Source organism: Rickettsia endosymbiont of Seladonia tumulorum (genome assembly GCF_964030815.1).
GTDB lineage: Bacteria > Pseudomonadota > Alphaproteobacteria > Rickettsiales > Rickettsiaceae > Rickettsia.
The window spans coordinates 572,672-630,342 of the sequence record NZ_OZ034963.1 but is presented as its reverse complement, the minus strand read 5'-3'; the positions used below and the strand labels follow the sequence as shown (position 1 = coordinate 630,342).

The following is a 57,671-nucleotide window of genomic DNA, read 5'->3' as shown; positions in this document are numbered from 1 at the left end:
TACGATTAAGCCGTGATATGTCTCTCCCATATTTCAACCTAATTACTTTATCACAATATGAAAAGCTGCAAAAACTTTGGCATTGCTATTTCTATAATTATTATAGCTATAGTTTCGATTCTAGGATTTCAGAATTACCAAAAACATACACAAGATAAGCATTTTGAACAACTAGTAACTGATCTTAATAATTTAGAGATTAATAATGAGCAGGTACGTAAAAGTTTTATTTCAGAGATACAAAATATTTATGCCACTGAAAATCCTGAGATAGATAAGAATATAAAATATGTATGGGTTTTGTCAGCAAGACATTCTTATAATAAAATGCCTATTATTTCTCATGCCCAAAATATAGGGGCTGTAGATAAAGAAGACGGTTATAATAGAATGAGACTTGGTATTGAAATTGCAAGAGAAGTAGCCGCTAAAAAGCTTAATAAGCACGTATCTGATTTAACTTATCAAGAATTAAAGGAGCATGGACCGATAATTTTATTTAATGGCGGAGCGGAAGGTAACAGTTTGTTACAGAAAGATTTAGATAAGAACGAGATCAAGGATTATCCAAAAGAGAATTTTTATATTTTTGCATTACCGGAAAATCAGGCTAACACTGGCGGACAGTTTAAAACTTTATATAAAGAACATGAAGACGGTAATATTGATTTAAATAATACTGAAATCGCTATTGTTACCCATGCTTATCATTTCCCTCGAGTGTATCGATATTTTGATAACAAGCCAAATTTTGATTTTTTCTATAATCACAATACTAAGCCTATAATTTTCTTAGTTGATCGTAAATTTGAAACTATAGGAGTAGATAACGAACTAAAACAAGAATTATCAAAATTACCTAGCTATATCGATAAAGGTTTTATTTCAGAAAAATATACTCTATAAACTAATAAAATATATAAATTAAAATTGTATACAAGGTGGAAACCGCTTTTCACCTTGTATACCCATCATTTAAAGCTTCTTTGGAAAGGAGTATGAAATACTACTTTTCAAAGAAAGGAAGTTTATTGATAGGGGTAAGGAAATATCACCCACTATATTAACTTCATATTTTTCATTTATTTCTTCTTCTAAATCTTTCAATTGACCCAATATATTTTCATCATCCTGTTTTTCTTTAATATTATATTTGTTAGAAACATATTTTGACATAATTGGTATTTTTAAATTTTATTATGATTGAGTATAGCGAAATAGTCATTGCAAGAATTAAAGGACATTGTTGCATGGCTCGATTTTATTGTTATCACCCCGTGATGGTATTATTACGTGGATACCAATTAGTCATTGCTAGCGAATGAAATGAGCGTGGCAATCTAGTTAAAAAATGCTATAAGTTAGTATTTTTTATACCTCCTTGCTTCGTCAATTACTTCGTAATTTTCCTCGCAATGACAAATCACATATAAGACTTCAATTATTCTGCAATTTCAGTACTGCGTACTACGTCACCCAATGCATCAACTTCATCAGAGTCTTGTAAATTACTTACTGCCTCACCAGTTTCAGATGAAATCACCATAGAAGCATCTTTAGGTAAATCAGAAGACTCTTCAGCTTCAGGCTCACCATCACCTTTCTCAACATTTGTTAATGATTCTAACTCTTTGCTGATGATTGCCATTGTTTCAGGGCTTATTGGCGTAGAAGCACGACTTGATTCACTTTCATTTGAACCAACATTAGCAGCCTCAGCTGTTTCATTTGTTTGTGTTTCTAGATTATCATTATCAATCTCTTTCTTTTTCGACATAAATTAACCTTTATTTGAATTAAAAAATTTATATAAATTAGCATTTATATAAAAATAAACTTAATTTAAATTTATTTTTATGAATAAAATAGTTACTGAGGTTTCTCCATTATTCAAGGAAATACATATTATAGTATTATAAATAATTAGTTAAGATTAGTTAATTATTTTATAAATTTTACTAAAGCACTAGGATTATTGATGAGAAAATGTATGGTCTAAATATTAATAAAAGTTAATTTAGTTGTAATATGTATTGTTAAAAATACAACATAGAAGATATCTACATATTATAATCTTCTTTTAAAGAAAATATGAAATATTAATTTTGAAAAAAGTATACTTGTTATTTGAAAAAAACTTTCAGAAATAGTAAGGATTACTATCTCTGAAAAAAAGGAGGGGAAGTAATGCCTTAAGATTTAAGGCATTACGGCTAGCTAATTAAGTTAGATTTGCATGCAAAAGCTTAAATTGTAAGCAAGTTTAAGTTAACCAACTGTATTATTTTAAGGTTTAGTGAGCGTCTGTAACAACATGACTTCCTAATAATTCAGGATTATAGTCAGCAACAGCTTTACTATAATCACCAACATTATAACCACCGCCACCTTTTGCAGGATCACTATCTATTGAAGCATCCCAACCGCTGACATTTCCAAGACCTTTATCACCAACAAAATATTTATTGATTTCTCTTTGATCTGCAACAGTATTGACTTTTCCATTTAGGTGTTTGCCAAACATAGTACATAGACCAGTCATTGCATAAAGTTCTTTTGGAGTTAAGTTTGTCCAAATTTCTGAAAGCTGTTTGATTGCACCTTTTTTGCTACCATCTGTATCGTTAGCAGCATCACCTTCAAGAGAAAGTCTAGCACACTCAAACAGATTAGCATTTGAACCTTGACCAAATTCCATAGACATACCGTTAACAAGCGATGGTGTGATACCTGCATCATGTAATTTTTTAAGGAATGTGGTACCGTTTCCATTAAAGCCCATTAAGCCAGGAGCCCCGTCTACAGGTAAGGTATAAGAAATTTTTATATCAGGTTTTGCTTTAATTACTTCGGTTATGGCTGCAATATGTCTATCTAAAGCATCTGTATGACCTAAGAAACCACCTTCAAAGTCAAAATCAATTAAAGTTAACCCATAATTTGTAATAGCTTTTAAATAAATATCAACAATTTTCTTAACGTCTGATATTGGAGCTTCTATTGGTTCATTTGATGCACCACCAAAAGATAAAATTACATCACCGCCATTTTTTCTAATACCATTAATATATGTTTTGTAATAGTTAGAGATTGTTACGTCACCATCATATTCTTGATTATCAATCCCATCATACATCTTTAAATTACCGCCCCAGCAAGCTTTATGGCTTCCACTAGCAGTATCATAATGAGCTGTAATAAATCCTAAGAAATAACCTTTTAAATTATATTCTGCAGCCCATTTATCAATAGGAGGAGTTGGCCAAGCAGTTGAATCAACAAAAGGAGAACCTTTAATCCAATTACCAGTATTCCATTTTGCAGGACCTTTTAAAGCTTCATCTGTAGAAGCATAATATGCACTAGAAGCAGAAGCATTACCCGCAAAGTCAACTGCTGAAATATTAACTTGATATTTTGTATTAGCAGCTAAATTCTTTAAAGATATACTGTTAGTTGTGGTACTTGCTTCATGATCCGTTGTTTCATTAGTTGCTCTATATTTTACTATATATTTATCAACACCTGTTTCTTCATCTATACTTGGAGTCCAGTTTAAAGAGAAACTTGTAGGACCAGAAGCAGCTGTTACTATATCTTCTACTTTAGTTGGAGGAGTATGATCATCAGGTATTACAATAGGCTCACCATTAAAGGTAAAATCAGTAGGTAATGTAGGATAAATAGAAGTACTAGAAAAATTAACACCAAAAGTTAAAGTTGTAGAACTTTTAGCTTTTAATAGTGCCATATGCTCTGACAAACTTCCTTTAATTACAGGTCCGGTAAATGTTTGTTGAGCAAAACCCGTATACGCTCTAACTTCACCACTTATATTTGCTATTTTACTAACATCAAAACTTATTGTAGGAGAATTTACATCCTTATCTGTATTATTTCTAATTGTAATATCTAAAGGAATAAACCACTCAGCTTGGTCTTTTCCCTATTTTGCCGTAATCATATAATGTAATGGCATAATAACCTCCATATAATTTATTAATTTGAAATTAAAGATAGATTGAATAACAAAACTATCTTTATAATTATATGATTACTAGAGTTTTTGATGCTAAACAAGAAATTATAAACTAAATAATTGAAAAAATTATAAGAAATTATATTATAGAAAATTAAGATTTATTAATTAGGTTTATATTTTATTGAAATTAGCAGTAAATATTGAATGCATATATACTATTTATTACGTTAATAAAAATTAATTAAATTGTTATTTTGCAATGTAAAAAAATCACACCTACCGGTAAAAATATCTTTAGTAGAAAATCTAGAAAAGAAATAGCAGTATAAGATTTAATGATAAGTTATTATTTAAATAAAATTATGCCTAAATGTAAATTATATCGCTATCTTTACCCAAAAATAAAATTTTTTGATACAAAAGATAATATCTTTTTAAAATACTATTAATTTTCCTAAAAAAATATAGTAATTTAAGTAGGTATACATTAAAGATTAAAATTATAATAAGTTATTAGAGTTATGGAAGATATTGACATTTGGCAGAATAAATTTGAAGCTTGCGATTATGGCAAGAAACTAATTGATAAAATTCAAGAATTAAACATCACAACAAAAAATCCTATAGATATTAAAGAAATCGAAAAAGGACTTTACTATGCTCATAAGTATCATGAGGGACAAATGCGTCAATCAGGCGAGCCTTATTATACCCATCCAATAGAAGTAGCAATAATGTTAGCTGAATTTGCAGCTCATGAAGCACCAAAGCTTTATAAATCTTATATGATAATCGTTGCTCTGCTTCATGACACAATAGAAGATACTCATTTAACACATGAGGATATTAGCAAAATTTTTGATAAAGATATTGCAGATAATGTAGAACACTTAACAAGAATTAAACCGCATGGAAAAATAAGCTCCGGTGAAATGTTAAATTTATTAATTCAAGAAAAAAAATATGATATAGCACTTATCAAAGTATTTGATCGTCTACATAATTTACAAACCATAAATGCTAAGTCTCCTGACAAAGCTTTAAAAACAGTCAAAGAAACTATAGAAAGCTTTTTACTTATAGCTGCATATCTTGAGATAAGAACAATAGAGCAGCAATTATTAAATGTGTGTTAATTTTATAGAACAAAATTTCCCTTCAAAAGGTGAACAAAATGACTTACTTAATACAACAAATTTTAAAAACTCTATTTTAGATTCTCAAAATGAATTTAAATAACGAGTTAAAATTTTAATGCGTTAATTAAATCGCTTTTATACCTCCAATGTGCTGCTCCACCGCTTTCGGCATGATAATGCATATTTTCATCGCGTATCTGTATTTCTATTCTATATTGATCTTCAGTTATAATAACAGTATGTAAAGATTGGTAACCATTTGGTTTAGGATTATCAATATAATTTTTTAGCTTATCTTTTTCATACTCATATAAATTATGTACTATTTTTAAAGTTTTATAGCATTTTTCTTCATCTAATACCACTATCCTAATTGCGAAGATATCAGTTAATTGTTCTATTTTTATCCCCTTACTATACAATTTATATAAAATTGATACGGGATGTTTAATTCTACCTGTTATTTTAGCGGTAATATCATGTTTAGATAAATTATGACTTAAATGTTTAATAACTTTTTGAAACAACAATACCTCCTTAATTTATTAGCAGTAGCAAATCAATTTTTATAATTGCTATTATAAAGAAAAGTTGTAGAAATCAAGGTTTGAGGTCATTTCCTCGCCCGATTTCAAAATAAAATTATTATTTATCTTATTATAAAGATTATAAGCTTTTGCTTAATTCAACCAATTAAAGACTAAAGGTTGAGAAGTGTATTATAATTAATTAAAAATTACTTGCAATATTAAATCTCAAGTAATTAAGCAAATAAATTTTAGCCTTAAATCAGTAACTAAAAAATTTTTATTTTTACTCTTGAACTAATGAAAATAAAATATATATAGTATGTACATTTAAAATATTTATATAATTTGGAGGTTAAAATGTCTTTTAAACCATTATACGATAGAATTGCAATAAAGCCTATCGAACATGAAGAAAAAACTAAAGGTGGAATTATTATTCCGGATACTGCTAAAGAAAAACCAATGCAAGGTGAAGTCGTAGCAGTTGGCAAAGGCGTTCGTAATGAAAAAGGCGAAGTGCATCCTTTAGAGTTAAAAGTAGGTGATAAAGTTCTATATGGTAAATGGGCTGGTACTGAAATTAAAGTCAAGGGTGAAGATCTCATCGTAATGAAAGAAAGCGATGTATTTGGTATTATTAATTAATTATTTGTTTTAAGGAGAATTTAAATATGGCAACAAAACTTATTAAGCACGGCTCAAAAGCACGTGAGCAAATGCTAGAGGGAATCGATATTTTAGCTGATGCAGTAAAAGTTACTTTAGGTCCAAAAGGCAGAAACGTACTTATCGAGCAATCATTTGGAGCACCAAAAATTACTAAAGATGGTGTTACTGTTGCAAAATCTATTGAATTAAAAGACAAAATTAGAAATGCTGGGGCTCAGCTGTTAAAGTCAGCCGCTACTAAAGCTGCTGAAGTTGCAGGTGATGGAACAACTACCGCAACTGTTCTTGCTAGAGCTTTAGCACGTGAGGGTAACAAGCTTGTTGCTGCTGGTTATAATCCAATGGATTTAAAACGTGGTATGGATTTAGCGGTAAATACAGTATTAGAAGAAGTTAAAAAAGCTAGTAAAAAAATCGATAGCCAAGAAGAGATCGCTCAAGTTGGTACTATATCCTCAAATGGTGATAAAGAAATCGGTGAGAAAATTGCTAAAGCGATGGAAGAAGTTGGCAAAGAAGGCGTAATAACTGTTGAAGAAGCAAAGAATTTCAGCTTTGATGTTGAAGTAGTTAAAGGAATGATGTTTGATAGAGGTTATTTATCACCATATTTTGTAACAAATTCTGAAAAAATGGTTGCTGAACTTGAAAATCCTTACATCTTATTATTTGAGAAAAAACTATCAAACTTACAACCAATGCTACCTATCCTTGAGGCGGTGGTACAGTCACAACGTCCTTTATTAATCATTGCTGAAGATGTTGAAGGAGAAGCTCTTGCAACCTTAGTAGTAAATAGATTACGTGGTGGTTTAAAAGTTGCAGCTGTAAAAGCTCCAGGCTTTGGTGATAGAAGAAAAGCCATGATGGAAGATATTGCCATTCTAACTAATGGTGAGCTTATAACCGAAGATTTAGGCATGAAGCTTGAAAATGTTAGCCTTAAAAGTTTAGGTCATGCAAAAAGAGTTACAATCTCTAAAGAAAATACTGTAATTGTTGACGGTAGCGGCGATAAGAAAAATATCGAAGAGAGAGTATTACAAATTAAATCACATATCGCTGAAACTACTTCTGACTATGATAAAGAAAAATTACAAGAGCGTTTAGCTAAACTTTCTGGCGGTGTTGCTGTACTTAAAGTCGGCGGTGCTACTGAAGTTGAAGTAAAAGAGCGTAAAGATCGCGTTGAGGATGCACTTGCTGCAACACGTGCTGCTGTTGAAGAAGGTGTTGTTGCTGGTGGCGGTGTGACATTACTACATGCTTCACAAGCTTTAAAAAATCTGAAAGTAGACAATAAAGACCAACAAGCAGGTATTGAATTAGTAATCGAAGCTTTAAAAGATCCAATAAAGCAAATCGTTGAAAATGCTGGCGAGAATGGCGGTGTAGTAGTTGGTAAATTATTAGAGCATAAAGATAAGAATTTCGGCTTTAACGCTCAAGATATACAATATGTTGATATGATTAAAGCAGGAATTATTGATCCGGCTAAAGTAGTGCGTACTGCTCTGCAAGATGCAGCTTCTGTTGCTTCGTTAATTATCACTACGGAAACTTTAATTGTTGATGAACCTGAAGACAAAGAAAACCCAATGCCAATGCGTGGCGGTATGGGTGGCATGGGCGGAATGGGAGGCATGGACTTCTAACGCCTCAGTGTCAATGTCTGCGTAAATCGTTTTCCTGTCATTGCGAGGAGTCATAGAGGCATTGTTGCGTAGATCATTTTCTCGTCATTGCGAGGAAAAACTTTAAGTTTTGACGAAGCAATCTCATCATTATTTCCTGAGATTGCCACGCGGTCTTCGACCGCTCGCAATGACGACTTGGCATCCACGCAACAATGCTAGTCATAGACGACGAAGCAATCCAGTAAAAAATGCTAATATTATTAGTATTTTTTATTATTTTCTGGATCCCGTGGACAAGCCACGGGATGACACCAAGGGCGTTTTTCGATCCACGCAACAATGCCTCCCGTGGCTTGTTCACGGGGTCATGTCATTCCCGCGTAGGCGGGAATCCAGTAATAAAAAAACATAAATAAAACAAGTTTTTAAAACTAAAAGCTTAGGTATCTCGCTTTACCCTGAATTCCCGCCTCCGCGGGAATGACATCCAAGGCGTTTTCCGATCCACACAAGCAAGCCTTAAGCCGGAATAACAAACGATCCACGTAATATCATCGCTACAACATAACACTAAAAAATTACCACCCTAGTTTTTCTGTTATCTAATTAATTCCTATTTAAAAAATTAATATTTGCTTTACAATTTATTAAATTTATTTTATAATTTATACCTAATTTGTATTAAGTATTTATTATGAAAAAGTCTAAATCTCCTACTGAATTAAAATTTAATTTTACAGCCCTGGATAAAGATAAGGTACTAAAATTTGTACCGGCTCTTCCTATAATTTTACAAGATAATGCATGGTCAAAACTTTCAAATATGAAAGGTTCTATAGAAGCTGGAGCAGAGATAATAATAAATATTTTGAATTTTTTAAGTGGTAACAGTTCAGCAGTAAAAAAAATTCCTATTAATACAAATAAGAATATGAAATTTTTTGTGTTAAAAATTTTATTTAATAATTATGAATATAAAAATATTCAAGAACATAAAGCACTAAAGGAAGTGTTAAGAAAATATCATCCTGAGCAAAAATCTAATGGAGACGTTACCTTTTTAGTAAATAATGTTGCCTATGCTGAAAAATTTTCTAAAAGTGCAAAAACTGAAGCGGATAATTCTATAGAAAGTATTTTCTCACAGCTTGAAATAATGAAAATGGCGTTAGAGTGTACCATAGAGAATAATCACTATGAAGTAGCAGAAAAATTATTTACCGATATATTTTCAAATGCAAGAACAAATTTAGATTCGATATTCTCTCAACAAGAATATGTTAATCATAAAAAATATACGACTATTTTGTTTGAATTAGTAAACAAGTTTATGTCTGTTGAACATCAAATTAAAACTATCATAGATCTAACCTCTCACTTAAAGCATTATTTTAATATTACAGCAGAATCTACAGATATACTAATTAATAATAAACATTCAAATGAAGCTGAAGAATTGCTTACAGCAGCACTTTATAATATGACTATAGATGATAAACCAAAAAACCAAGATATAGGTTGGTGTTACTATAAATTAGGTTATCTTAATCATAGAAATGGACAGAGAGAATATGCTGTAGAGTGCTATAAGAATGCTTTAGACAAATTACCAGCTACAGATAAATATATTATACAAACTATTAATTATAATTTATGGGGTATTTATAGTTATTATGATGCTGATGATAGTATAGAAGCATTATTAAATCAAATGCCGGAATCTGGTCTTAAAGATCTACTAAAATTAGGCAAAAATCTAACAAATATTACTACTTCCCAATTAGAGAATATTAACCGCTCTGATTTACAACCTCAGCATACTCAAATGTTTGATCTTTATAAATATAGTGCTAAATATAATTCTCTTTCAATTGATCAAAAAATTAGTAAAAAAACACGTTTTACAAAAGATTTAAATACAATAATCAAAAAAAATTCTGATATTGATAAATTATTAGCCCTCTCGGTAGCTATTTACACAGAACAATTTGACATAGCTCGCAACATATTAAACACAGTTCCAGAAAATGAAATAGAGAAGTGTAAGAAGTTAAATTTATCGCTCTTAAGAAGCTATCTTGATCCAGATTCTATAATTTATGATGCAGAGGAATTAAAAAAAGAAGAAAAAGTCGAAGTTCTTAATGCTGCCAATACTTCTTTAATGGCAGAAGATAAAAGTGAGCTAGTTTCTAAAAACGTTCAAAAAGTTTTACAAAATGTTGAAAAGGTTTTAGAGTCCCATCCCCAAAATGAAGAAACTTTAGAAATTGGGATAAATGCTGCTTTACTTAATAGTGATCTAGAAAAAGCTAAGAAATATGCAAATCAATTAAGTAAAGAAAAACAAGAAGAAATCTTTATAGGTGATTCTGAAGAAGCTACAAAAATAGATGATTTAGATTGTTTACTTGCACAATATGATGCTAAGAAAATTCATCAATATTATCAGGATAAAAAAGAACAACAGCTTCATATATTAAGTCAGAAAATTACTCATTATACCACTTCATGGAATATTCCAGGAAAAGGTCAGGTTAAAAGTACCGAAGCTACTTATATTGGTAAATATAAAGGACAAGATTGTTATAGTATTATTGATGATAAAGTGAAGAAATCAATTGGTTCTTTATTGCCTCGTTTTGAGAAAGCAATGGAGAAAGGAATAATACATCATCAATATGGTATAAATGGAGTAAAATTTATTGAAGAAAAGGCTATTGAAATCAAGGTTAGAGCTGATAAAAGGTTATTAGCAAGTGAAATTTATGAAAACTCAGGAAAAGAGTTATTAATAAATTTTGATCATGAAGCTAATCATAAAGAAGCTGAAATATTTATTAATGGTCATCACTTAGAAATATACCACGAATAAATGAAAAATTGATAAACGAGTATGTTAATGCGTTATATTTATCACATCTGGTATAATAATTTTATCTTCCAAACAAAATACTTATTTATTAATAAAAATTAATGTGTAATTAATAATATGTTAAAAACTTATTAATAGGTAGTGTTATGAAAAGCAAACTTTCAGCAAGTATACTTAGTCTTAATTCCTATACTCAAAACCCTGTTATTAATGACATAAAAGAATTGGCAGAAGAATTAAAAGTTAGATCAGAAGTTAAATCAGCTTATAAAATAGCTCCAACCAAATTTTCCATGGACGAAACATATAATCAAATATTATATGCTTTACAAACTGTAAAATTTGCCAAAGCACATATAAAAGAACCAAATCTTGGTATAAACGAAACTCAAGAATGGTGCAAAAAATTAAATGATTATGGCATTATTGTTACTTGTTTACTAACTGAAAGTGTTAATAAATCTATATTAAGTTTTTTGTCATTTAAAAAAGGTAATAAAATATTAGATTTTTTATCATCTTATTTATTAGATAACGCTTCTGAAGCTCTTAAAGAAACTATGCCGAAAGAGTTTATAGATAAATATAACATGACTAATGCTGTGAAATTACTCAGCAATGAAGAAATAAAAAGTTATTTGAAAGAATACGCAGGCTCTAATCAACAACTTGCTTCTGAGCGTCAACATACTACAGCTACTATTTATGAAGAAGAAAATGTTGAAACTATGGGAGGCGATGTAGCACCTGCGACTTAGTCTTTAAAAATCTATATTGCAAACAATTCAAGCAAGGTAGCAATCTAAAAAATTTTAATTAGATTGCTTTGTTAAATTACTTTGTGGTTTTCTTGTAATATAGATTTAGTCTTGTTTAAAAAGCTTATTAAAACTTAATCAGCAGAGGGGCTACCTAATGCTATAACTTCGTCTAAATCCTCAATTAAGGATTTAGGTATATATGAATTTTTATATTCAATATTCGACTCTTTAATTTCTAATAATGCTAATCTTTTTAATGTAATATATTCAGATATTGAGTTACTTAAAGATTTTAGTTCAGGATCAACAAAATCATTAGAAGTAAATTTTGTTAATTTTGTTGCTTCGTTATATAAATCATCTTTATTCTTAAAATATTTTATTTCCGGATTAAATTTGTTTTTTTGCCTATTTAAAAAAATATTTTGTACTTTTGAATCACAATCTTTAAAATATTCATATAACTCTTCTAAATTAGATTGTTTATATAATTTCTCGCATTTTGCTATATCTTCAACTATTCCTGTTATACGATTATTTAAATATGATTTATACACAGGTTCTAATATTTCATCTTCAATATTAGTATTAGGATATTCGAGTAAATATTGAGCAAATGGGTTAATATCATCGCTGTCATCGTCATGGTTTGTTATTATTGATTTTACCAATGGGATTCGATTTGTGGAAGAGTCAATATGGTTTACGACTGCTCCATTCTTAATGAGTAACTCTAACATTTCTGCGTAGTCATAATATGCTAACTCATTTAATATTTTGCCATTATTATAATTTACATCTGCTTCATGCTCGATTAATAACTTTGCTATCTTTAGGTAATTATTAGTAGCAGCCATAAATAACAAATCTTCAAGATCAGAAAAACCTTTATCAATAAATAATTTTACTGTTTCATAATGACCAAATTGTGTAGCACGTAGAGCAGCAGTATAATTATTTGAGTCTTCAATATTAATTTCTGCCCCCCTCTCAATTAGTAATTCTACTATTTTATAATGATTGTGGAAAGCAGCACAATGTAAAGCTGTGGTTTTGTAACCTGAAAATATCTCACCACTTACGTGTTTGTTATTGTGTTCAACCAAGGAATTAATATCAATTCCACCTTTGTTTAACATTGATAAAACTTTTTCAAATTTATACTCCATGATTCTCCTCCATTTAAATTAATATCTCTCTCATAATAATTAACAAAAATTAATAATCAAGGGTTAATTACCATAAAATATGATTTTTTAAAAAATTTGTTTTGGATTTTAAATATGCTATATTCGATATAAAAAACGATATTTATGATTTCTAATATTTCTTTTTTACAGGATTTTGCTGAATTTATTATAAGTAAATTCGGTAAAGATAATTTGTATAAAGAACTCAAAATAATATTGCCGAATAGTCGTTCTTGCATCGAATTAAAAGAGCTTTTGACTGGCAATTATAATATAAAGAATTTACCTATTATTATCCCATTCAATGCTATTATTTCAAAAAAAGATTCTTCGGAAGATTATATGTCTAAAATGGAAGAATTATTTACTTTGTCAAAAATAATTACCGAATATAAAAAATTAGATTTTACTCCTGAGGAAGCATTAAAAACTGCCGGAATTTTAAATAAATTATTTGCTGATTTAGTAAATAATAATATCGATATAAAATTAATTGAGACTTACAATAATTCAGAATATTGGCAGAATATTTATAAATTCTTAGAATATAGTTTTTTAAAATGGCAAAAAAACGAAAAGCAAAGCAGTAATAATTATAAATTAAAATTGCTTTTGGAAGAGATAGCAAGAACCAAAAACAGCAGTAAAAAGGTAATATTAGCCGGCATATTTAAGCCTGATTCTTTCTTAAAAAAATATGAAGAAGAACTGCAAATAATTAAATATAATGAGATAAAACTAGCTCACAATAATATATATTATTATAAGCCTACGGATATTTATGAAGAAGCTGAGCAGATAGCTCACATATGTAAGCTGAATGCGGATAAAAAAATAGCTATTGTTACAAATAACGATAAATTGAAAAGGATATATTGTAACTATTTAGATAAATATGAGTTAGTGTTTGAAGATTTGATCGGTAATGATCTAAAACTAACAAATGTAAGTAGCTTACTAATATCTATCATTAATATATTATGTAATAATTTTGATTTGAAACTTTTATTTTTATTACTTAAAAATCCTTTAATAAACTGCACGAATGTTCAGAAACTTGAGTTATTATTATCAGGTAAAAATCGTTTTATATCTTCGCCAAAATATTTACTACAATTACAATTTGATAATGAGGATCTAAGAAGTTACTGCCATAATTTAGTAGATATTTTATTTGCTACTAAACCTTATAATATCAATGATATATTAGTAGTTTCTAAAGAAATAGCTGAAAAGCTTTTACCAGAAATTTGGGAAAAAGAGGAAGGAGCTGAGCTATTAGAATTTTTAAATAATTTAATAGAGTTTAGCGATAGTATAAACACCAGTAAAAAAGATTTTCCTAAAATTTTTACTCTATTACTTTCTAGTATTAAATATTATAAAAATATTGAATCTAAGATAGTTATCGGCTCATCTGAAGAACTTGCTTTATCTCGTTTCAATTTAATTATATTACCACATTTTAATAGCGATAATTGGAGTACTACTACCACTACTCATCCTTATTTAAGTAAAGAAGCAAAGCAAATATTGAATATAGATTATGATGAAATTACTCCCAAACTATATTCAGATTATTTTGATTTGTTATTACAAAATGAAGAAGTAATCATATTAAATGCAAAAAAATATGCCGGAAAATTATCTACTCCTTGTAATTTATTTTTAAAGCTGCAAAATGTCACTCAGAATAAAAGTGTCATACCGCGACTTGATCGCGGTATCTTTGAAAGTATATTTCTGGATCCCGTGGACAAACCACGGGATGACAATAGAAAAAAAGCAGCACACAGTACTTTTTTCCCAAATATATTATCTGTAACAGATATAGAAACCTTAATCAGGAATCCATATGGTTTTTATGCTAAGAAAATCCTGAAGCTACGGACTCAAGATAAGATATGGGAAGAGCCAAAAATATCAGATTTTGGGAACTTTATTCATAAAGTTTTAGAAGAATATTCTAAAAATTATGACCAGCAGAATATGCTTGATAAACAGCAAGCTTTGCTAAATATTGGCAATAATATTTTACATAGCACTATTCTCCCTACATATACAAAGAAAACTTGGCAGACAAAACTAACACTACTGAGTAAAGCTTTTATTCTATTTGATATGGAACGCAGAAAAAATTGTCAAAAAATTTATTTTGAAATTAAGGGAGAGCTGAACTTAAATATAGCAGGACAGAATATAAAAATAATTGGTATAGCTGACCGAATTGAAATCAGTAAATCAAACCGCATAACTATATTAGATTATAAAACTGGTACTATCCCAACTAAAAAAGAAATAGAGCTAGGACTTTCACCACAGCTTATTATAGAAAGTTTAATGATACTCGAAAACGGCTTTAATATACTATCTCATTCCCACGAAAGCGGGAATTCAATTGAAGACATTACCATTGCCTATGTAAAAATAACTAGCACCAAGCCTTATGTGCAAACAACAGAAATAAGTTTAAGCATGGAAACCCTAGACAAACATAAACAAGGATTAATAAGACTGCTTGAATATTATGTTACAAACAAGTCCTTTGTTTATGATTTGGATATGTCAAAATATAATGATTATTTGCATTTGAGGGGACATTAATTGTCATTCCTGCGAAAGCGCAGTTAGTGTCCGGAAAAAAATAAACGTTGTTATTATTAGGTTTTTTCGTCATTGCGAGAAGAATTACAAAGTAATTCGACGAAGCAATCCAGTAAAAAACGCTAAAATTAGTTATTTTTTACTATTTTTCTGGATTGCCACGCGGTCTACGACCGCTCGCAATGACGATTTTAATAATACTCCAATTTTCTCCAGACACTACTGTGCGAAAGCGAGAATGACACCGAAGCCATGCAACAAACACGTTTGTTTGATTTTCTTTAAAGTAGTAAGTAAAGCACGTTGCTCTTGCTTTTCTATGCCAAATAATTGTTCTTGAAAAGCAGGATAATTCATATCTAGTAATATTTTAGTCATTTTGTACCAAATCTACTATTTCATCAAAATTTTCATGCCTTTTATTTATTTCTGCCCATTTTATAGCTCTATCAATTATCTCATTGTTATTTTTATTATAAAGCCACATTTCATTATCAGGAATAAATTTACCAGGTTTAATTATTATAGTATATTTGTGTGTATAAAACAATAGGAGTTATCACAAATCCATTATCAACTTAAATTTTTCACCATTACCGATAATTTTACTATCTGTGTTATAAATAATTGGATCATTAATTTTCTTATGACCGAATCTATCAGTTTTAAATACCGGTACTTTTAAATTATTTGCAAAATTACGCAGCACTAACATTGTGAGTTTAGAATCTTTATCAAACGTGCCAAATATTATAGCCTTAATATTTTCAAGTAATCCAGCTTGTTTTAATTGTATTAAAGCACGATCTAACTGATAAGGAGCTACATTTATATCTTCTAAAAAAAGAATTTTATCAGCGGTTTTTATTTGCCATCTAGTCCCTATACTACTTAATACCATAGTTAGGTTACCGCCGGTTAGCTTGCCGCTAACAAGTTCGGTTGGTTTGGCTACATTGTTAAGAGCTGCTAAATCATTTATGACCGCTTGTTTTACTTTACCTTGCAATATTTCAGCAAGTTTTATAAAGTTACCTTGATCTTGTTCAGGTTTTAGCAAACCAGCTACATTAGTACCATGTATTGTTTTCCATCCCCATTCTTGCGATAAGAAAAGATGCAAAGCCGTTATATCACTATATCCTATAAAAAATTTTTTCTTATTTGGTTTTGGAAGTTTTAATAAATCAGGAATTAATCTTGCAGAACCATAACCGCCTCTTAAACTCCATACTATATTGCTAGATTCATTATATAAGGCATCTTTCAAACAATTAAATCTTATCTCATCAGTACTTGCTAAAAATGGTAAATCACCTTTGCTAAAACATTTAGCCGGCATATTTAAGTTAAGAGTTTTGATACTTTTTAAATCAGATAAAGTTTTGCTATCAGCACCTGAAGCCGGTGCAACGACATTAATTGGAATATTTTTTAATAATTGAGGTATTGTAGCTTGCGAAAAAGCTGATAATGAAGAAAATAGTAATATTAATGAAATTAAATTTTTAAGTTTCATGATATTTATTATTAGAGTTTTACTATTATGTCATACCTAGCTAGGAGTGGCTTCGTTGCATGGCTCTTATGTCATTCTTAGCAACGGCGGGAATCCAGGAAAAAAAGTATACATAAAGCAAGTTTTTAAAGTTAAAAGCTCGATTTATGCTGGATTACCGCCATTGCTAAGAATGACATACAGGGCATTTTCCAAGCCATACAACAACGCCAGTTTTTCCTTAAAATGAGAACGTAAGGCAAGCCTTATGATAGAATTTTAAGCTGAAAAATCTAAATAAGAATGCTGATCACCACCCATAATATTCATTTCTTCACTTTTAAATTGATCAATATTAAAACCAAGATACTCTTCAAATATATCACTTGTTCCTATTCTTTCGGATATTGCATTTGTTTCATCAAAGTTTTTAGAATCTTTAAAATAATCATAAGCTAGTTTCAATGTTACTTCTTTTTTCATAACTTCACTAGTGTCAGATGGTAACATTTTTAAAAGAAAATCAAATTCTTTAGTATTTTGATTATATAATAATTCTAAGAATTTCTTAACTTCAACTTCTTTACCATTAATAAGCGTTACTTTCTCGCCAAGTAATTCTTTCGAAATTTTTAATGAAGAAGCTGTATAATTAGTATTAACAATTTGTTCTTCTGGTTCAGGTAAACTTTCTGGAGCTTTCAACTCAACATTTAGTATAGTCTCTTGATTTTGACGGTCCTGTTCTATTTTATTGTCAAAAGAACAATATGGATTTGTTACATCGTATTTTGTAAATAATTCTTTTGTTGAGATACCATTCCATTTTGCAGCATAGTTTCCCATATTTTTAAGAGCAGTACCAACACATCCGTCGGGGTTAATATCTAATTTTTTTGCTGTAGTCATATATGCTACTACACTACCAGGATTTAATTTTGAAAAATGATCTTTAAATTCATTCGTTACATCATTTAGATTATTGCTACGTTTTGTTTCTATTAAAGCTTTTAATACTAGCTTAGCTTGTTCGCCCTTTTCTTGATTGTCCTCTCCTGAATTAGAGGTACTTGCTATCCATCTATATTTAACTGGTTCTTGTTCATTAAGAGGGTTTAAAGGATGTAATGTCAAAAGTCTCTCTATTTTCATGATTAATACCTAAACTGCTAAGCATTTCCTTAATATTGTGTACGTTATTATCATTATCATTAGAGAATTTTTTGACTTCTTTTTCTACTTTTTTACCAAATTTTTTTTGTTCTTTTCCTAATGGCATAACTTTCTCCTTAACTTACTAATTATATACCCGCACCATACTCATATTTTATGATTATGTCAAACAAAACATTAACATAAATTAACTTTTTGGTATATCACAAGCGTGTAAATCCTGTTTAAACTTGAATGTATTATTTTTATTCAAAATTGTACGATAAATCTGAATATTTTCAAGAACTCTTTGAACATAATCTCTTGTTTCTCGGTAAGGTATAAGTTCCATCCAATCAATAACTTTTCTCATATCCTTGATATTCCTTGGATCACCAAATCTATCTATCCATTTTGCAACATTGTGACTGCCAGCATTATAAGAAGCAATCGATAAAATGTAAGATCCACGATGATCACCCAGTAATTGTTTAAAATGATGAGTACCAAGTTTAATATTATATGCAGGATTTCTAGTTAAATCTGCTACACTACATTTAAGACTTATAGATTTAGCGGTTTCACAAGCAGTTTTATCAATAAGCTGCATTAAGCCCCTAGCATTTGCACTACTTACCGCTTTATGATCGAAAACAGATTCTTGCCTAATAATCCCATAAGCTAAATGGGGATCAATAGGAAGCCCTGCTAGATTATAAGGAGTTGGGAAAGCACAATTTGGAATGAAAATATTATTTTGAGCAGCAATTTTTGCAACATCAACCATATAGTTAGCATTATTAGTTGACTTAATAATGTTTGTGATTACTAAAATTTCAGCAGGGTTTTTAGTCTCTTTAATAGCAGCTTTAGAATATATAACAGCTAATTTATTTTTATCATATTTAACTAATAATCTTATTGCTTTAATAATATCTTTATTTTCAATAGTTTTTCTTTCTTCATTACTAACTATAGGTACAGGAGGCAATACTAAATTAGTTTTATTTAACTCAATATTTGCTACCTGACCATAAAAGGTAAAAGAGTATTTAGCAGCCTGTTCATAAAATTGTTTAGCAGTTTGTTTATTGCCTTTCGCTTCATAACTTCGTCCTAACCAATAATATCCACGTGCTAAACTAATTGGAGTTTTAACAATTTTGATAAATTTATTAAAATGTGCTAATGCCTGATCAGGCTTCTTTAAAAAGCTTAGAGACAACCATCCAGCCATCCACTCCTGCTCTCTTATCGTTTCAGGACAGGTAGCAAAAGGCAATGATGCTATTTTATAGCTATTAGCAAAATCTTTATAATCGATAAATTCACGAGCATAGTAGAGCTGCAAGCGACACCATTTAGCAAAATGCTTACGATTATTCTTTGCTTTCTTAAATAAAGTAATAATTTCACCAGTTGGTTTTTGCTTTTTCTTAGAATCTAAATAACGATATAACAGACCAGAAGTATAATATTTTTCAGGGGCTTTTCTGAAAAGCTTTTCAACATTTGGCGATTTATTTATAATAGCAATTTGAGCTCTAAAGGAGTTTTGACAATTACGATCTACATATTTTAGTGATTGCTCAGCTGATCTAATATCAGACTTCCAAAGATGTTCTTCTATTCGTTCTAAATGATCATTTGTGGTTAAATATTTCTTCCATCTGCTATAATATGCACTTTCTTCTTCAGGGCTAAAATCTGCATATATCCAAGCATCTTTAATAATAGGCAATAATATTTTTTGATCATTAACTAAGCTACTTGCAGCCAATGCATAATATTTATAACCTTTACCAGTAAGGGGTGGATGCTTACTAAACCATTCAAAAATGGTTTTTTTATTTGTATTGCTATTTAAGTATCTTTCTGCTTTTTCTTCTAATAGCTTACTTTGAGGCCAATTTGGATTATCGCACAAAAACTTAATTACTTGCTCAAAGCTATTATTCGGATAATCGCTATCTAAAAATCTTTGCGAAACAACAATTTTTGTTAAAGCTTTGTTATTTAATTCCCTAGCTAACTGCTCTGCCTGCGACCAATTTTTTTGATCTACATATAAAAAAACTTGCCCAATATTATTGTCAGGCTCAGCAAATACTTTAAAACTTGCTGCTAATGAGAGCAAAATAATAATTGATAATTTTTTTATTATTTTCATATTTTTTAAATATATTAAGTTTTTCTATCATCCCATGATTTATTAGGCATTGCCAGCGTGGATCGGTTTTTCCTCTGTCATCCCGTGATTTATGAACTAGAGCCAGTTAAAAATACTAATAAAATTAGTATTTTTTATTATTTTTTAGATGCCGTGGTCAAGCAACTAGATGACAATTAAATATTTATAGTTCTTTTATCTACCCCAAGAGCTGCTTCTTTGATTGCCTCGCTTAAAGTTGGATGGGCGTGGCAAGTTCTTGCTATATCTTCCGCAGCTGCACCGAATTCCATATAAGCCGTAAGCTCTGCTATTAGAGTTCCTGCATCAGCCCCGATAATATGAGCTCCTAAAACCTTATCTGTTTTACTATCGGCAAGAATCTTCACCATTCCTTCAGTTTTACCTACTGCTCTTGCTCTACTATTGGCTAAGAATGGGAACTTACCCACTTTGTAGCTAACGCCTCTTTCCTTTAATTGCTCTTCAGTTTCACCAACGCTTGCTACTTCTGGGGAAGTATATATTACGCTTGGGATCAGGTTATAATTTACATGACCCGCCTGCCCTGCCATAATTTCGGCGGCAGCTATCGCCTCTTCTTCAGCCTTGTGTGCAAGCATAGCACCTTTTACAGCATCACCGACTGCGTAAATGTTTGGTACAACAGTTTGGAAATGTTCGTTAATCTCGATTCTACCTTGTTTATCTGTAGCAATGCCGACAGCTTCAAGACCTAAATTTTGCGTGTAAGCTTTTCTGCCGACTGCCATAAGTACTACATCCGAAGTTATTACAGAGCTTTTACCACCCTCCTCGATTGTAAGGTTAACTTTACCGGATTTTACTTCCGCAGATAATACTTTAGTATTTAGTTTAAATTCTATTCCCTGTTTCAGTTGAAGCTTCATAAATTGGCTAGCGACTTCTTTATCAAGCATTGGTACAATACTCTCAGCATATTCTACCACTGTTACCTTAGAACCTAGACGCCTCCAAACAGAGCCAAACTCTAAACCGATATAACCGCCGCCAACTACTATTAAATTTTCAGGCACTTTTGAAAGCTTTAAAGCACCGGTCGAAGAGACGATAAATTCTTCATCAATCTTAATATTTGGGATTTCTATTACACTAGAACCGGTAGCAATTAGGATATTTTTAGCCGAAATCTGTTCGCCACCTACTTCAATAATATTATTAGATATAATTTTAGCTTCACCTTTTATTCTGGTAATTTTGTTTTTAGCAAATAAACTTTCTATACCTTTTGTAAGGTCTGAAACCACTTTATCTTTATTAGCGAGCATTTTTTGTAAATCTAGCTTTACTTCCGCATTAATACCAATATTCTCAAAATGCTTTAAAGCTTCTTCATATTTTTCAGAAGAATTAAGCAGTGCTTTAGAAGGTATACACCCTATATTTAGACATGTACCACCAAGCGTATCATTTTTTTCAATGCACGCTACTTTCATACCAAGTTGTGCGGCTCTTATACTACCAGTATAACCAGCAGGACCGCTTCCTATTACTACTAAATCAAATTCTTGCATATATACCTTATAAATATTATCAATAACTGTATGTCCTTTATGTCATCCCAACATACACGTCATTGCGAGGAGCATAGCTTTGATGCAATCTCAGGACGCATGACAAGATTGCCGCGTCAATGCTACGCATTTCCTCGCAATGACGTATACACAACTCACAATAACAAACCCATATTAAACCCTAAAAATACAGCATTCTAGTTCTTATAACAACTTTAATCTTATACTATTTTTACTAGGTGAAGCAATAAAACTAATTAAGGTAATGTTATCTTCGAAGCTATTTTTATGGTTTTGTAGCAAAGAATACATTTTTTTAGAAATAGCATAATTTTGACGTAGAATTAACGAGTTTGACTCGCCTATATTTTTTATTTCTCTCATTAATTCTAATGGATTATCAAATTTCAGCTCTATATTTTCGTAATCAACAATTACTTCATCGAAGCCTGCTTGTGATAATAAGATTGGAACGTGATCGAAATGAATAAAAGGCGAGATATGAGGAGAATGTTGAGAGCTGCTTTCTATCTCGAGTTCTATTAAAGATTTACGCAAATTTTGAAGACTGCTACCTCCAATAAAATTACCGATAAAAACACCATCATTTTTTAGGAACTTTCTTATATTAAGCAAAAAACGCTGTACGTCATTTATGGAGTGTAAGCCTAAGGAATAAACTATTAAATCAAATGAATTTTCTGGAAGTTCTAAATGCTCCTCATCAATACATAACTTATTATTATGCTCAAATGAATCAAGCAACGTCTTAGACATATCAGTTGCAGTAATTTTAGCATCCTTGTAGATAACCTTTAATAATTTAGTCAGATAACCACACTTAGCTGATATTTCCAAAATATTAGAAAAATTTTTATCGATCATTTTCAAACGATCAATTAGATCGTCTGCTACCTGCTTCATAAACAAGCTGTTACTAATTCCAACTACTGCATTATTGCGGTTATTTTTTATATTTACTCTATTGAATATATAACTCTCTCAATTTATCTTATATTTTTCTTTTACTTTCTTTTCTAAAATTGCTTTCTCTTCTACCATCCAATTAATGATAGGTGGTAGATCACCATTTATGAGATCCTGAATACGCTTTCTTTTTCTTGCAGTATGAATATCATCACCCCTAATTCTTTCTACTATTTCAAAATTATCCCTAATACCTTTAATTTTAATCTGATCATCAGGTAATGAAATTTGTAATTTTTTCTCTTTTATGTGCTGTTTTCGTTTTTCTACTAAATCGCTATCACTACAATTATAATTTTCAGAAATATTTATCAAAATTTTAGTTGGTACGCTCTCTGATTTCTTATCTTCTGCTAAAGTTTTATAACTATTGACACATAATAATGCTACCAATATAAATTTTCTAAACATAATACCTACCTATTATATTGAGTTTATTAAAATAAATTAATAAATACAAAATGCAAGTATTAATGAGTAATTAATTATTTATTATGTGAGGGTAACACAGCATTATTATAATATCTTTGTTTATAATATATTTTATAATTTTCACTTCTTATATTATTAAACAACTGTTCTTGTTGTTTTTTAATTTGATAGCTTAAGGAATTAGGCTTAATATTACTGGTTTGAAAATTGTCTTCACAAAATTTTAAAAAACCTGAAATTAACGTCTCTACTCTCTGAGCATCAGTTTTTCTTTCACTAAATTGCATAGAAAAATTGCTAGGATTATTATGATCTAAATAAAATTTTCTATATTCTTCATAAATTCTATTTTCTTTTTTAACCTGTTTTTCTGAAAAAGAAAATTTTCTTTCAAATAATTTATGTATTTCGGTGCAATCACTCCATGGCAATTTTATAGTTTCTTGCTCTATTACTATATCTTGAGTAGTTTCTGTAACTTGAATATCGTTAAAATCGGCATTAATTTTTACTGCACTTACTAATATTACAAAATATATTATTGATTTAATATTCATAAATTTAGTTAATTTTAACTGGGATCGGGACCATAATACTACTTTTATATCTTTTATTACTAGTAAAAAATGGCTTTTTCTGAACTTTATTATTACTGACTACAGCCTTATTTACTAAAATATCCTCACTATTATTTAAGTAACCATGCAACGATGCTTTATAAAGTGCCATATTACTTGCTATTTTTACTACATCCTGTTTATATTTAAAACCCAAAGAATGAGTAGCTGAATGGTAATGGGCTATAGCTTTATGCCAGTTCTTAAGCTGATCATACTTTGAACGTAGAAATTCTGCACCATAACGAATATTATTATTCGGCTCAAATGCCTGATCAAGAGAGTTAAAAGCCCCTAAATGATGCCTTAAATTAATCTGCATACATCCAACATCAATACTTTCACGCCCTCTTATAATTTCTTTTCTTACAAAATTTACTGCCTCTCTTTTAGTATTAAAGTAATAACCTTTACCCTCAACATTAACAGTCCAAGGCCATACTACTCTAAGATTGCGAGTTTTATGTTTTTTACCTGACTCTTTTAAAGCAATTGAATGAAGCGTGTTAGACGGGATATTAAATTTTTTTTCAAAATAAGGGAAAAGTTTAGAACATTTTAAAGACTCAGCTATTTCAGGATCAGCAATAGCTATTGATGAAAAGAAGATATAAGGAATTGTGAAGATCAATAACTTAACAAACATTTACCCTAAATTACTTTATTATTTTTGGATAAATTAACGTAACATAACTTTTCTAATTAAGCAAGAAAAGTTATATTACAAAAGACTAAATAATTATTCTAGATTATTGACGCCTGTGTTGCTTTCTACTTCCCCTAAGGTTTTTAATACTTGCTCTAATTGTTCTAATTCAGAAAATGGATTTATTAATTCGACTTCTAGTATTTTTGTATTATTGCTTAAGGCTAATTCTGGCTGCTTATAAAATATCTCTTCACCTGATTCGGTAGGTTTTACAATATCAAATCTTACCTTAAATTCTAAACCCAATCGATATTCTTCATCGCCACAAATTCTATAATCATTAACTATGATTTTAAATATTTCTGCTTTCGTTAGATCGTTCTTAGTTGTATATAAATCTTGAACAAAATATTCTAATATTTCCCTTAACTTTTCTTTAACTTCTATAATATCTTCTTTTGATTTTTCTTTAATCTGCTCTAATGATATTTGGATATCTTGAAACTTTTCTTCTCTGTTATCAATATTATTTTCATTATTAGTAAGATCTATAACCTCATTTATTATATCTAAATAATTTGTAAATTTGGGCTTTTTATTATTCGCTGTTGCTTTTTTTAATATGCTAATTAAAGACTCTCTCACAGAATATATCCTTTTTTAAATTAAGTTTAAGTTTTAATACCACAAAATATGGTATTAATTTTTGGAAATGCAATATATGAATATTATTAAGATTTGTCAATAAAACAGATGGTTAAAAAAAATTTAGGAGTTTTTAAGACATAAAGTAAAATGCCATAACTCTCTTTATAAGACAAAAAAAGTTATGACATTAAACTTTTAAAAGATTGATTTAAGTTAAATAAGAAAAATCACCTAAAGAATTAACTTCTTCACTAGTATGTGTATTTTCATATTCTATTATAAAATCTTTTAATATCTGCTCAGATGCTTCAGCTGATTGTCCTCCAAATAACTCCCCCAAATACTCAAAAGGATTTTTAGGAACATTTAACATAATTTTAATTAAGGGATATCTTAAATCATCAGATAAGCCTATATCAATAGCACGAATATCTGTTGCTAATTTGTTATATTTATTACAAACTTCTGAATCTTTAAAAAAACCTTTTTCTAAAATTGAAAGATTCCCATAATATTTAAGCAATTCTTTGGTAAGCTCTTTTGCTTCTGTTAAAAGATAGTTTTTATAGCTTCTGCATCTAATCCCATCTCTGTTAAATTCTTTAACTCTTCATTATAATTTTTTAATAATTCGTTGATACTATTAATCTTCCCTTTAACATCAAGCGGAGGATTTTGAGCGTTATTTCCTAATCCTGATTGTTGTGGCTCTGCTTCAATCTGAACTTCAAGGGTGTTAAATTGTACTCCTAATACCACAAATTCACTATCTTCAACAAGTGCTTTATATTCTGCATATGCTTTCATTACAGTTGGATATTTTTTATGGCTATCAGGAATAGCAAATAAACCTTGTTCTTTTTTGTCTGTTTCTTCTAATAATATATTAAATACTTTAGACTTGAGTGGATCATTTCGAGTTGCTTGTAAATTTTGCGACATAAGATCTAATATCTTTTTACCACCTGCTATGTCTTGCTTACCATCCCAGCCTCTACCTAAACTTAAGTAAGTTACTCCTTTCCCTTGAGCTTTTTCTAATATCACTGACAAGGTTTCCCATACATGGCTAGCATTTCTACCTACTGCTTCCAATTCAAGAGCAACTTCTGTGAATTTAATAGGTAATGTATAAGGTATTGTACTATTTACAGAATTAAATATAGATAAGCTTGTTCCCTCAACTGTCGGATTAAAGTTTTTTACTGCTTTAGCAAATAATGGGCTATTTTTAACTATCTCAGGTAACTTTTGAAGAGCTTCAAAACCCCCAAAGTCATTAAGACTCCATTCTTTATTATCTCTAACAATTTTAACTAAATTTTCTTTAAGGTTATGAATTGAATATTGCTGCATATTTAAATACTCCATATGTTTATAAAGACGTGGCGGCAAAAACCATAAAATACGGTTTTATTAATTTTTGTAAAGATATCATATTCTAATTTATTAATATATGTCAAGAAAAACCATGAAACATGGTAATTTATTTCGTATTTTTACCACATTTTTTAAAAAAATAACTCACTTTAAACTACATTATTAACAAAAATTCATAATCAACTATAAAATTTAATTATTATTAATAAATAGTAATTTATTTATAAAGGCATTTATGGCAGAAAATGAAACTGAGCAACTATCTTCTAAATTCTTTAATATCCTTAAAGATACTGATCTAACTAAAAATGCAAATATTCAAGCTTCAAGCGACAATTTAGCTAATTCTATTATAAATATTAATAAGGAATTAAATTCAGAAACAGATACAGCTTATTTAAATGAAATAGAAAAGATCAACAAAGAAATTCCTGACTTTAAAGAAAAAAAGCTAGCTCAAATGCTAACGGTTATAAAAGATACTTTACCATCTATTCAAAACCCTGATGTAAAAGAAATTTTAGATATACCATTAATTGAATATTTGGCAGAAAAACAATCTAAAGAATATAATCAAGAAAAAGAAAATTTTGAAAAACGAGGAAAAGTTGTCCCAAAAGCTGTTTCTGATCTTATACGTGATAGGAGGGTTGCAAATGTTCAAGAATTTAAAAAAGAGGCTGATAAAAGTGAGGGAGTATCAGGAGGATATATAGCAGATGAACAGGCAACACATAACACTTTTATGCTTAAACGGTTTTATAAGAAAGGAGCAGATGTAGAAACAACTCAACAATGGATGGATCGAAATGACGCAGTACGTGAATTAATCGGCGGTAATATGTATGAGCAATTATTATATAATCGTGCTCCTAAAGAAGAGTTAGTAACTGGCTATGCAAATTCTAAATTGCCTGATTTTGTTTCTAAAATTTTATACGTACGTTCTAAATTTTTAGAGAATAGCGAACATTTAGGAGATGTATTAGAACAAACTAAGACACCCAAACTATCAGGCTTTGAAAAAGCTATTGCCGCCTCTCATATATTAGGTGAATCGGATTATCATACTCAAAATTTAATGGTTCAAAATAATAATACTGTAGTAAAGATTGATCATGGAAGATCTTTTATGAATTTTAATAAAGATTTTACTTCAATGCTTAAAGATGCAAATGAAAAGTTTGAACGCTTTGGATATAATAAAAACATAGAAAAAGGACAATTAACATTTAATGTTAAGGAATATAGTAAATCACTAAATCAAATGCTTAATCAACTAGACAATAATCAAATCGATAATATAATTGACCAAAAAGTAGATGAGTTAGTAAAAAATGGATTTGATGCTAAAGGAATATGTCCAGGTAAATTAGATATAAAGGGATTAGATACAAGTGTTATTTTTAATAACGAACAAAAGCTACGAAAATATTATAAAGATAATATTAAAGAAAATCTTTCCAATATGAAAGAAATAGCAAAAAAAGTTGATATAGTGGCAAAATATAGTAACCCTTCACCAGATTTTGAAAATGGTAAATGGTTAAAAGATATGGCTAATTCGCCTATGCAAGATCCGGTAGCGTATGCCGCACATAATGATATTCAAATTGAAGGTAAAAACGCTTTACAATGGGCACATGAAAATAATTATAAAATTGAAATACCAACATCAGAAGTAAAAACTGAAAAAGTAACAGAAAGCCAATGGAGTAAAAATGCAAACGGAAAATGGGAAGAAACTCCAGTAGTAAGTAGAAAAAAAACAGAAAGAATACCGATCCATAGACCCTCTAAAATATATCTTATCTAGAAATCAAGTTGCAATATCAAAATCAGAAAAAGAGTTTCTAAATCAAGCTATAAATTTAGGTATAAAAAACAATTTTGATGAATCTTATAAAGAAAATACACGCTTTAAAGATGATAGTATAGTTAAAAACCTTAATAAAGAAGATAAAGCTATTACTAGTGAAATTGAAAAATTAGCTCAGAAATTTGTAAAAAATAATTCAAAAAATACTATAACAACAGAAGCAATGGAAAAATTATATGATGATACGCTTCAGATAATGAAAGATAAAAAACTGCTGACAGATCAAGATATAGCAACTATTAAAAATGATAAAAGCTTTAAAGAGAGAATTAAAAATACTACAGAATTTATAAATAATGAAAATAAATTTGATATATCAAAAACTGATAAAATCTATTATAAATTAGCAAGATTTTGTAAAAAAATCGGGTTTAAAGGGATAGCAAATGACCTTAAAGCAAAAATCGATCCTGAAACATTAAACAAGATCAATAAATTTGAAAATGTACAAAATATTACCTCAGATATAAGAGAAGTATTAATGAATAATAGAAGCGGAAAAGAAGGAATTCAAACCGCAAGACTTAATAAAATGAATATAAAATTAGATATCCAACCAAAATTAAATACCAAACCAAAAAATCGTAAACAAGAAAGTACTCAAAGATAAGCTATCATATAAATTGGTAATTGACTGATTGGACAAAAAAGTTTATTATCACCTCAAGTTAAATATAGTTAGGACATATATGAAAGTCGTTAGTTCATTAAAATCATTGAAAAAGCGTGATAAAGATTGTCAAATCGTTAAAAGAAGAGGCAAAATTTTTGTAATAAATAAAAAGAATAAAAGATTTAAAGCAAAACAAGGTTAAATATTTTTAAAGTATAGATAAAATGGCGGGACACTCAAAGTTTAAAAATATTCAGCATCGTAAAGGTGCTCAAGATAAGAAAAGAGCAAAAGTTTTTACAAAATTAATCCGTGAGATAGTTACCGCCATCAAAGCCGGCTCTACAAACCCCGATAATAATCCACGTCTTAGAACTGCTTTAGCCACTGCTCGCAGCCAAAATCTTCCTAAAGAAAGAATCGATAAAGCTATTAATAGTGCTAATGATTCCGCTAATAATGAAAATTATACAGAAATTAGATATGAGGGTTATGCACCCGGCGGTATTGCTATAATAGTTGAAGCTTTAACTGACAATAAAAATCGTACTGCTGCTGAGGTACGCTCCAGCTTTACTAAATATGGCGGCAATTTGGGCGAAACTGGTAGCGTTAATTTTTTATTCAAACATTGTGGAGTCATTCAATATCCTCTAGAAATTAGCTCAGCTGAAAATATTTTAGAAACTGCAATAGAAGCAGGAGCAGATGATATAGTTTCAGATGAAGTACTACATACTATATACACCGATATTGAAAATTTTTCTAAGGTCTTAGAATTTCTAACAGATAAATATGGCACTGCTGAAGAAGCTTATATAGGATGGGTTCCTTTAAATACAATAATTATTGATGATAAAGAAAAAGCTGAAAAACTTTTAAAGCTTGTTGATCTTTTAGAAGAAAGCGACGATGTGCAGAGAGTTTTCGGTAATTACGAATTATCAGATGAAATTTACGAGATTTTACAAGGCAGTGATGAATAATATGCAAATAATTATTTTAGCAGCCGGCAAAGGCAGCAGAATGGAGTCTAATTTACCAAAAGTAATGCATGAGGTTGGCGGCGTTCCAATGCTTGAAACAGTATTAAAGAACTCGCTTAAAATAACTGATGATGTAGTTATAGTTTATTCAGAAGATTTAAAAAAATATTTGACACCTTATGAAAATATGTGTCGTTTTGCCTTACAAAAAGAGCCTAAAGGTACAGCTCATGCTACTCATGCAGCAATAGATTTGATTGATGAGAATAAAACTATTTTAGTATTATATGGTGATCACCCACTTATTACTCCAGAATTAATGAATGAATTAGTAGAATACCTAAATTTTAGTAATGCTTCATTAGTAACATTATGTTTTGAAAGAGACGATCCTGCTTTTTATGGTAGAATCTCCATAGATCAAAATGGTGAATTTTTGGAAATAATTGAATATAAAAATGCTACTGAAGAACAAAAGAAAATAAAGCTTTGTAATTCTGGAATTATGGCATTTAATCCTGGAATTTTAAACAAATATTTACCTTTATTTGCTACTAATTTTAGAGATAATAAAGAAGTTTATTTAACAGAAATAGTAAAATTGTGCAAAGCTAAAGAAGAAAAAGTTTCTTATTTATTATCTAATAATCATGATTTGATTGTCGGTGTTAATACTAAAAATGAACTTTTGGAAGCTAACAATATTTTTTCAAATAATAAATAATAAATTAAATTCGTATTTTAGATGGAAACCGCTTTCCATTTAAAATACTCATTATTCATGGATAGATGGCCGAGCGGTTTAAGGCGCACGCCTGGAAAGCGTGTTCACGGCAACGTGTCGGGGGTTCGAATCCCCCTCTATCCGCCAACTAAAATTAAAACTAACTTGATAAGATTGAATATATAATTAGCATTTTTTCTTTTCTCTCTACCGTTATATATTCCTAAAAAAATTGGTAAACAAATATACGGAACTCTTCATTATTTTGAATCTCTATTCGATTATATTATTGATCCAAATAAAAAATTTTAACCTCCGGTAAAAATTCCTATTGACTTTTATATAAAAAGGTATAAGTTCTTTACAATTTAATTTTTTGTAAAGGATTTATGCTAGGTTACGCAAAAGAGCAAAAAAACTTACGTAAAGAACAAAAATAAGCTATAGGATTATTGTCAGTAGGAACATTTCTAGAATATTTTGACCTTATGCTGTATGTTCATATGGCAGTGCTTCTTAATGAGTTATTTTTTCCAAAACAAAATCAATCTGCAGCTTACTTATTATCGGCTTTTGCCTTTTGTTCCACCTTTGCTTTTAGATCTATAGGTGCTTTAGTATTTGGATGGATTGGGGATAAGATAGGGCGTAAAACTACAGTGGTAATGACTTCGTTCTTAATGGCTTTATCCTGTTTTTTAATGTTTATCTTGCCTACTTATGCCGAAATTGGTTTTACTGCTGCTGTAATAGTTACGATTTGTCGTGCACTTCAAGGCATGTCTTCCCTGGGCGAAATAATAGGAGCAGAATTATATTTAACTGAATTAACTAAACCACCCATACAATATCCAGTGGTTGCTTCTTGTGATATATTTGGAAATTTAGGAGCTGCTGCTGCTTTAGGAGTCGCAACCCTTGTAACTATGCAAGGTTTTAATTGGCGATATGCATTTTTATTTGGTACTATCATCGCAGTAATCGGGGCTATTGCTAGAACAAGGCTTAGAGAAACAGTAGAATTCGTTGATGCAACCAAGAGATTAGTAAATAAAATTGAAAACTTTGGACTTAATAAATCAGATATAGAAACTAATATAAATTTAAATGATAAATTAAATATAAAAACTTTATTAGCTTATTTTACAATAGAATCAACTGGACCTATTTGTTTTTATTTTAAATATATCTTATGTGGAGATATACTTAAAACTCACTTTGCTTATACCTCTAGCCAAGTTATTACTCATAATTTTATCGTTTCAATAATCACTCTTATTAATAGTGGTATAGTTACTTATTTAAGTTATAAATTTCATCCTTTAAAAATTTTAAGAATAAGATGGGTAATATTTGCATGTATGGTTTTATTTTATCCATATTTATTGATTAAAATGGATAATGTTTTCCAATTACTTATACTACAAGTACTTATAGGAATGTTTGCTATTAGGGTATTTCCTGCTGCTCCAATTTTTTATAAAAACTTTCCTGTATTTAAAAGATTCAGATGTGTAAGTCTAACTTTTGCTATAGTACGTGCCATAATGTTTGTTTTAACTTCTTTTGGCTTAGTTTATCTAGTTAAAATTTTTAACTACTGGGGGATACTTATATTGTTAATGCCATTTACTATTTTTTATAAAATAGGATTAAATTATTTTGAAAAACTAGAATTCAAGAAAGATACTAATTTAGTAATAAATTAGTATACATATTCTTGCCTTTCCATATGATCAACAGGAAATATAGCATTGTAGCATAATTTATATAAATAATTTTCTAATGCTAAATTTTCTATCAAGAAAGGAATAAGTAAAAAACTTCTCAAAGTTTCCTCTATAATTTTTTGTGCCTTTTCAGGTGATTTAGCACCTAAGGTTTGTACGTTATGGATGCGGTCAAATAGCTTAATTAATACTGTGTCATATCTTTTTTGTTTAACTAATATATTCAGACTTTCTTCAGCGGTAATTTTTCCGTATGGTTTAACTCTGGTCAAACCCTCTACGTGCTTTGCCACTTCTTCCCCGAAGATTTTGGCAATCATTTCTTCAGTTAATGCCGTATCTTCGATAGTATCATGAAGTAGTGCCGCTTGTATCATTACAGATGTGTAAAGCTTAGGTACTTCTGCGGCTGTAAACTCTGCCACCATAATTGCCACTTCAATTGGATGAGAATAATATGGATCGCCTGACTTACGCATTTGCAAGCCGTAATATTCACGGGCATAATATATCCCTTTTTTTATTTCTTCTAAATTTATTGGATTTACTACTTTAGTATTTAAATAGCGAAGTTTATCTAGAAGTTTTTTAGCATAAATGCATTCTTCAAACCTTTCTTTCCAAGAGCTTAAATCTTCCATAAAAGTTTATTTTTAGTTAGTTAAAACAATTTTTGTAACAGCTTATATTCAAAGTTAAAAGTAAAAAGTTATAATAATAAATATTTTTTAAACTTTATGTTGCAAAATTCAGTCATAACTTACTTACAGAAAAGAATTTAAAAAATACACTTCACTTAAAACTAATATAACAAAACTTGACAAAAGCCTTACTTAAGTCTAATTTATACTCATGGGAAATTCATATTACGTATCCAAAAAAATAATAAAAAATGCTATGCATTTTACTGGATTGCTTCGTCAAAACTTTCAGTGTATCCTCGCAATGACAGGAAAAAGCAATCTATGTGAGCAACGCATTACGTACCATTCTCCTCATTAATCAAGACCATTAGCTATTTAAATATCTTTTATATATTGTATGAGTACAATAAAACCTCATCAAGTGATAACATTAGACATAAAACAAACTACTTTATTAGAAGAATTAAGCCAAATAGCAATAGAGCTTAATAAACCTAAGAGCTTACTTAAATTCTTTAACAAAAATAACCTTAAAAGCGGAATTTATTTATTTGGTCTGGTTGGCACAGGTAAAACTATGTTGATGAATTCTTTTTTTGAAAAGCTTAACGTGCCAAAAATAATTATTCATTATCAAAATTTTATGCAGGATATTCACAAAACAATGCATAAATTACAACTGGAAAATCAAAAAGATATCGTCCCCAAAATTGCTAAAGATTATGCTAAAAAAACTAGAGTACTTGGGATAGATGAATTTGAAATTAAAGATATAACCGATGCAATGATAATCGGTAGATTATTTGATGAGCTAATAAAACAAAATGTTTTTATTTTCATAACTTCTAACACCCAGCCTAATAATTTATATAAGGATGGGTTGCAAAGAAATTCATTTTTGCCGTTTATCGATAAAATAAATAACGAATTTTACGTTAAATATCTTGATAATCACCATGACTACAGATTTGATAAAGCTTTAAATGTTAAAGGCGATAGGGTTATTTATCCTCTAACACCTAAAAATCAAGATAAGTTCCAAAAAATTATTGCAGATATTAGTGATAATAATTTCACTTCACAAACTATTGAAGTTTTAGGCAGAGAAATATCCTTTCAAAAAGTTCATAAAAGAACATTAATCACTGATTTTAATGAATTATTTACAAGAAATCTTAGCTATATTGATTATGTCAATATTTGCCAGAAATTTAATATTATTATTGTGCAGAATGTGCAAGTTATTCCACCTGATAATACTAATTTAGCAGTCAGATTTATCAACTTTATTGATAATGCCTATTTTTATAAAATTCTACTTTTTATGAGTTTAGAAGATAACCCTAATAAAATATATCAGGGGTCAGCAAGAGCTGAAGAATTCAAACGCACTATCTCAAGGTTAAATGAAATGAATAGCGAGTCTTACTTATTAAACAACGATTTTAGAAACTGATTTAAAGTGTAATAATTTTTTCCTGTCGACTTGCTAATTTTAAGGCTTTATCAAGAGTTGCTAGAGGTAAATCATAACGTAATGCTAACTCCAAATAACTAGCATCATAAATAGTTAAGCAATGTCGCTCTGCTAAATCCATTGTTTCAGACCAAATATGTTCTAAACTTGTTCGATCAACTTTAATACCTATCTCTTTTAATAAATAAATTGCACTTTGACGTTGAGATACATCAATACGCCCTCTTCTTTCTGCGTATAGTAAGGAATTACTTAGAGTCCCCAAATAATCGGTACAATAGCACCTTCAGTTGTCGCTTTATCCAATAATTTATATTGCTTTGTCTTATTAGGCATGAACCACGAAAGAGTTACGGAAGCATCCAAAACAAACGAAGCCATGCTATTTTCTACCTATCTTTCTATAGAAATTCCATTCTTCAAACTCTGAAGGCTGTAAATTAATCTCTTGAGCAAGTTTTTTAATTCTATTAGCAGCTATAATTGCAGCTTCTACGTCATGTGTAGCATTTACCGGAACAATCTTTGCAGTAATTTTTCCTCTTTTAGTAATTAAAACTTCTTCACCTTTAATTACTCGATTTAATAGCTTAGAAAAATGAGTTTTGCCATCAAAAGCCGTAATTGAACTGGTCATATAATTAACTAGTTTATTATAATAGCTTTTTAAGAAAATGTCAAAACTTAAATAAAAAACAAGTTTTAAAGTATACTATCTCAAGGTTAAATGAAATGAATAGCGAGTCTTACTTATTAAACAACGATTTTAGAATTGAATTTCAATTTTTCATTTATTTAACTCATTAAAAAATTTCATAAATTTATTGATATCTATTTTTATATCATCTTCTAAATGTTCTTCAGTTGTTTGATCTACGTAATAAGGATAATAATCGCATGACATATAATTTGCCATTCTCTTATAAAAACTTCTTGGAGGATTTGTACCGTGATCAATTTCCACAACTTTACATTTAGGAGTTGCAAAAATAAGATTGGCAAACCCTGAGCCGTGTATCCCGATTATTATTTTTGCCTTATTAAAAATTTGAGCTTGCTCATGAGGAGAAAGTAGCTCTAAATATATTACTTTAAAACCAATTTTCTCTATTTCTTCTATTAATTTTTCTTCGTTGATTATTTTTCTACTAGAAGCATATTTACGTGAGATATATATTTTATCATAAGTTTTTATATCATCCTTATTATTTTTAAGAAAGATATTCCTTAAATCTTTTTTTAACCAAAAAGGTAAAGCTGTACCTTTTACAGGAATAAACGGTACAGATGGTACAATTAAGTTAGAAGCTTGAATTATACAATCACTATTTACTACTAAAAGCTTATCTTCACTTATATTTAAATAATTTAATACTACTTCTAGTGATTTAATTTGCCACTGATATTTTAAATTATTAACATAAATACGATCATACTCAAAGTTTGATTCTTTTAATATAATTAATCTAGGCAAAACTTGCAGTAGCCAGTGATACCAATTTTCAGAGCCAGGAGATGAAATTACTGCCAGCTTTCCTTTAAAGTATAATGGGTTTTCTTCGTTAATATCTCGTTTCTTATTCACTAAACGATGTTGATCACCTGTGCTTGTTTGAGTATCTTGCAGAATATAACCTTCTTCAGTTAAAACTCCACCTTCATTAATTACTACGCCGTTTGGTAACTCTAAAATAAATTGACTGGTATTTTTTTCTTCAAGTAATTTTTTGATTTTTATATTAGGAGATTCTAATGATTCTACCGCAATAAATTGATGATTATTATTTATTGCATAAATATTACTAGTATAGAAAAAGTAAAAAACTATAAATATAAAATATTTTGTAAAATTTAACATTTTTATTATTGTACTTTATTAATGATAGGGGTTTTAACTCCTCTTAAAAATTCTTCAGTATTTAAGACTTTTTTACCCTCTTGTTGAAGTTTTTTTATCATTAATATTCCTTTTCCACAAGCTATTTCTAAATTTTTGTTAATAATTGTCCCCGGGGTAAAATTATGTTTTTCATCTGAATATTCTGCTTCAAGAATTTTGATCGTTTTATCATTATATTTAAAATATACTCCTGGCCATGGATTCATACCTCGAACTTTGCAATTAATAGCATAGGCAGAATCTTGCCAATTAACTCTACCCTCTTCTTTAGTTAATTTACGAGCGTAAGTAACACCCTCATTAGATTGGGGTTTCGGCACTATCTTATCGATATTTGCAAGCGTTTTAATTAACAGTTCTGCACCCAAATTAGCACATTTATCATGAAGCTCTTGTAAAGTTATCCTATCTTCTAACTCAAAATCCTCTTTCATCAATATATCACCTGTATCAAGCCCTGCATCCATCTGCATAATACATACACTGCTTGTTTTATCGCCCTCTATAATAGTACGCTGTAAAGGAGCTGCTCCTCTATGACGAGGTAAATCAGACGGATGAATATTAAGGCAACCATATTTCTTAGCATCTAAAATGTTTTGCGGAATGATAAAACCGTATGCAATAACGACTATTATATCAGCATCGATACTATTAATTAAGTTTGCAGCTTCTTCATTTCGTAAAGTAGAAAGAGTATAGACAGGGATTTGAGCCTCATCAGCTAATTGATGTATAGGGGATTTAGTTTCATTAAGCCCCCTACCCTTAGCTTTAGGTGGTTGCGTAAAAGCTGCAACAACTTTATGATTTGAATTTATTAATTTGGTAAGAGCAGGAACAGCGAACTCAGGCGTCCCCATGAATATTATCTTCACACTATGTCTTTTTTGAGTTTTTTAAGCTTACGAAGAGCTACATCACGTTTCATACTACTTAAATAATCGATCATTAGCTTTCCTTCCAAATGATCATACTCATGTTGAATTACTCTTGCAAGCCAATCATTAGCTTCAAGCTCTTGCGGTTTGTTATGATAATCTAAATATCTGATTTTTATAGACTCCGATCTTGCTATCTCATAACGTTGTTCAGGTATTGAGATACATCCTTCATTAGCTATAACAAGCTCTCCTGATTTTTCTATTATTTCAGGATTTACAATAAATAATGGATAGAAATCTTTTGGTCTTTTAATCGGATCATGATCTTTTATATCAATTACCATGATGCGTTTTAATACCCCAACCTGCACAGCAGCAAGCCCTCCCCCATCTTCATGGTACATAGTCTCGACCATATCATCCATAAATTTTTGGATTTGGTTATTAACCTCTGGAACGGCTTGAGATTTTTGTTTTAACCTTTCATCAGGTGCTGTAACGATAGGCAGTATTGACATATTTTTCCATCTAATATTTAATTAATTATATCACAAAACCCTTAAAATGTAAAGAATACAAACTAACATAAGCTTTGTAATATATTTAAGTATACCCACTCTTTATTTAAATACAGTATACTCAAATGATTTGGAGAATTGGAATGTAAAACAAGGGGCGAGCACGCACAGCCTATACTTAATAGGTAAGCATACGAGTTCCCCGAAGTTTTGCAGAGCCAATTCTTCAAAACAGAAGAATATATAGTTGCATAATAAACTCACTTGCTTACAATATTTTATTGAGTTAATAATATTTATTAAAAAATAATGGCAAATATCAGATAACATGTTAAATAAATAAGCTTACATGACAATTAAAGAGGAATACACTAATGCATTGGGATGATATCGAGGAAATTGCCGAACATCTTGAAGATAATTACAGCGATGACTATAGACCGAATATGGCACAAACCTTACTAAAAGAAATGATTACTTCTCTAGAGGATTTCGAAGATCAAGAAGTAGAAGTTTCAAAAGAAAGATTAGAAGAAATTTTAGCAGAATGGAAAAAAATAAGGGGAGAGATGCAAGAAAACGAGTAATAATTATAGAACTTTTCAGGTAGTTTATGGATTAACTTTATAAAAATATATTATAAATAACAGTAATACCGCAACTGCCTGAAAAAAAACTCTCATAGTCATAAGCTTTGAGCTAAATTTTTTATCAAATTTACCACCAATAGCCATCGATACTACCCCTATAATCAAAACTAAGCCGGTTAAACAAAGTGCTATTAACAACCACATCATAATTTATATCTTATTTACTTACAGGAATTTATACCTTACCATTTTTAAAGCAAGCAGTCTATCTATATCAAGCTGGAAATTACGAATTTTATGTTGTTTCTCTAAAAGGAAACTCTATCCATACTCCATCATCAAAATCATCTTCATCGTCTTCATCATCATATTCTTTAACTAATCTTGCATCTAAAGGAATTTCACCTATTAATTTCTGTATTTGATTTATTTGCTCAGAAATAGTTTGTAGATTCATATCTATTTTTCTTCCATAATCTAATATTCTTGTTTCTATGTTATTCATAAAATATTCTCCTGATTTTATTTGGTACCTTGGGTTAAGAACTTAAATTAACCCAAGGCATAAATTATTAAGGATATTGTTCAAATAAAAGCTATAAGATATGTGAGTAAAATCTGAATTGTTTTGAAACTAGATATCTTCTATACCTAAGGTATATCTAGGTATATTCTTGCTTTTTTTAAAGCATTTTAGTATGCTTGTAACAATATTATGATTTATATTAAACCAATAAATATACTTATTTTGGTAGGTAGAATATTTACTGGTTTTTTTATAGTTATTAAATTTATACAGCTGAGATTATATTATTTTGTAGAAATGTAAAGAAATTTGTTTATATTTTATATTTAAAACAAGCGATGAATTTACTTTATTTTTATGTCAAATTTAAAAACCAAAATTAATGAGTTAATGGCTCAAAGAAAAATGAGTGCTAAAGATATTGAAAATTTAACAGGACTAAGTAGAAATACTGTTAATAGTATAATATTTGGTAGCTCTAAAAACCCTGGCATTTATACTATTAAGCAATTAGCAAATGCTTTGAATGTTAAGGTAGAATCCTTAATTTCTGATAATAAAGAAACTCAAATTGATATTTTAAATCCAGAACAAATAAAATTATTTGGCGAAGTTGTAAGCCTTACTACAAATATTATTTCCGACAAAAATATTGATTTTTCTATGCATAAAATTACTTCTATTATACAAGAAGTATATCAATGTGCTTTAAAAGATAAGTCAGAAGAAGTACAAAAACATTTAGCAGAATATTTAATGGATATGCATATAGACTCTACAAACAAAATTTAAACTATTTTTCGTCAAGCGTTTGTTGCGTGGATTAGGAGTTGTCATTACGAGCGAGCATTGTTACGTAGATCGGTTTTTCGTCATTGCGAGGAAATTACGAAGTAATTGACGAAGCAATCTAGTAAAAGGCATAGCATTTTTATTATTTTTTCTGGTTGCCACCCTCCTTGCAATTGTGTAGCTTATGACGAGAAAACCGACCCATGCAAGCAAAACCCTTATACATTAATAACTAGCGTCAGTTCAAATTGTAAAACATTTTTTCTAATTCTTCTAAGCGTTGTTCTATTCTTTCAATATCTTTATCTGTTACGGGGGTTTCTAATAAATGTGCAACTTCATCTTTTAGAATATTTACTTCTCTTTCAATGAAATCTAAATTAATATTGTGAATGGTTTTTTTATTTTGATTTGACATTTGATGGCTCCCGATTAATTAAAACCACCAATGAATGAAACTTTGGTGGCCGGGGAGGTAAGAAAACCGTTACAACAGTTTACAATAGCCTTTAGGTTTAAGGTATGCACCTTAAACCCTGGACATAGCTATTGACACCCCGACCGTAATAAAGCCGAGGATAGTATCATTTAATGGTAGATACCCACCATGTAACAAGAGATTCTTACATCCCAAAATAGCTTAATAGCTATTTCAGTTACAATTTATACTTAACTCCCTAAAAAAGTCAATTGGCAATTAAGTTTTATTATTTTACTAAAAGCCATTAATGCTTAAAATTTTACAAACCATTAGTTGTTTTTTATTATTACTATTTTTAATATTAGTTGTAAAATTTATTTAGAATATTTATAATTCAAAAAAATTAATATGAAATGCAATGAATAATAACGATGAACTTAATAAATTAGTGATTTTTAAAGATAAAAATATTAGAAGAATTTTATATAATAACGAATGGTGGTTTTCTGTAATTGATGTAGTAGGAGCATTAACTGATAGTGCAAACCCACGAGATTATTGGTCTAAGATAAAAACTCGAGTTAGCAGTGAAGATAGGGTTGAACTGTCGACAATTTGTCTACAGTTAAAATTAAAAGCACCTGATGGTAAGATGAGACTAACAGACTGTGTAAATACCGAATCATTGCTGCGTATTATACAATCCAGAAAAAATAATAAAAAATGCTATAAGTTAGCATTTTTTAACTGGATTGCTTCGTCAATTACTTCGTAATTTTCTCGCAATGACAGAAAAACTGTTCCACGCAACAATGCCATCGCGGGATGACAGGGGAAAATGATCCATACAACAAAGCCAAAGCGGGAATGACATATATAGCATTTTTCGAGCCATACAATAACGCCATAATTTCCTTGCAATGACGGGTTCTTTTTTAACAACTGCCCGGTACTATTCAATTTATCACGCACTAATTTTATTAAAAAATTTCTAAAAAATTAACTTGATAATTAATAATAACTCAACTATTAATAAATTCATTAATAATAAAATTAAAAATTATATGCATCCAACTCATATCAAAGTTCTTACACCTAATTCTAAAGATTTGGACATTTTGTGTGTAGCACTTTCTATTGTTAAAACTTTAGATCAAATAAATGATTTTAAAATTCTTGTTAAACAAGCTCTTAATCAAGGATTCGATATTAATATGAAAGATGGAGATCATTGCACTCTTCTATATTATTCCTGTACAATGAAATTATATGAGATAGCTCAGTTTCTTTTAGAAAATGGAGCTGATCCTAATATTAGAAATACTGTATATGATCAGATTACGCCTTTATATATTAAAGAACACACTCAGAAACAGAACAAAGCATTTATTTAACAAAACTTCTTTTGCAACATGGTTTATTAAAATTATGCCAAGATAATGATTTCAAAATAATAGATAATTCCATTACAGTTAAAGATATAGAAGAATTTATTGATTGGCGAATGACAACCTTACCTAAAAATCATGAATTTATTTCTTATCATTTAAAGGAATTATATAATCTTCAAAATCATTTAATAAGAAATCCAAAGTTTAATAATAATGAAATTATACAAAAACTTGACAGTATTTTAATGACTGCTGAAGATTATGATAAAAGTTTTATAGTCGAGCAGTTACCTAAGAAGTTAATTGATAAAACCGAAGTATTAGAATTTGAGCTAACCGGTAAAACAGCTGAAGTTACATCTGAAATAGCTTAATTTTTCTACAAAGTATAAGGGGGGGCAAAATGCACCCCCTCTTTTAATCTTCTTAGTTATTAGATTTATTTATATAAGCTTTGTTACTAATTAAACCCATACCATAAGTTTTACAATATTCAAGCATTTCAATTGAATCAGGATGCTCCGCTCCAAAATCTATAATTTGTGGTTTAGCAAAAAACTTATAGTTAAGCGTGTCTTTTCTTTTGCATGCAACCTTTGCTCCTTTAAGATTTACCTCACTTACCTGTGCTACGTTCTTATAATTTTTTCTGTAAACGTTAAAATATATACCTCGTGCGTCCATATAGCTATCTAAAGCTTCCTCAAGCTTATCACTCGCAAATAATATATCCCCTCTTATTGTGCATGTAATAGCTATTGCAGGGTTGAATACATCAGGTATTCTTCTACTCATAAAGCTTTTATCATTATTCTTAAAAATCTCTATTGCTTTATCTGCATATTCTAAAGCTTTATCTTTTTCACCTAAACCGAATAATGCTATTGCTTTTTGAGTAAATATTCTACCAAATATTATATTAGTTTCCTTTTTTACACGCTTTTGCATGTTATATACTTGTTCTACTTGATTAAGAGCTTCTTGGTATTTACCAAGTTTACTTAATACTCCAGATTTAACTAAATAATCACCTGTTAAAAATAATGCATTTGGATCTAATCCACTTGAAATAGCAGCTTGAATAGATTGATTGATCTGTTCTAATGCTTCAGGATATTTTCCCTCTACATAAAGTAATCTTGCTTTGTTAGCATATATTGATGTTCGATCAGAGCTATCAGCTAATTTTTGCTCTAAAATTTTGATATTTTCTTGTGCATTTTGAATATCTCCTATTACAATATATGTATTAGTCAAACCAGATATTACATTAGCTTTCATTTCTTCATATCCTTTGACATCTTCAAATATCTTGTTAGCTTTTTTAAAATATTCTATAGACATCTTGTAATTAGAAGCTTTTAAGTAATACCATCCTATTAAGTTTAAATATTCAGCATATACCCGCTTTTCTTCATTATTCATTAACCATAATTTATATTTCCCATCTCTATCGTTTGTATCAAACCAATCAACTAATTTCTTTCCACCTGCTAAATCATAAGAATTATCACACTGCACTATCTGCTTTAGCTTTAACTCTAATAATTTATAAGTACTTATATTATATTTTTCAGCATTCTGCGTCATTACCTCGATATTGTCAGGTACTGTTTTAGCGTTCCTATATAAAAACGCTTTTATTACACTTTTTGGTGTACCATTAATAAATTTAGTAACCGCCTCTTCTAGATACTTACTATTATTTGCACCATTTTTTTCTAATATTTTCTGTGCAATAACATCATGCATTTCAAAAACAGGATTATCTTCTCTAGCATCTATATTTGTTATTAAAGCAAATTTTGATAACTCGAAAATATCATCATTAAGATTATCTTTATTATCGGTAATAATCCCAAGAAAATCTTTGGAAAAACTTTGATTATTGAGTAATGCTATTTTACTTAGAAGTTGTTTTGCACTAGAACTTAATTGCTTAATCACCAGCGATATATTATAATCTATTTTATCGTTAGATTTTTGTATTTGATGTTTATATTTTTCTTTATCTAATCCTGGAACATTGTTTAATATTTGTGCTCCTTGTACTATCAATACTGGATAACCTTTAAACTCTTGTACCAAAAATTCTACTAAATTATTATCTTTATCCAATAAAATATTATTGGCAAGCTTGATAGTTTCGGGCTTTTCAAATGGTACAGCTTTTACTATATAAGGCATCATATCGCTATCTTGCGAGCAAAATATAATATTGCCGTTATGCTCCCAGTTAATAAAATCTTGTACTTTTTTATTCTCACCTACTTTTAAATTATCAAATACTAATAACCATTTATCACTCTGCCCTAAATATTCCATTAACTCTTTTTTTACATTAGCTGCCTCTTCTGCAATTACAGTTTTCTCTTCAGCTTTGTTAATAGCTTTTGCTAGCTTTAAAAGTTCATCGTTAATATTTAAATTGCTATCAATAAACCAAATTAAATTATAATTATCTTTATTTCCATAAGCATACATTCTAGCTAACTGAGTTTTACCCATCCCGCTAACACCTACAATACTTGTTTGCCTGTATTTTTCTAAATTAGTCTTTATTTGATTTAGTGGCTGAACGTGATTTATAAAATAGCTGACTGGTGCAACTATATTATTTACTTTGGCTTGAGCGAATAAATTTAAAGGGATAATAGATATTATGAATAATAATAAAAATTTTTTCATTGCTTTTCCTTTATTTTAGTTGTCAATATAACTTATATTTGGTGTCAAATAATTTTAATTAACTAATCAAGAAAGAGCTTAATTTCTCTACTAATTATATGACTTTATAATTTTTTACTTTTCACTTTGAGTATAAGCTGGTACAAGAATTGTTTTAACCAACTAAAAATAAACTTTTATGGAAGATTTAAGCTCTTGGAAAGAAAAGTTTGAAGAATGCATTTATGCTAAAAAGCTTCTCAATAAACTTGACTATTTAAACACTAAAGTAGCAAACCCTGTAAATCTTGAAGAAATCAAAAAAGCAATATATTACGCTCGTAAATATCACGGCTCTCAAATGCGTAAGTCAGGCGATCCATATTATTCCCATCCAATTGAAGTAGCGATTATGGTGGCAGAGTTTACGGCAATGGAAGTACCTAAACTTTATACATCTGTAATGATGCAAGCAGCACTACTACATGATACTATCGAAGATACGGCATTAACCGAAGAAATGATTACTGAAATCTTCGGAGAAGAAGTTGCAAAACACGTTGAAGGCTTAACCCGCATTAAACCTTATGGAAAAATTACTGCTGAAGAAAGTCTAAATTTGCTAGCTAAACAAAAAAGATATGACACAGCATTAATAAAACTTTTCGATCGTATTCATAACGTGCAAACACTAGGAGTAAAATCACCTGAAAAGGCACAAAAGATAATAGAAGAAACTATAACGGATTTTTTAGTTGTTGCTGCTCATTTAGAAGTACTGAGCATTGAAAATAAACTATATAATGTATGTTATAACTTTATTCAAAATAATAATATCATTTCTAAGCTTGATAATAATTATCTCTTGTCTAAATTTTCGAAGTGACGTAATCCAAAATAATAGCCTATTGTCACCGGTATCATAATCATTAATATTCCCCAATAACCAAAATATTCTGTTAAATAAGCAAGACCGAATGAAGTTATTAAGAGCATTAATGCACGAGACATAGCATATGTAAAGCTAGTATGCGTAAAACGTTTAAATACTGGAAAATGTTTATAAAAAATTGCTTTAGCAGGAGTAGCTGTAGGAGCAAATATAAGAAAATATAATTGAATTAACATTATATAAGAAGGCGTCAGATTTTGCATTATAAAAGGAAAAAAGCATTTTAAATTTGTTCTTTCTTTTACAATGTCATTATTTTCAATTTTTTTAGGATCTATTCCGGTTTTTTCTATAGCTAATTGTAACCGTCTTTTTGCATCAACAAAATCAGGCGTTTCTTTAAGTGTTGTTCGTGCCATAGTGCCGGTAATAGCTACAAATGCTCCAAATAAGAAAGCATAACGCCAATTAAGATCTGTTGAAGTTACAAGCTTTGCAACACCAAGAGCTGCCATTGTTCCTAACGCAGTAGAAACTGTAAACGATGTTACTGCTGGATATTGCAAAGGAGGCTTTATTGTTTCTGTCAAATAAAGTTCAGCACCCGTAACTTCCGTATTAGATGAAATACCTTGAATTGCACGAAAAAGCGTAACTAAAACAGTAGCAGTAAAACCTATCTCATCATAAGATGGTAGAATAGCCATACCTATACAAGTACAGGACATTAATATAGTAGTAATAATAATTGTCGGTTTACGTCCTATATTGTCCCCTATCCAACCAAAAAGAATGGAGCCAAAAGGACTAAAAACAAAAGTTGAACAATAAGCAAAAGCTGATAATATTTTTACAGAATAAGTATTATCTGGAGAAAAGAATATTTTATTTAGTAGTACTGACATATGCACATATAACATCAAGTCAAAATATTCAAGAAAACTACCTATTGATAATAAACTTATAGCTTGTTTTTGATCTCTACCAAACTTTCTTTGCTCTTTTGCATAACCTAGCATAAATCCTTTATAAAAAATTAAATGTACCTATAGATAGTAAGCCTATGGCTTCTTTTTGATTGCGAGTTAAACTAACTTGCTCTTTTTTGTGACCCAGCATAAGTTCCTTACAAAAAATTGGATTGTAAAGAACTTATACCTTTTTATAGCAAAATGCGAGCTTAATGCACTTTGGGAGCTATGACAAAATATATATTATAAAACTACCCTATAATAAAAAAGATTGCAAGCTATTTTTTCAAAAAAAATATAAAAAATATCAAATATGTATTTTTAGGTCTTTTTGCAGTGGTTAAAACACGCTTTCGGTGTTATCGAGGAAACTAAAAAATACTAATAAAATTAGCATTTTTTATTATTTTCTGGATCTAGTTCCCAAGCCACGGGATGACAAAATACTGGATTCCCGCCTACGCAGGGAGGCATTGTTTCGTGGATACCAATTAGTCATTGCGAGAAAATTACGAAGTAATTGTACGTACGCAATCTAGCTAAAAAATGCTAGTTTATAGCATTTTTTATTATTTTTCCTAGATTGCCACGCTCATTTCATTCGCTCGCAATGACGGGGTAAATGATGCACGTGGGTAATGGTTATGCAAAAATAACACAGCTACAAAATAATATTTTATTTTAGCCTAATAATTCTACTTTATAAGTATATTCGTCAACATTATTAAATTCTACTTTAGGTGCGATTTGCATTAGGTGACCAAGTTGCCCGCTATCTACTAAAGTACACATAATTTTCTTAAAGATACAAAATGCAGGATAACCAGGCTTATCCTTAAAATAAATTGGAGCGTTTGGTAAGGTTAATTTCTCTAATCTACCATCATTATTATAATCAAGCCTTAGATGGGCTGTCCCCTTTCTATCTGCTGCAAATTCATCACTTAATTTTACACCATTTAAGTAAGAGAAAACAAATTTTAGATTAGGTGCTTTAATATTTTCTAAAGTGTCAGGAATTTTAATGGCTCTATATTGTTTAACTTCAAATATATTTTGACCATTTACCCTAATTATTAAATTAGTATTTATTGTTGCTTCTTGTAATTTTACTACAACTCCATATGTTGGATCTTTAAGTAAAATATCTTTATACGAAACATTTGAGGATGTAACTTTAGGAGCAACAACCGGAACTAAAGCAGCCTTGGGAGCGGCGGAAGCCTCAGAACCTTAAACATACCCTTAAAAAAAGATTTCAACCCTGTAGCTTCTTGTTTACTCTCTGCTCTTTTAGGAACGGGTGGCGGGGTATGATCATACTGATTTACTGCCGAAGATGGAGTGGGGGTGTAATTTGTTTCTGACTCTTCATCTACACTTAAAATATTAAAATGTGCATTATAAGCATCTAAGCTTATACCATTGTTTTTAAGATCATTTTTTAAAAATATTGAACTAGCTGATAATTCTGGAGTAGTTATTTCTGTATTTAAATCTCTTTTATAAGTATTTATATGATTAGCCCAAATATTTGCTTCTTGCTCAACATTGTAATTATTATTTGATAATTGTGTTAGAGTTTGCTTACAAAGTTGATTTCCAAGCTTACTACCAATAGTCAGAAATAATTTTTCATTATAACGACTTATAGGACCACCAATACCTCGTTGATTAAAAACAGCAAGACCAATACATGCTTCAATTTTTCCAAAAAGAAGCGATTGCGTTAACTCGATTCGAGCAGCAATATAACCTTTTGTTACTAATGCAGTTACGCCTTGGTTTTGTTCTATATTTCTTATATTATTAAAAAACTCTAATGCACTATTATGTAAATTATTAGCAGTACATATAATAGTTTCGTTTTTATCAAGATAGCAATGGTTATCTGATTTAGACATGGTAGGCTACTCCGTTATTTTATCTCGAATGACCTTTATCATTCTTTTTGTTTTGTTGGTTAGTTCGAGCTAATTTATTAACCTGAGTTTCTTTATTAGTAACTACTGAAGATTTCTGTTTTTCAAGAGACGATTTTATTCTATTAGTAAATTTATTTATCTTATCCGGAGAAACTGGTCTTTCTTCTGATAATTTTAATGCTTCTTCGCCTTGAGATAATTTTTTAGTAGTAGATGCTTCAACACTTGTTGATTTTTGTGAGGGAGGCAATATTTCGTCTTTTCCTGGAAAAATTATATCTGGAGATGGCTTGCCTGGAAATTTTATTTCTGGTTTTTTCTTATTCTCTTTACTTAAAAACTCATTACGTGATTCGTTATCTTTAAGTTCATTTGTTTCAACTGATTTTGTTTGATTTAAAAGTAGTTCTGAAAAATCATTAATTGCTGAGTATTTTTGAAGATCTTTCTTAGCTTCTTTTTGAGTTTCTATTCTAAGATCTTGTATTTCTTTCCTTTCTTTTTCATCTTTTTCAACTTGCTTATCAGCATCAGCTTGTATTTTTGTTGCTTCTGCTATTTTTGGACTGAGGGCAGATAATTTTGCTCCTGTTTGCTCTATTCTAGTATTAATACTATTTAGTTTATACTGACCTTGCTCCAGTTCTTTGGAATTAGCAGCCAGTTTGCTATTAACAATACGTTGCTCTTCAGCGGCTTTAACATTCTGAGCTTGTTGCTGCTTTAATTTATCTTCCTCAGCTTTTAATTGTTGCAAATGCTCAGTTGCTTTCTTTTGATATTCTTTAATAGGATTTCTTTTATTCTGATCATCTTTTAGCTGTGCTTCTGTCTTATTTAATGCTTTTAATCTTTCAGGATCAATTTCTTTACCTGCTTTCATATCGTTTAAAAGAGCTTGCCACTCTTCTTTTTCTTGCCTCTTACTCTCAATAAACTCATCTGCTTCTTTCATGAACTGATCATGACCAGCTTTTAGCCTTTCATGCCTGTCATATAATTCTTTCTCACGTGCGGCTTCATAATCATACTGATTCCCCTGCCCCTCCATATTCAAGCCTTTTTCAGAGGCTTCTGAATATATGATCTGTTCGGCGTTTTCTTCTTTTTTAGAAATGGAGGATTGGAGGTTTTTGATTTGGTCTAATAATTCTCGATTATTAGTGCTGGACGCAAGACCCGCAGCGGCACTAGCTAAACGTGCAAGTTCGGCAGGATTGTTAGTGGCTGTAACTTGGGCTCTAATTGCATTGAGTTCATTTTTTACTTGAGCATCGTCTTGTTTATTTTGAGCCTGGTTATCATTTGACTTACTCAAATTGTCATTTTTTACCTGAATATCATCTTTTTTATCTGGTACATCTTTCTTATTATCCCCATCATCTGCCATTGTCTTGCCTTAAAATAATGCTATGTCTAAAATATTTAACTGATATTAGCAATTAAAACTTAACAAGTTAACAATTAAAAAGCTTTTTTAACTATTTTATTAGAGTAATTTTAAATCTCATTGTAAAAATACAACGTTTTTACTCTTTTCCTGAAAGATCAACCCACTCATTATCTATTTCTTGGTAAAAATCTTGTAATTCTACTTGACAAAATGGATTAGGATTCTTATCAATACCAAATATTTTATCTTCAAAAAACTTCTCTTTCAGATGATTAGCTAATTTAGGGAAAAAATTATCATCACTCCACTCTTCTCGTAATTTTTTAGGAAGCTGCTTATAATATTTCTCGATTTCCGTAACATCACCCAGCTCACCTATAGAAAGAGCATTTAATAATTCTTTTTTATACGCCTCTTTAGCTTTCCCTATAGCCAAAACAGAACCAGCCACTAATAATACTACCATTCCAGGTCCAAGAACCGAAAATAATCCTATAGTTCCAGCATTCATTCCAAATGTGCAAACCTCTATTAATGCATCTTTGGTTATAATATAGTTCTTATAAGCTTTTTTAAGTTCTTCAATAACAGGGCTATAATCGGTATTTTGATTTTGCATAAATATGAACCTCTAAAAGAATGTTTATTAGACTCGGCTTCAGTTTTCCCGTCATTGCGAGAGGGCATTGCCCGCGTGGATTGTTTCCCCCTGTCACCCCGTGATTTATGAACTAGAGCCAGTTAAAAATACTAATAAAATTAGTATTTTTATTATTTTTTCTGGATTGCCACGCTCATTTCATTCGCTCGCAATGACGACTCTCGATCTACGCAACAATGCCGCCACGGGATGACAGAGGAAAATGATCCATGCAGGCAATGCCTACTCGCAATGACGCTTACTTTACTCCACCACCTCCCCTATTTGTTCTATTGGCTCTAAGCCGTACAGCGATATCATGCGTTCAAACACTCTTCCGGCGGTAGGTGCAGCAGTCCAACCAGCTGTTGCAAAACCAAACGTTTCTTTAGTAGGTTTTGGCTCATCAATCATAATATAGATGACATATTCAGGCTTTGAGGCTGGCAGTAATCCCAAAAATGAAGTAGTACGGCTATTTTTAAGATATTTCTTTTTACTAGCATTGCTTGATAATTTCTCAGCAGTACCGGTTTTTCCGCCAATCAAATATCCTTTTACCTCTGCCCTTTTACCTGTTCCATCTTTTACCACAGTTCTAAATAGCTGCCTCATTTTCTTTGAAGTATTTTCGCTAAATACTCTTGTCCCCTCAACTTTTTCATCATCTCTTTTTAACAAAGTAAGATCGTATAAAATACCGCCATTTACAACAGGTAGCATTGCCCTAACAAAATGTAAAGGACTAATTGAAATACCATAACCATAAGACATAGTAGCACTAGTTAATTCATTCCATCTTTTTTCTGAAGGAAAAAGAGGAGTACCTCGCTCCGGCAATTCTATTTGCACTTGATCTAGCAAACCTAATTTCTTTAAATATTTCCTGAAATTATTTTTACCTACTTCAAGCATAATCTGACTTACGCCGATGTTTGAAGAATGCAGAAAAATATCCGGTACACTATGCCACCCTTGTCTTGGGGTATAATCCTTAATCTGAAAACCACCGACTTTCATATAGCTTATATCATAAGCATCATTCATATTTATTGCACCAGTATCAAAACCAACCGCCATAGTCAAAGATTTAAATACCGAACCTATTTCGTAAATTCCAAGGCTTGCCATATTAAAAAGCTGCTGAGGCTTTGCAGCACTTGGATAATGCGGATCAAAATCCGGTTTACTAACTAAAGCTAGAATCTCACCATTATTAGGATTCGCAATAATACCCACCGCTCCTATAGCACTGAATTGCTTTAAAGTCTTGTCGATTTCTTCGCTCAAGATACTTTGCAACCTAATATCAATTGATAATTTAAGCGGCTCTTTCTGCTTTCCTGGTTTATTCAAATCAAGATCGGAATTAGTTAAATATTTATCATAAGCAAGTTCGAGTCCACTAAGCCCCGCCATATCTCTACCAACATAGCCCACAATATGAGATGATAAGTTAGAAAATGTGTAAATACGCTTTTGTTCTTCTTCAAAATCAAAACCAAGCAACCCAAGACTCATTATTCTTTCTTGCTGACTAGGCAATAAATCTCTTTTAACCCATATAAAACTTTTATTGGATTTAAGATCAGCAAGTAGTTTAGCCTTGTTGATATCGGGCAGAATCTCAGCTATTTTTTTTACGGAATTTTCGGGATCAATTACTATTTGCGGATTGGCAAATAATGACGCAGATGGTAAGTTTACAGCAAGCAAATTATCGTTACGATCAACTATTTCTTTTCTAAACTGGCTACTCTTTTTTAGAGCGTGGAGGTTTTTATCATAAACATTAGTAGCAACTATTATAAGCCTGTAAGATAAAGTACAGAAAAGAACAGAAAAAGCACCAATAACTATCAATAATCGGATTTTTGTATTTTTACTACAAACATTCCAAAATATTAAACTCTTAATATCAGGTTTCCACTTTTCTAAAATCTGTTTCATATTAATTTGTTTTGTTTCAAGCACCTTGTCATCCCGTGGTTTATCCACGGGATCCAGAAAAGTAATTGACGAAGCAATCTTATGAAAAAGTCCTGAGATTGCCACGCTCACTTCGTTCACTCGCAATGACGCTTAAGGCTTCTCCCGACTTGAAACTGTCTGTATATATTTATTATTTGTAATTCTCTTATGTCTCCGATTATTATTGCTTTTAAAAATATTAATATCTTGATCAAATCTAATATTTGAGGCAGTAATCGGTGATAATGGATCTCTTACCATTTGACAAGGTTTCACCGTTTGTAATTCTAAATAAGCAGTTGCAAGATTTTTTAACCTTGCTGGCGAGATGAGATAAGCTTTTTCTGCTTTTAAAATATGAATGTTATTATTTTCACTATTTATTTGTTTTAAAACACTACTTAATTGGTAATCAATAGTTGAAACTCGTTCCTTAATGGTAAACAAGCTGCAAACTGCTATAATTATTACTAGCAACACTAAATAATGAAATTTCTTTATACTCATAATTATATTTTCTTCGCTGCTCTTAATTTTGCTGATCTTGCCCTTACATTTAGAGATATCTCTTTATCTGATGGTATTTCCGCTTTATTAGTAATAATCTTAAGCCATTTATCCGGGTTCAATATAACATCTTCTTTAGCGTATTTTGACCTTGCTACTGGCTTTTCTGAATTTTCTTTGAAAAAATTCTTAACTATTCTGTCTTCTAACGAATGAAACGAAACAACAACTAAACGACCATCTTTTTTTAGTATATTTTTTACATTCGCTAAGAACTGCTCAAGCTCTCCAAGTTCGTTATTTATATAAATCCTGATGGCTTGAAAAGTCTTAGTTGCAGGGTCAATTTTACCTTTTCTAAAACCTATGCAGCTACGCACTATATCAGCTAACTTTCCAGTACTGTCAATCCTTGCGGCTTTTCTTACTTCTACAATTTTCTTAGCAATCCTTCGGGAAAAAGTCTCATCACCATATTTATAAATTACATCCGCAAGCTCTTTTTCTTCTGCGGTATTTATAAACTCTTCGGCACTAAGCCCCTGCCCACTCATACGCATATCTAAAGGTCCGTCATGTAAAAACGAAAATCCACGATCTGGTATATCAAGTTGCATAGAAGAAACACCTAAATCAAGCACTATGCCGTCAAATTTTTTTGATTCGAGCTTTGCAAAACAATTACCAAAATTTGTTTCTACAAAATCAAATCTATCTTTATAATTATGTTTTATCTCTTCTGCTTTCTTAATGACATTTGGATCACGATCCAAAGCTGTGACATAACAATCACAGTTTTCTAATAACGCTTTACTATATCCCCCTGCCCCAAACGTACAATCTAAGTAGGATTCACCGGCTTTTGGTGCTAAAAACTTCAGCATCTCGTTTAACATTACGGGTATATGAGGCTGTTGCATCAATTCGTATTCCTTAAAGTTAAACGTTTCTCGTGGGCAAGCTTTTGAGCAGAAGCTAAATAATCCTTGAAATTTTGCGGTTGCCAAATTTCAAAAATTACTCCTTTACCTACAAAACATACTTGATCCTCAATCCCCGCATGCTGCATTAAAGATGCGGGCAATATCACTCTGCCCTCCCCATCAAATGAAAGCTGTACAGCTTCACCAAATATTATAGTCTCAAAAGCATCACGCTCTTCAGAACACGGATCAAGCGACTCAATCATCTGTCTTAGTTTCTCAATATGGGATATACCGCAAGCTTCTATACAATTATTTCTAATCGATGGATAAGCAATTATCCCATTAAATGCTTCTTTCCCTAATACCGCTCGGTAATTTGCCGGTACTGATACCCTACCCTTTTTATCAATATTATTATTGATAAATTTCGATAAAAATATATTCATTGGTATTATTTGGGTTATCTTGGGATTTAATGGTAAATTACAGGATATTATAGGAATTAAACGTAGTCAAGGGATTTTTAGTGTATAGAATTTAAATTAATTGACTTGAAATATAAAATGAAATAGATAAAATTAGTTTAAAAAATTAAGGATTTTTAAATTGAAAGTTGATGATATTATTAATGAAAAAACAAGTTCTTTGGAACTATCTAAAACAGATAAAGAGAATGAAAAACGCAAACCTGGATATTGTGAAAGAAAGGTTGTTATAAAAGAAGATTTTATGGATTTTTTGAATAAATGCTGTTGGTAAATAAATTCTGTGATAAAGGTAAAAATTGTCTCTTACCTTTATCACTTATTTTTAATACTAAACTCAAGGGATATTAAAATTATTAACCTGTTTTTCTAATTTTTCAAAATGGCGTAATCCTAGATAATAGAATATTGTTACAGGTACCATAATCATTAATATTCCTATATATCCAAAAATTTCCGTTAAATAAGCAAGTCCAAATGACGTAATGATATACATAAGTGCACGTGATATAGCAAATATAAAGCTAGTATGCGTGAAGCGTTTAAATACCGGAAAATGTTTATAAAAAATTGCCGTAGCTGGAAAATAACCAGGAGCAAATATAATTGAATTAGCATTAAATAATTAGGAGCTAAATTCTGCATTATTATAGGTGAAAAACAAAGAAATATTACAAAAATATAAAATGTTGTTCTTAATATTTTTAAAGGGTATATTTTATAGCTAAGATAAGTTAATAATATGCCACCGATAACATCTCCAATTGAAATAAAAAAATTATGTTTAATAACCTCAGCAGGGCTATATCCAAAAACTTCTGTTAAAATATTTCCACAGTAAAAATAAGCAAAATAAAGCCATACGGGTCCAGTACATTGAATTACAAAATAAGAAATAAAAGTTTTTAAATTCGTTTTTTGTTTTAAAATATCATTATTATCGATTTGTTTTGGGTCTAAACCGGTTTTTTCTAGACTAGATTTTATTCTTCGCTTTGCATCAATAAAGTCAGGAGTTTCTTTAAGCGTTGTACGTGCCATAGTACCGGTAATAGCTACCAACGCACCAAATAACGCCAATTTAAATTTCCGGAAGTTACGATAGTAGCTACTCCAAGTGCTGCTAAAGTTCCAAGTGTAGAAAAAATTGTGACTGACGCTACAGCAGGATATTGCATAGGAGGTTTTACCATTTCCGTAATATAAAGTTCAGCACCAACTACCTCAGTAGAGGAGGAAATACCTTGAATAGCTCTAAAAAGTGTAACCATTATTGTAGCAGCAAAACCTATTTCATCATAAGAAGGAAGAATAGCCATACCAATACAGGTGCAAGCCATCATTATAGTCGTAATTATAATTACCGGTTTACGCCCTATATTATCCCCTATCCAGCCAAATAGTAATGCCCCAAAAGGTCTAAATACAAATGTTGAACAATACGCAAAAGCAGAAAGTACTTTTATTGAATGAGGATTATCAGGAGAGAAAAATATTTTATTAAGTAATACAGCCATATGAACATATAACATCAAATCAAAATATTCTAAAAAATTTCCTATGGATAATAAACTTATAGCCTGTTTTTGTTTTCTACTTAAACTTGTCTGCTCTTTTTGATATCCTAACATAATTCCTTTATAAAAAAATAAACTGCAAATAAAGAGTTATATTTTTTTATATGTAAGTCAACAAAAAAGTAAAGAATTAGTAAGAAATATTTACAAAATTTAAAGCTTCTTTAACTAATGGAATAGTTATTTTTCTCTTAGAAGTTAACGCAAAGTTATTGATATACTCTAATATTTCTAAAATTTTGTTATATTCTCTAGGCAAATTTACTAATAAAAAATCTATTACTATTTGTGATATTGTTACAGAAGATGTAGCAAAATGTTTAAATATTAAAATTTTAATTAATTCATCATCAGGAGGATAAAGCAGAACATTTAATACAGAATTAATACGTGATGATAGATCAGGTAAGGTAAAATTTTTACCTTTATTATTAGATGTAAGCAAAAGATATTTTTGCTTTTCATTAATAAGATTAAATAGATGCAGCAACGCTGTTTCCTGCCAATTTTCTATATACTCAATAATGAAAGCATTATGATTTGCTAAAATCTTATCATCAAAAAAAATATCTTTAATTACATAAGCATTGCTTAAATTTTGCCATATTTTGGTTAGATAGGTTTTGCCTGAAGAGGCAGGACCCTTTATTAGTAAAGTAAACTTATAAGGATTAACGCCAAAGCTATTCTGCCAATTTTGTAAAGCATTATAAGCTAGAGCATTAGACTCAGAAACAATAAATTCCTCAGGGTGATATTTTGAAGAATTATTAAAAGGAAATATATATTGCATTTATAAAATTTTTTAACGTCATTGCGAGGAAAGACTTAAGTCTTAACGAAGCGATCTCGTCAAACTTCCTGAGATTGCTTCGTCGCTACGCTCATCGCAATGACGATATACCACAACATTTCTAAATATACTTACTATTCTCTTCCTTAATAAGCTCTATCAACTGCTCAATCGATAATACTTCCTGCTCGGTAGTTCCAAGTCTTCGAATAGTTACTTGTTTATTCTCTTTTTCTTGTTTTCCAATTACCGCAATCATTGGTACTTTCTGGTTAGAAAATTCACGAATTTTATAGTTAATTTTATCGGGTGATATATTAATATCGACTCGCACGCCACTCTCAATTAAAGCTTTTTGTACTTCTAAAGCATAATCGTTTAAATCACTTGTAATGGTAGCTATTGCAACCTGTACAGGAGCAAGCCATAAAGGAAAACGTCCTGCATATTCTTCGATTAATATCCCAATAAAACGCTCAAGCGAGCCAAGTATTGCTCTATGTAACATCACAGGTCTTTTTTTCTCACCACTTGCTGCAACATAGCTAGCATCTAAACGCTCAGGCAAAACAAAATCCATTTGCAGAGTTCCACATTGCCATTGACGCCCTATTGCATCGGTTAACACAAATTCAAGCTTAGGACCATAAAAAGCACCCTCGCCCGGGTTTAGTGTATAGCTATAACCGGCTTTCTCTACTGCCTCTTTTAAAGCATTCTCAGCCTTATCCCAAGTCTTATCGCTACCAGCTCTAACCTCCGGTCGATCAGAGAATTTTACTTTTATATCAGTAAAACCGAAATCCTTATAAACCTCTGTCAGTAACTTACAAAAGCTAACTGTTTCCTCAGTAATTTGTTCCTCGCTGCAAAATATATGTGCATCATCCTGCACTAAACTTCGCACTCTCATTAACCCGTGTAAAGCACCTGACGCCTCATTACGATGGCATAAGCCAAACTCTGACATACGAAGCGGCAAATCTCGATAGCTCTTAATACCCTGCTTAAAAATCTGTACGTGACAAGGACAGTTCATCGGCTTTAAAGCAAGCGTCTTGTCGTCTGTTTCTAAAGCAAACATATCATCACGGAACTTTTCCCAATGCCCCGAAAGCTCCCAAAGACTCTTATCAACTAAAACAGGGGTCTTAACCTCAATATAACCATTTTTGCGAATCTTTCTTCTAATATATTGCTCAATAGTATTATATACACTCCAACCCTTATCATGCCAAAATACCATTCCTTGAGCTTCTTCCTGAAAATGGAATAAATCAAGCTCTTTTCCTAATTTTCTATGGTCACGCTTTTCAGCTTCTTCAAGCATGAATAAATAACTATCTAGCTGCTCTTTAGTAGCCCAAGCTGTA

The 57,671-nt window shown here is 30.2% G+C and carries 58 protein-coding genes, 1 tRNA gene and 3 pseudogenes (1 of these 62 cut by a window edge); 22 read left to right on the top strand and 40 right to left on the bottom strand.

From position 1 onward, the window contains the following. The first annotated feature begins 57 nt into the window (after window positions 1–57). Window positions 58–906, top strand: coding sequence for a hypothetical protein (locus AAHF54_RS03105; RefSeq protein WP_341789105.1), 849 nt, complete (start codon window positions 58–60; stop codon window positions 904–906). Between the two features lie 69 nt (window positions 907–975). On the opposite strand, the gene AAHF54_RS03100 is transcribed toward AAHF54_RS03105, so the two are convergent. The 3 genes from AAHF54_RS03100 to AAHF54_RS03090 all read right to left on the bottom strand — a co-directional run bounded on the left by AAHF54_RS03100 (window position 976) and on the right by AAHF54_RS03090 (window position 3,751). Continuing rightward, the gene (locus AAHF54_RS03100; protein WP_341789104.1) at window positions 976–1,176 is read right to left on the bottom strand and encodes a hypothetical protein; all 201 of its coding nucleotides are present in this window, start codon (window positions 1,174–1,176) and stop codon (window positions 976–978) included. Window positions 1,177–1,441: 265 nt separating this feature from the next. Beyond that, complete coding sequence (locus AAHF54_RS03095) at window positions 1,442–1,777, bottom strand: hypothetical protein (protein ID WP_341789103.1); 336 nt, start codon at window positions 1,775–1,777, stop codon at window positions 1,442–1,444. Between the two features lie 516 nt (window positions 1,778–2,293). Continuing rightward, entirely contained in the window at window positions 2,294–3,751 is a 1,458-nt protein-coding gene (locus AAHF54_RS03090) for a fibronectin type III domain-containing protein (RefSeq protein ID WP_341789102.1), read from the bottom strand. 752 nt (window positions 3,752–4,503) lie between these two features. On the opposite strand from AAHF54_RS03090, the pseudogene AAHF54_RS03085 reads away from it, so the two are divergent. After that, window positions 4,504–5,221 (top strand): annotated as a pseudogene (locus AAHF54_RS03085) (HD domain-containing protein). Window positions 5,222–5,225: 4 nt separating this feature from the next. On the opposite strand, the gene AAHF54_RS03080 reads toward AAHF54_RS03085, so the two are convergent. Beyond that, window positions 5,226–5,648: a bifunctional (p)ppGpp synthetase/guanosine-3',5'-bis(diphosphate) 3'-pyrophosphohydrolase gene (locus AAHF54_RS03080; RefSeq protein WP_342170194.1), complete on the bottom strand. Its 423-nt coding sequence runs from the start codon at window positions 5,646–5,648 to the stop codon at window positions 5,226–5,228. A 360-nt stretch (window positions 5,649–6,008) separates the two neighbouring features. Between AAHF54_RS03080 and AAHF54_RS03075 the strand changes: the two genes are divergently transcribed. From AAHF54_RS03075 to AAHF54_RS03055, 4 genes are all read left to right on the top strand, one after another. Next, complete coding sequence (locus AAHF54_RS03075) at window positions 6,009–6,296, top strand: co-chaperone GroES (protein ID WP_011477260.1); 288 nt, start codon at window positions 6,009–6,011, stop codon at window positions 6,294–6,296. 26 nt (window positions 6,297–6,322) lie between these two features. After that, window positions 6,323–7,975 carry a chaperonin GroEL gene (gene groL, locus AAHF54_RS03070; RefSeq protein WP_341789100.1) on the top strand — a complete coding sequence of 551 codons (1,653 nt, stop codon included), beginning with the start codon at window positions 6,323–6,325 and terminating at the stop codon, window positions 7,973–7,975. Window positions 7,976–8,651: 676 nt separating this feature from the next. Then, complete coding sequence (locus AAHF54_RS03060; RefSeq protein WP_342170193.1) at window positions 8,652–10,832, top strand: hypothetical protein; 2,181 nt, start codon at window positions 8,652–8,654, stop codon at window positions 10,830–10,832. 146 nt (window positions 10,833–10,978) lie between these two features. Beyond that, window positions 10,979–11,590 (top strand): hypothetical protein, encoded by a 612-nt coding sequence (locus AAHF54_RS03055; protein ID WP_341789098.1) that lies wholly within the window; start codon window positions 10,979–10,981, stop codon window positions 11,588–11,590. A 134-nt stretch (window positions 11,591–11,724) separates the two neighbouring features. On the opposite strand, the gene AAHF54_RS03050 is transcribed toward AAHF54_RS03055, so the two are convergent. Continuing rightward, window positions 11,725–12,762 (bottom strand): ankyrin repeat domain-containing protein, encoded by a 1,038-nt coding sequence (locus AAHF54_RS03050; protein ID WP_341794314.1) that lies wholly within the window; start codon window positions 12,760–12,762, stop codon window positions 11,725–11,727. Between the two features lie 144 nt (window positions 12,763–12,906). Here AAHF54_RS03050 and AAHF54_RS03045 point away from each other — a divergent pair, with 144 nt between their 5' ends. After that, window positions 12,907–15,387 carry a PD-(D/E)XK nuclease family protein gene (locus AAHF54_RS03045; RefSeq protein WP_342170192.1) on the top strand — a complete coding sequence of 827 codons (2,481 nt, stop codon included), beginning with the start codon at window positions 12,907–12,909 and terminating at the stop codon, window positions 15,385–15,387. A gap of 219 nt (window positions 15,388–15,606) precedes the next feature. Here AAHF54_RS03045 and AAHF54_RS03040 read toward each other — a convergent pair whose 3' ends face one another. The 7 genes from AAHF54_RS03040 to lpdA form a co-directional block, all read right to left on the bottom strand. Continuing rightward, entirely contained in the window at window positions 15,607–15,765 is a 159-nt protein-coding gene (locus AAHF54_RS03040; protein ID WP_341789095.1) for a hypothetical protein, read from the bottom strand. After that, a complete protein-coding gene (locus tag AAHF54_RS03035; RefSeq protein ID WP_341789270.1) occupies window positions 15,758–15,937 on the bottom strand; it encodes a hypothetical protein in 180 nt (59 codons plus the stop codon). Before AAHF54_RS03035 ends, AAHF54_RS03040 begins: the two co-directional genes overlap by 8 nt. A 9-nt stretch (window positions 15,938–15,946) precedes the next feature. Further along, complete coding sequence (locus AAHF54_RS03030) at window positions 15,947–16,906, bottom strand: LD-carboxypeptidase (RefSeq protein ID WP_341789094.1); 960 nt, start codon at window positions 16,904–16,906, stop codon at window positions 15,947–15,949. 258 nt (window positions 16,907–17,164) lie between these two features. Continuing rightward, window positions 17,165–18,037 (bottom strand): hypothetical protein, encoded by an 873-nt coding sequence (locus tag AAHF54_RS03025; protein ID WP_342170191.1) that lies wholly within the window; start codon window positions 18,035–18,037, stop codon window positions 17,165–17,167. Continuing rightward, complete coding sequence (locus AAHF54_RS03020) at window positions 17,991–18,164, bottom strand: hypothetical protein (RefSeq protein WP_342170190.1); 174 nt, start codon at window positions 18,162–18,164, stop codon at window positions 17,991–17,993. The genes AAHF54_RS03025 and AAHF54_RS03020 overlap by 47 nt, the downstream gene beginning before the upstream one ends. Window positions 18,165–18,245: 81 nt before the next feature. After that, window positions 18,246–20,207 (bottom strand): transglycosylase SLT domain-containing protein, encoded by a 1,962-nt coding sequence (locus AAHF54_RS03015; RefSeq protein WP_342170189.1) that lies wholly within the window; start codon window positions 20,205–20,207, stop codon window positions 18,246–18,248. Between the two features lie 176 nt (window positions 20,208–20,383). Further along, a complete protein-coding gene (lpdA, locus tag AAHF54_RS03010; protein WP_342170188.1) occupies window positions 20,384–21,763 on the bottom strand; it encodes a dihydrolipoyl dehydrogenase in 1,380 nt (459 codons plus the stop codon). A gap of 39 nt (window positions 21,764–21,802) precedes the next feature. Between lpdA and AAHF54_RS03005 the strand changes: the two genes are divergently transcribed. Next, complete coding sequence (locus tag AAHF54_RS03005; protein ID WP_342170187.1) at window positions 21,803–21,964, top strand: hypothetical protein; 162 nt, start codon at window positions 21,803–21,805, stop codon at window positions 21,962–21,964. A gap of 3 nt (window positions 21,965–21,967) precedes the next feature. On the opposite strand, the gene AAHF54_RS03000 is transcribed toward AAHF54_RS03005, so the two are convergent. From AAHF54_RS03000 to AAHF54_RS02970, 7 genes are all read right to left on the bottom strand, one after another. Next, on the bottom strand, window positions 21,968–22,705 hold the full coding sequence (locus tag AAHF54_RS03000) for a methyltransferase domain-containing protein (protein ID WP_341789216.1): 738 nt from the start codon (window positions 22,703–22,705) through the stop codon (window positions 21,968–21,970). Between the two features lie 60 nt (window positions 22,706–22,765). Then, complete coding sequence (locus tag AAHF54_RS02995) at window positions 22,766–23,161, bottom strand: hypothetical protein (RefSeq protein ID WP_341789089.1); 396 nt, start codon at window positions 23,159–23,161, stop codon at window positions 22,766–22,768. Between the two features lie 74 nt (window positions 23,162–23,235). After that, entirely contained in the window at window positions 23,236–23,739 is a 504-nt protein-coding gene (locus AAHF54_RS02990; protein ID WP_341789088.1) for a DUF2532 domain-containing protein, read from the bottom strand. A gap of 4 nt (window positions 23,740–23,743) precedes the next feature. Next, complete coding sequence (locus AAHF54_RS02985; RefSeq protein ID WP_011477242.1) at window positions 23,744–24,445, bottom strand: lytic transglycosylase domain-containing protein; 702 nt, start codon at window positions 24,443–24,445, stop codon at window positions 23,744–23,746. Between the two features lie 93 nt (window positions 24,446–24,538). Then, on the bottom strand, window positions 24,539–25,093 hold the full coding sequence (locus AAHF54_RS02980; protein WP_341789087.1) for a hypothetical protein: 555 nt from the start codon (window positions 25,091–25,093) through the stop codon (window positions 24,539–24,541). Window positions 25,094–25,304: 211 nt separating this feature from the next. Next, window positions 25,305–25,619, bottom strand: a complete 315-nt coding sequence (locus AAHF54_RS02975; protein ID WP_341789086.1) for a hypothetical protein — start codon at window positions 25,617–25,619, stop codon at window positions 25,305–25,307. Window positions 25,620–25,645: 26 nt separating this feature from the next. Continuing rightward, entirely contained in the window at window positions 25,646–26,452 is an 807-nt protein-coding gene (locus AAHF54_RS02970) for a hypothetical protein (RefSeq protein ID WP_341789085.1), read from the bottom strand. A 259-nt stretch (window positions 26,453–26,711) separates the two neighbouring features. Between AAHF54_RS02970 and AAHF54_RS02965 the strand changes: the two genes are divergently transcribed. The 7 genes from AAHF54_RS02965 to AAHF54_RS02935 all read left to right on the top strand — a co-directional run bounded on the left by AAHF54_RS02965 (window position 26,712) and on the right by AAHF54_RS02935 (window position 32,387). Then, window positions 26,712–28,292, top strand: coding sequence for a hypothetical protein (locus tag AAHF54_RS02965; protein ID WP_341789084.1), 1,581 nt, complete (start codon window positions 26,712–26,714; stop codon window positions 28,290–28,292). A 226-nt stretch (window positions 28,293–28,518) separates the two neighbouring features. Then, window positions 28,519–28,965, top strand: coding sequence for a hypothetical protein (locus AAHF54_RS02960; protein ID WP_341789083.1), 447 nt, complete (start codon window positions 28,519–28,521; stop codon window positions 28,963–28,965). A 79-nt stretch (window positions 28,966–29,044) separates the two neighbouring features. Beyond that, a complete protein-coding gene (gene ykgO / locus AAHF54_RS02955) occupies window positions 29,045–29,170 on the top strand; it encodes a type B 50S ribosomal protein L36 (RefSeq protein ID WP_004998227.1) in 126 nt (41 codons plus the stop codon). Between the two features lie 22 nt (window positions 29,171–29,192). After that, complete coding sequence (locus AAHF54_RS02950) at window positions 29,193–29,954, top strand: YebC/PmpR family DNA-binding transcriptional regulator (RefSeq protein ID WP_016948537.1); 762 nt, start codon at window positions 29,193–29,195, stop codon at window positions 29,952–29,954. Next, entirely contained in the window at window positions 29,947–30,678 is a 732-nt protein-coding gene (locus AAHF54_RS02945) for a sugar phosphate nucleotidyltransferase (RefSeq protein ID WP_410525915.1), read from the top strand. The genes AAHF54_RS02950 and AAHF54_RS02945 overlap by 8 nt, the downstream gene beginning before the upstream one ends. Window positions 30,679–30,737: 59 nt before the next feature. Beyond that, a tRNA-Ser gene (locus tag AAHF54_RS02940) sits at window positions 30,738–30,825 on the top strand. 305 nt (window positions 30,826–31,130) lie between these two features. Next, complete coding sequence (locus AAHF54_RS02935; protein WP_341789082.1) at window positions 31,131–32,387, top strand: MFS transporter; 1,257 nt, start codon at window positions 31,131–31,133, stop codon at window positions 32,385–32,387. Here AAHF54_RS02935 and AAHF54_RS02930 read toward each other — a convergent pair. Then, a complete protein-coding gene (locus AAHF54_RS02930) occupies window positions 32,384–33,049 on the bottom strand; it encodes an HD domain-containing protein (protein ID WP_342170186.1) in 666 nt (221 codons plus the stop codon). The genes AAHF54_RS02935 and AAHF54_RS02930 overlap by 4 nt on opposite strands. Window positions 33,050–33,449: 400 nt before the next feature. Here AAHF54_RS02930 and zapE point away from each other — a divergent pair, with 400 nt between their 5' ends. Beyond that, entirely contained in the window at window positions 33,450–34,508 is a 1,059-nt protein-coding gene (zapE, locus tag AAHF54_RS02925; RefSeq protein WP_341789080.1) for a cell division protein ZapE, read from the top strand. A 1-nt stretch (window position 34,509) separates the two neighbouring features. On the opposite strand, the gene AAHF54_RS02920 is transcribed toward zapE, so the two are convergent. The 5 genes from AAHF54_RS02920 to def all read right to left on the bottom strand — a co-directional run bounded on the left by AAHF54_RS02920 (window position 34,510) and on the right by def (window position 37,831). Then, a complete protein-coding gene (locus AAHF54_RS02920; RefSeq protein WP_341789079.1) occupies window positions 34,510–34,794 on the bottom strand; it encodes a type II toxin-antitoxin system VapC family toxin in 285 nt (94 codons plus the stop codon). Window positions 34,795–34,911: 117 nt separating this feature from the next. After that, complete coding sequence (locus AAHF54_RS02915) at window positions 34,912–35,166, bottom strand: type II toxin-antitoxin system prevent-host-death family antitoxin (protein WP_342170185.1); 255 nt, start codon at window positions 35,164–35,166, stop codon at window positions 34,912–34,914. Between the two features lie 150 nt (window positions 35,167–35,316). Continuing rightward, window positions 35,317–36,387 carry a glycosyltransferase family 61 protein gene (locus AAHF54_RS02910; protein ID WP_342170184.1) on the bottom strand — a complete coding sequence of 357 codons (1,071 nt, stop codon included), beginning with the start codon at window positions 36,385–36,387 and terminating at the stop codon, window positions 35,317–35,319. A gap of 5 nt (window positions 36,388–36,392) precedes the next feature. Beyond that, the gene (gene fmt / locus AAHF54_RS02905; protein ID WP_341789076.1) at window positions 36,393–37,307 is read right to left on the bottom strand and encodes a methionyl-tRNA formyltransferase; all 915 of its coding nucleotides are present in this window, start codon (window positions 37,305–37,307) and stop codon (window positions 36,393–36,395) included. Beyond that, window positions 37,304–37,831: a peptide deformylase gene (def, locus tag AAHF54_RS02900; RefSeq protein WP_341789075.1), complete on the bottom strand. Its 528-nt coding sequence runs from the start codon at window positions 37,829–37,831 to the stop codon at window positions 37,304–37,306. Before def ends, fmt begins: the two co-directional genes overlap by 4 nt. Window positions 37,832–38,205: 374 nt before the next feature. Between def and iscX the strand changes: the two genes are divergently transcribed. Further along, entirely contained in the window at window positions 38,206–38,418 is a 213-nt protein-coding gene (iscX, locus tag AAHF54_RS02895) for a Fe-S cluster assembly protein IscX (protein ID WP_011477229.1), read from the top strand. A 24-nt stretch (window positions 38,419–38,442) separates the two neighbouring features. On the opposite strand, the gene AAHF54_RS02890 is transcribed toward iscX, so the two are convergent. Further along, on the bottom strand, window positions 38,443–38,628 hold the full coding sequence (locus tag AAHF54_RS02890) for a twin transmembrane helix small protein (RefSeq protein WP_011477228.1): 186 nt from the start codon (window positions 38,626–38,628) through the stop codon (window positions 38,443–38,445). A gap of 88 nt (window positions 38,629–38,716) precedes the next feature. Further along, window positions 38,717–38,926, bottom strand: a complete 210-nt coding sequence (locus AAHF54_RS02885; RefSeq protein WP_341789073.1) for a hypothetical protein — start codon at window positions 38,924–38,926, stop codon at window positions 38,717–38,719. Window positions 38,927–39,304: 378 nt separating this feature from the next. Here AAHF54_RS02885 and AAHF54_RS02880 point away from each other — a divergent pair, with 378 nt between their 5' ends. Beyond that, window positions 39,305–39,739, top strand: coding sequence for a helix-turn-helix transcriptional regulator (locus AAHF54_RS02880; RefSeq protein ID WP_342170183.1), 435 nt, complete (start codon window positions 39,305–39,307; stop codon window positions 39,737–39,739). Between the two features lie 238 nt (window positions 39,740–39,977). Here AAHF54_RS02880 and AAHF54_RS02875 read toward each other — a convergent pair whose 3' ends face one another. Further along, entirely contained in the window at window positions 39,978–40,157 is a 180-nt protein-coding gene (locus AAHF54_RS02875; RefSeq protein ID WP_341789071.1) for a hypothetical protein, read from the bottom strand. A gap of 421 nt (window positions 40,158–40,578) precedes the next feature. Between AAHF54_RS02875 and AAHF54_RS02870 the strand changes: the two genes are divergently transcribed. Together AAHF54_RS02870 and AAHF54_RS02865 are read left to right on the top strand one after the other, a co-directional pair. Beyond that, window positions 40,579–40,935: a Bro-N domain-containing protein gene (locus AAHF54_RS02870; RefSeq protein ID WP_341789070.1), complete on the top strand. Its 357-nt coding sequence runs from the start codon at window positions 40,579–40,581 to the stop codon at window positions 40,933–40,935. A 289-nt stretch (window positions 40,936–41,224) separates the two neighbouring features. Beyond that, a pseudogene (locus AAHF54_RS02865) lies at window positions 41,225–41,925 on the top strand (ankyrin repeat domain-containing protein). Between the two features lie 52 nt (window positions 41,926–41,977). On the opposite strand, the gene AAHF54_RS02860 reads toward AAHF54_RS02865, so the two are convergent. Next, window positions 41,978–44,239 (bottom strand): tetratricopeptide repeat protein, encoded by a 2,262-nt coding sequence (locus AAHF54_RS02860; protein ID WP_341789069.1) that lies wholly within the window; start codon window positions 44,237–44,239, stop codon window positions 41,978–41,980. A gap of 178 nt (window positions 44,240–44,417) precedes the next feature. Here AAHF54_RS02860 and AAHF54_RS02855 point away from each other — a divergent pair, with 178 nt between their 5' ends. After that, the gene (locus AAHF54_RS02855; protein ID WP_341789068.1) at window positions 44,418–45,104 is read left to right on the top strand and encodes an HD domain-containing protein; all 687 of its coding nucleotides are present in this window, start codon (window positions 44,418–44,420) and stop codon (window positions 45,102–45,104) included. On the opposite strand, the gene AAHF54_RS02850 is transcribed toward AAHF54_RS02855, so the two are convergent. From AAHF54_RS02850 to mraZ, 8 genes are all read right to left on the bottom strand, one after another. Next, window positions 45,077–46,129 (bottom strand): MFS transporter, encoded by a 1,053-nt coding sequence (locus tag AAHF54_RS02850; RefSeq protein ID WP_342170182.1) that lies wholly within the window; start codon window positions 46,127–46,129, stop codon window positions 45,077–45,079. The genes AAHF54_RS02855 and AAHF54_RS02850 overlap by 28 nt on opposite strands. Window positions 46,130–47,277: 1,148 nt before the next feature. Next, on the bottom strand, window positions 47,278–47,985 hold the full coding sequence (locus tag AAHF54_RS02840) for a hypothetical protein (RefSeq protein WP_341789066.1): 708 nt from the start codon (window positions 47,983–47,985) through the stop codon (window positions 47,278–47,280). Between the two features lie 19 nt (window positions 47,986–48,004). Then, window positions 48,005–49,396, bottom strand: coding sequence for a hypothetical protein (locus tag AAHF54_RS02835; RefSeq protein ID WP_341789065.1), 1,392 nt, complete (start codon window positions 49,394–49,396; stop codon window positions 48,005–48,007). Window positions 49,397–49,535: 139 nt separating this feature from the next. Next, window positions 49,536–50,018 carry a hypothetical protein gene (locus AAHF54_RS02830; protein ID WP_341789064.1) on the bottom strand — a complete coding sequence of 161 codons (483 nt, stop codon included), beginning with the start codon at window positions 50,016–50,018 and terminating at the stop codon, window positions 49,536–49,538. A 285-nt stretch (window positions 50,019–50,303) separates the two neighbouring features. After that, window positions 50,304–51,989, bottom strand: a complete 1,686-nt coding sequence (locus AAHF54_RS02825; RefSeq protein ID WP_342170234.1) for a penicillin-binding protein 2 — start codon at window positions 51,987–51,989, stop codon at window positions 50,304–50,306. Window positions 51,990–52,121: 132 nt separating this feature from the next. After that, entirely contained in the window at window positions 52,122–52,517 is a 396-nt protein-coding gene (locus tag AAHF54_RS02820) for a hypothetical protein (RefSeq protein WP_011477213.1), read from the bottom strand. Between the two features lie 2 nt (window positions 52,518–52,519). Then, window positions 52,520–53,437, bottom strand: a complete 918-nt coding sequence (gene rsmH / locus AAHF54_RS02815) for a 16S rRNA (cytosine(1402)-N(4))-methyltransferase RsmH (RefSeq protein ID WP_341789214.1) — start codon at window positions 53,435–53,437, stop codon at window positions 52,520–52,522. Beyond that, window positions 53,437–53,889, bottom strand: a complete 453-nt coding sequence (gene mraZ / locus AAHF54_RS02810) for a division/cell wall cluster transcriptional repressor MraZ (protein WP_342170181.1) — start codon at window positions 53,887–53,889, stop codon at window positions 53,437–53,439. Before mraZ ends, rsmH begins: the two co-directional genes overlap by 1 nt. Before the next feature lie 160 nt (window positions 53,890–54,049). Between mraZ and AAHF54_RS02805 the strand changes: the two genes are divergently transcribed. Next, a complete protein-coding gene (locus AAHF54_RS02805) occupies window positions 54,050–54,202 on the top strand; it encodes a hypothetical protein (protein WP_341789062.1) in 153 nt (50 codons plus the stop codon). A 63-nt stretch (window positions 54,203–54,265) separates the two neighbouring features. Here AAHF54_RS02805 and AAHF54_RS02800 read toward each other — a convergent pair. The 3 genes and pseudogenes from AAHF54_RS02800 to thrS form a co-directional block, all read right to left on the bottom strand. Next, window positions 54,266–55,559: pseudogene (locus tag AAHF54_RS02800) on the bottom strand (MFS transporter). 76 nt (window positions 55,560–55,635) lie between these two features. Continuing rightward, entirely contained in the window at window positions 55,636–56,298 is a 663-nt protein-coding gene (locus tag AAHF54_RS02795) for an HdaA/DnaA family protein (RefSeq protein ID WP_342170180.1), read from the bottom strand. 121 nt (window positions 56,299–56,419) lie between these two features. Further along, on the bottom strand, window positions 56,420–57,671 hold the 3' portion of the coding sequence (thrS, locus tag AAHF54_RS02790; RefSeq protein WP_341794974.1) for a threonine--tRNA ligase. It continues 656 nt past the right edge of the window; the window shows 1,252 of its 1,908 coding nt (coding positions 657–1,908); the start codon falls outside the window, past its right edge — the gene reads right to left on this strand; the stop codon is at window positions 56,420–56,422.

Excerpts from the sequence above, each read along its gene's own strand:
- AAHF54_RS03105 (WP_341789105.1), top strand. The coding sequence starts at position 58 with ATGAAAAGCTGCAAAAACTTTGGCATTGCTATTTCTATAATTATTATA.
- AAHF54_RS03100 (WP_341789104.1), bottom strand. The coding sequence starts at position 1,176 with ATGTCAAAATATGTTTCTAACAAATATAATATTAAAGAAAAACAGGAT.
- AAHF54_RS03095 (WP_341789103.1), bottom strand. The coding sequence starts at position 1,777 with ATGTCGAAAAAGAAAGAGATTGATAATGATAATCTAGAAACACAAACA.
- AAHF54_RS03090 (WP_341789102.1), bottom strand. The coding sequence starts at position 3,751 with ATGGCACTATTAAAAGCTAAAAGTTCTACAACTTTAACTTTTGGTGTT.
- AAHF54_RS03075 (WP_011477260.1), top strand. The coding sequence starts at position 6,009 with ATGTCTTTTAAACCATTATACGATAGAATTGCAATAAAGCCTATCGAA.
- groL (WP_341789100.1), top strand. The coding sequence starts at position 6,323 with ATGGCAACAAAACTTATTAAGCACGGCTCAAAAGCACGTGAGCAAATG.
- AAHF54_RS03060 (WP_342170193.1), top strand. The coding sequence starts at position 8,652 with ATGAAAAAGTCTAAATCTCCTACTGAATTAAAATTTAATTTTACAGCC.
- AAHF54_RS03055 (WP_341789098.1), top strand. The coding sequence starts at position 10,979 with ATGAAAAGCAAACTTTCAGCAAGTATACTTAGTCTTAATTCCTATACT.
- AAHF54_RS03050 (WP_341794314.1), bottom strand. The coding sequence starts at position 12,762 with ATGGAGTATAAATTTGAAAAAGTTTTATCAATGTTAAACAAAGGTGGA.
- AAHF54_RS03045 (WP_342170192.1), top strand. The coding sequence starts at position 12,907 with ATGATTTCTAATATTTCTTTTTTACAGGATTTTGCTGAATTTATTATA.
- AAHF54_RS03040 (WP_341789095.1), bottom strand. The coding sequence starts at position 15,765 with ATGACTAAAATATTACTAGATATGAATTATCCTGCTTTTCAAGAACAA.
- AAHF54_RS03030 (WP_341789094.1), bottom strand. The coding sequence starts at position 16,906 with ATGAAACTTAAAAATTTAATTTCATTAATATTACTATTTTCTTCATTA.
- AAHF54_RS03025 (WP_342170191.1), bottom strand. The coding sequence starts at position 18,037 with ATGAAAATAGAGAGACTTTTGACATTACATCCTTTAAACCCTCTTAAT.
- AAHF54_RS03020 (WP_342170190.1), bottom strand. The coding sequence starts at position 18,164 with ATGCCATTAGGAAAAGAACAAAAAAAATTTGGTAAAAAAGTAGAAAAA.
- AAHF54_RS03015 (WP_342170189.1), bottom strand. The coding sequence starts at position 20,207 with ATGAAAATAATAAAAAAATTATCAATTATTATTTTGCTCTCATTAGCA.
- lpdA (WP_342170188.1), bottom strand. The coding sequence starts at position 21,763 with ATGCAAGAATTTGATTTAGTAGTAATAGGAAGCGGTCCTGCTGGTTAT.
- AAHF54_RS03005 (WP_342170187.1), top strand. The coding sequence starts at position 21,803 with ATGTCATCCCAACATACACGTCATTGCGAGGAGCATAGCTTTGATGCA.
- AAHF54_RS02995 (WP_341789089.1), bottom strand. The coding sequence starts at position 23,161 with ATGTTTAGAAAATTTATATTGGTAGCATTATTATGTGTCAATAGTTAT.
- AAHF54_RS02990 (WP_341789088.1), bottom strand. The coding sequence starts at position 23,739 with ATGAATATTAAATCAATAATATATTTTGTAATATTAGTAAGTGCAGTA.
- AAHF54_RS02985 (WP_011477242.1), bottom strand. The coding sequence starts at position 24,445 with ATGTTTGTTAAGTTATTGATCTTCACAATTCCTTATATCTTCTTTTCA.
- AAHF54_RS02970 (WP_341789085.1), bottom strand. The coding sequence starts at position 26,452 with ATGCAGCAATATTCAATTCATAACCTTAAAGAAAATTTAGTTAAAATT.
- AAHF54_RS02965 (WP_341789084.1), top strand. The coding sequence starts at position 26,712 with ATGGCAGAAAATGAAACTGAGCAACTATCTTCTAAATTCTTTAATATC.
- AAHF54_RS02960 (WP_341789083.1), top strand. The coding sequence starts at position 28,519 with ATGGAAAAATTATATGATGATACGCTTCAGATAATGAAAGATAAAAAA.
- ykgO (WP_004998227.1), top strand. The coding sequence starts at position 29,045 with ATGAAAGTCGTTAGTTCATTAAAATCATTGAAAAAGCGTGATAAAGAT.
- AAHF54_RS02950 (WP_016948537.1), top strand. The coding sequence starts at position 29,193 with ATGGCGGGACACTCAAAGTTTAAAAATATTCAGCATCGTAAAGGTGCT.
- AAHF54_RS02945 (WP_410525915.1), top strand. The coding sequence starts at position 29,947 with ATGAATAATATGCAAATAATTATTTTAGCAGCCGGCAAAGGCAGCAGA.
- AAHF54_RS02930 (WP_342170186.1), bottom strand. The coding sequence starts at position 33,049 with ATGGAAGATTTAAGCTCTTGGAAAGAAAGGTTTGAAGAATGCATTTAT.
- zapE (WP_341789080.1), top strand. The coding sequence starts at position 33,450 with ATGAGTACAATAAAACCTCATCAAGTGATAACATTAGACATAAAACAA.
- AAHF54_RS02915 (WP_342170185.1), bottom strand. The coding sequence starts at position 35,166 with ATGACCAGTTCAATTACGGCTTTTGATGGCAAAACTCATTTTTCTAAG.
- AAHF54_RS02910 (WP_342170184.1), bottom strand. The coding sequence starts at position 36,387 with ATGTTAAATTTTACAAAATATTTTATATTTATAGTTTTTTACTTTTTC.
- def (WP_341789075.1), bottom strand. The coding sequence starts at position 37,831 with ATGTCAATACTGCCTATCGTTACAGCACCTGATGAAAGGTTAAAACAA.
- iscX (WP_011477229.1), top strand. The coding sequence starts at position 38,206 with ATGCATTGGGATGATATCGAGGAAATTGCCGAACATCTTGAAGATAAT.
- AAHF54_RS02890 (WP_011477228.1), bottom strand. The coding sequence starts at position 38,628 with ATGATGTGGTTGTTAATAGCACTTTGTTTAACCGGCTTAGTTTTGATT.
- AAHF54_RS02885 (WP_341789073.1), bottom strand. The coding sequence starts at position 38,926 with ATGAATAACATAGAAACAAGAATATTAGATTATGGAAGAAAAATAGAT.
- AAHF54_RS02880 (WP_342170183.1), top strand. The coding sequence starts at position 39,305 with ATGTCAAATTTAAAAACCAAAATTAATGAGTTAATGGCTCAAAGAAAA.
- AAHF54_RS02875 (WP_341789071.1), bottom strand. The coding sequence starts at position 40,157 with ATGTCAAATCAAAATAAAAAAACCATTCACAATATTAATTTAGATTTC.
- AAHF54_RS02870 (WP_341789070.1), top strand. The coding sequence starts at position 40,579 with ATGAATAATAACGATGAACTTAATAAATTAGTGATTTTTAAAGATAAA.
- AAHF54_RS02860 (WP_341789069.1), bottom strand. The coding sequence starts at position 44,239 with ATGAAAAAATTTTTATTATTATTCATAATATCTATTATCCCTTTAAAT.
- AAHF54_RS02855 (WP_341789068.1), top strand. The coding sequence starts at position 44,418 with ATGGAAGATTTAAGCTCTTGGAAAGAAAAGTTTGAAGAATGCATTTAT.
- AAHF54_RS02850 (WP_342170182.1), bottom strand. The coding sequence starts at position 46,129 with ATGCTAGGTTATGCAAAAGAGCAAAGAAAGTTTGGTAGAGATCAAAAA.
- AAHF54_RS02840 (WP_341789066.1), bottom strand. The coding sequence starts at position 47,985 with ATGTCTAAATCAGATAACCATTGCTATCTTGATAAAAACGAAACTATT.
- AAHF54_RS02835 (WP_341789065.1), bottom strand. The coding sequence starts at position 49,396 with ATGGCAGATGATGGGGATAATAAGAAAGATGTACCAGATAAAAAAGAT.
- AAHF54_RS02830 (WP_341789064.1), bottom strand. The coding sequence starts at position 50,018 with ATGCAAAATCAAAATACCGATTATAGCCCTGTTATTGAAGAACTTAAA.
- AAHF54_RS02825 (WP_342170234.1), bottom strand. The coding sequence starts at position 51,989 with ATGAAACAGATTTTAGAAAAGTGGAAACCTGATATTAAGAGTTTAATA.
- AAHF54_RS02820 (WP_011477213.1), bottom strand. The coding sequence starts at position 52,517 with ATGAGTATAAAGAAATTTCATTATTTAGTGTTGCTAGTAATAATTATA.
- rsmH (WP_341789214.1), bottom strand. The coding sequence starts at position 53,437 with ATGCAACAGCCTCATATACCCGTAATGTTAAACGAGATGCTGAAGTTT.
- mraZ (WP_342170181.1), bottom strand. The coding sequence starts at position 53,889 with ATGAATATATTTTTATCGAAATTTATCAATAATAATATTGATAAAAAG.
- AAHF54_RS02795 (WP_342170180.1), bottom strand. The coding sequence starts at position 56,298 with ATGCAATATATATTTCCTTTTAATAATTCTTCAAAATATCACCCTGAG.